We start from the raw sequence: 55718 nt of genomic DNA on the forward strand, positions 1-55718 counted from the left end.
TGGACGATGGTTTTCAGAGCGCCCGCCTGGCGCTGGATTTCGCCCTCGTCGTCATCGACACGGTGCGCGGCATCGGCAACGGCCATCTGGTGCCGGGCGGGCCGGTGAGGGCGCCGATATCCGAACAGATGCGCCAGCTCTCGGCCATTCTCAAGGTCGGCAACGGCGAGGCTGCCGACAAGCTGGTGCGCCAGGCGGCTCGCGCCGGCAAGCAGGTCTATGTCGCGGCGCTGAAGCCGCGCGAAAATCGCGAGATCGCCGGCAAGTCGCTGTTCGCCTTCGCCGGCATCGCCGATCCGGAAAAGTTCTACCGCACCGTCAGAGAAGTCGGCGGATTGGTCGTGGAAAAACGCGCCTTCCCGGACCACCATTATTTCAGCGAGGACGAAATCTCGGACCTGCTGGACGATGCCGCGAAAGACAATCTGACGCTCGTCACCACAGCCAAGGATGCGGTGCGGCTGCAGGGCCATCACGGACGCATGGAGCAACTGGCGAAAAAGGTAAGTGTCGTCGAGGTGGACATGGCGTTCGACGATCCACAGGCGCCGGGCAAGATCATCGATACGGCGATCGCCAATTTCCGAGAGCGGCGCATCCGGGAAGGAAATGCGGTGAAAGCCTAGCCGCGGCTCTGGTTCGGCAGCATGCCGGCGCGTTTGTCGGCTTCCAGCGAGGAGGCGCAATCGACATAGGGCTCCTGCCGCGCGACGCTCCAGTAACGCAACTCGTCGATCGGGATCTGCGCGCCGGTCATGGCGCATATCACATAGGAGCCAGCGGTCAGGATCTGGTAGTCGCCGTCGAGATAGCGGATCTTCGCTTCGCGGAATCCGCTTCCCTCGAACCGGTTCATCTGTCGTCTCCTGCGGAAAAACATGGCGCCTGCTCTATCCCGATTGTCGCTGAATTGCCAGCTTTTTCAGCTTCGGCCGAAGAGCCGCTCGATGTCGGAAAGCTTGAGTTCGATATAGGTCGGACGTCCGTGGTTACAGGTGCCGGAGCCGGGCGTCGCTTCCATCTCCCGCAAAAGCGCGTTCATCTCCTCCGGCCTCAGCCGTCGGCCGGAACGCACCGAGCCGTGGCAGGCCATGGTGGCGGCGACATATTCGAGCTTGCCGCGCAGGCCCCCGGCGGTGTTCCATTCGGCGATCTCGTCGGCAAGATCGCGGACCATCGAGGCCGCATCGACTTCGCCGAGCATGGCGGGCGTCTCGCGCACCGCGACAGCGCCGGGACCGAAACGTTCGATCGCCAGGCCCAGCCGGTCGAGTTCCGTCGCGTTCGCCATCAGCCGGTCGCAATCCTCTTCCGGCAGGTCGATGATCTCCGGGATCAGGAGGACCTGGCTCGCCAGCCGCTTGTTATCGAGCGCCTTGCGCATCGCCTCGAACACCAGCCGTTCATGGGCGGCATGCTGGTCGACGATGACCAGCCCGTCTTCGGTCTGCGCCACGATATAGTTTTCGTGGACCTGCGCGCGGGCGGCCCCCAGGCGATAGCGCGGCGCGTCTTCGGCAGCGGTCCTTGGAGCGGCTTCCGCGATCACCGTATCGGCACGCGCGGCCGGCATGGTCAGCACGTCGAAGCCGGATTGCGCCTGTTCGGCAAAGTCGTTGGCCGGTTGTGGATAGAGCGGCCTGAACGGCGAGGCCGCAGCCGCCCAAGGGGTGCGCGGGGCGACATGAGCCGGCTGGAAGCCGGGGCGGAAGGCGCGCATCATGCCCGACGTACCGGTCGTCGCCGCCCGGTCGCCCTCGCGATGCAGCGCCTCGCGGATCGCCCCGACGATGAGGCCTCGCACCAGGCCGGGATCGCGAAAGCGCACGTCCGACTTCGCCGGATGCACGTTGACGTCCACCAGCGCCGGATCGATCCTGATCGACAGGACCGCCACCGGATAACGGCCGGAGGGCACGCTTTCCGCATAGGCGCCGCGCAGGGCCGACAGGATCAGCTTGTCCTGCACCGGCCGCCCGTTGACGAAGGCATATTGATGCGCCGAGTTCCCACGATGGAAGGTCGGCACGCCGACGAAACCGGAAAGTCCGACATCTTCCCGCATCGCATCGATCTCGATCGCGTTGTCGCGGAAATCGGCGCCGAGGATCTGCGCCATGCGGGAAAGATGGTCGTCGCCGGTCGCCGGGAATTCCAGCGTCGTGCGGTCTGAGCCCGACAGCACGAAGCGGATATGCGGGAAGGCGATCGCCATGCGCTTGACCACTTCGGTGATCGCGCCGGCCTCGGCCTTTTCGGTTTTTAAAAATTTCAGCCGCGCCGGCGTCGCGAAGAAGATGTCGCGCACCTCGACCACCGTGCCGGTATTGGCGGGCGCCGGCTTTACGCCGGACATCTTGCCGCCGATCACTGCCACCTGTGATCCTTCAGAATGACCGTTGCGGCGGCTGGTAATGGTGAGCTTCGCCACCGAACCGATCGAGGGCAGGGCCTCGCCGCGGAAGCCGAGCGTGCGAATGTCGTCGAGCGTCTCGGAAATCTTCGAGGTGCAGTGCCGCCGCACCGCAAGATCGAGATCGGCCGCGTCCATGCCGGAACCGTTGTCGGTAATGCGGATCAGGCTCTTGCCGCCGCCGGCGGTGGCGATCTCGATGCGGGTCGCGCCGGCATCGATGGCGTTTTCGATCAGTTCTTTGGCGGCGCTGGCAGGCCTTTCGATGACCTCGCCGGCAGCGATCTGGTTGATCAGGGTCTCGGGTAGCTGTTTGACGGACATGCGCCATTTTCCCGGATTCGGCGCCGGAAGGAAAGCCCGGATCACGCCTTTCCTAACCGATTGAAATGAACTTTAAGGTTGATGCACGGCCGTTCATTAATCCGGCTTTAAGATAAAGGCGATAATTTGTTCCGTATTAAACTTGGATGAAACCGGGGAGGCGCCAGCTTCCCGCGAGTGACCGGGATGGCGGCCAGCTGGGCACCGTCATGCGAGCCCCGATTACCCGTTGAGGACTTGGAGCCAGCATGTTCCCACGCCGACAAGACGAAAACTAGAAGGAATAACGCCGAGAGGCGAATATCGGCATTACGGTCCGATTTTTCATTCGGTCCGAAAAAGCATACGGGGAGTTTCATCCTATGAATGATTTGGCGTCGGCGGACGCAAACATTCAAGCTGTCATGCTCGAAGTGATTTCCGAGGGCATTTCGGGCGGCGTATTTGTCTATGACAAGAATGACCTGATCGTCTTTGCGAGCCAGCAATTGCTGACCCTCCTGCCGGTTCCGAAGAGCTTTCTGACGCCCGGCACACGCCTTCGGGATTTCCTCGGGGCCGTCTATGATGGCGGCGGACGCTTCTTGACCGACGCTTCCGGTCCGCGCCGAATGCTGAGCCGCGAGGACTGGGTTGCCGAACAGATCGCCACTCTCTGGAAGGAACGGGCCGAGTCGCAGGAGCGCCGCGGCACCGACCGCTGGGTGAGCTTTACCAAGCGCCGCCTGTCGTCCGGTTACGGCGTCTGCGTCGTCAGGGATATCTCGGATCATAAGAAGCGCGAGGAACAGTGGCGCGCCGACATGGAGCGGGTACAGATCACCGAAGAGGTGCTCGACAACCTGCCGTTTCCGGTCACCGTCAAGGACAGCAACCTGACCTTCGTCGCCGTCAACAAGATGGCCGCAAGTTTCCTCGACCTGCCGCCCGAAGCGATTCTCGGTCGCAAGGGGTCCGATATCCATCCGCCGCAGGTGGAACAACGCCTCGACCGCGTCAATCGCGGGGTTCTCGATCTCGGCGAGCCCCAGCAGATGTCCGAACTGGTAACGCGGCCGGACGGTTCGCAGGTCGTCATCATCGCCAATAAATACCGTATCGGAAAACCCGGCCGTTATTACCTGGTCACCGCCATGGAAGACATTACCGGGCTGGTCGCAACCGAGGACGGGCAGATCACGCCGCGCATGAGCCGGGGCGGATTGATCGCCACCTCGCTGACCCGGCATGAACGTGACCGGCCGGTGCAGGCCGCGGTTGAGCCCGAAAGGCCCGCTCTCTCCCACCGCAAGGTCCTGGTCGCGTCCTCCGACCCGAGGACGAGCGCCGAGGCGCTGGAAATTCTCGATGACTTGGGGTTCGATACCTCTTCGGTTTCAGACGGTGAGGAACTGGAACTCTTCCTGCAGCTGGCGAAGGAAGCCAGCATCGCGATCGATCTCGTCGTCGTCGACACGCTGGCGGACAAGGCTTGCCTCGAAATCGTCCAGCGACACCGCATTCCCGCCTTGGCGATCAACGGTGTCCGGGTGAAGCGGGATCTGGCCGCCGGCGTCGCTCGCCAGTTCAGCCAGCCTGCCGTAACTGAAGCCGGGCGCGAAGAGGACTGGCAGATTGCCTCGCGAGCCGGCGAAAACGCAGCCATCGACGTCCTGGTCGCCGAAGACAACGGAGTGAACCAGATCGTCTTTTCGCAGATACTCGAGGGCCTGGGTTATCGTTATGCGATCGCAGCCGATGGCGAAGAAGCGGTCAAGCTCTGGCAGGAGCGGTCGCCGCGGCTGATCCTGATGGACATCACCCTTCCAAAGCTCAGCGGCTTCGACGCGAGCGTGCGCATCCGCAATCTGGAGACGATCGACAACTCCATTCCGATCATCGGCGTCCTCCCCCAGGCCTTCGAACGTGACCGCGACCAGTGTTTCGCCTCGGGAATGAACGAGGTGATCCTCAAACCGATCAGCCCCGAGGCGCTGGAAGCTGTCTTCCAGACGTATCTCGGCATACCCGCAAAGCATTCGTATGCTTAACCGATTAATCAATCCGTTCATGTAAGTTAAGCCCGGGCCATCATTTTTTAATCTTTTTCCCGCATCCTTCGCCGGTCTGTGAAGCGCAACGGGATAATTCATGAAGTCGGCGGGAAACCCATTGCCGCAGGTCAGCCAGAATGAACTTCAGGCTATGGCCTACAGCGACGCCCTGACGGGGCTGGGAAATAGATATCGTTTGCGCGACAAGGTGCGCCTGCTGGCCGCCGAGCGAGCCCAGGATCCCGCACCCTTTACCATCTGCATTGCCAATCTCGACGGTTTCAAGCCGATCAACGATCTGTTCGGCGCCGAAGCGGGCGACGAGATCCTCTGCCAGGTCGCCCATCGGCTGAAAGCCTGCATTCCGGACGGCGCGACCGTGACCCGCCATGATGGCGACGAGTTCGCCTTCATCCTGCCTCTGGTCTTCGAGCGCATCGGCGCTGAGCGCATCGGCCAGATGATCAAGGACGTCCTGTCCGCGCCTTACGATCTCGGCGACCGCAACGTTCGCCTTTCGGCCTCCTTCGGCTTTGCGATTTATCCCTTTGCCGGCGAGGATTTCGAGGAACTGCTGAAAAGCGCCGAAACCGCGCTTTACCGCTCCAAACGCCGCGGCCGCGGGCAGATCACTGTCTATTCCCGCGAGATCGCCCAGGAAATGAAGCGGGCGACACAGCTGGAGCAGGCGCTTCGCAACGCCATCATTGCCGATGCCGTGGACGTCCACTTCCAGCCGATCGTGCGCATCAGCGATGGCGGTGTGGTCGGTTTCGAGGCGCTCGCCCGCTGGATCGACGCCGATCTCGGCTTCGTCTCACCTGCGGTTTTTGTGCCCCTTGCCGAAGAGCGCGGTTTTATTGACGCACTTTCTGAAACGTTACTGCGCAAGGCAGCGGAGGCCGCACTCTCCTGGCCGCGAGAACTTTTCCTCTCGTTCAATCTCTCTTCAGCACAGCTGATGGACCCCGGCACGACCGAGACCATCCTCGCGACGCTCGCACGCGTCGGGCTTGATCCCTATCGTCTGGAGTTGGAGATTACCGAAACAGCGGTGATGACATCCGCCGATACGGCGCAGCGCATCATCACCGACCTGCGCCAGCAGGGCGTACGTATCTCGCTCGACGATTTCGGCACGGGCCAGTCGAGCCTCGGGCGGCTGCGGGACTTCACCTTCGACAAGGTGAAGATCGACCGCGCGTTCGTCTCGCGCATCACCACCGATCGGGCGTCGGAACATATCGTCAAGGCGATCATCGCCATGTGTGACGGCCTTAACCTGGCCGTGGTAGCGGAAGGCATCGAGGAAAAGGCCGACGCGGACAAGCTCAACGAACTCGGCTGCGCGATGGGGCAGGGCTACTATTACGGCAGACCCGCCGACAGCGCCGCCACCCTGCGCTATCTCCAGGAACACTACCGCGATTTTATGACCATCGAACGGGCTTAACCCCCGAGATTTGGCTTTCGCGATCTGCGTCTGCAAAGAAGGGCGGCACCTGCGGTACCGCCCCGTTTCGTGGTGACGACGTGTCACCCGTTCCGGACCCTTAACCGACCGAGCGGTTACTTGCTCGGGGCAGCCGGGGTCGTCGACGGGTTGGTGGCGCCGCCTGCAGGCATCGAGGTGCCGGTGGAGGACGTGGTCGTCCGGTCGGTTTCCGCCTGCTTGTCTGCCAGGGTCTTGAATTCCGGAGCAGCCTGAAGAGCTTCTGCCGTTTCCGTCGTGGTCAGGCGCATCTCGTTGTTGTTGTTCACATCACGCGTCATGGTGATCTTGTTCATCGGCAGCCCGACTTCCTTTTCGCCGATGCCGAGGAAGCCGCCGACGCCGATCACAGCTGCAACGATGCCGCCGTTTTCTTCGAGAATGAGGTCGTTGACGTCGCCGATGCTCTTGTTTTGTGCGTTATAGACCGACTTGCCGATATAGTCGTTGGCGCTGATCTGGTTTTCGGCCTGTTCGGTCAGATAGCCGCCGGACGCGCTCGCCGTGTCGGTGCCAGTCTTCGGAGCTGGCGTTGCGGCGCTGCCAGCCGGTTTTGCAGCCGGAGCCGTCGGAGCGGCAGGAGCTGCCGGAGCCGGGGAGGCCGGCGGCGGAGGCTGGGTCTGCGCAAGCGCCGGTGCAATGGCGGTGGACGCCAAAAGAACTGCGGCTGCCATCATGCTGAGGGTCTTCTTCATAACGAACCTACCTTCCTCTGCTCAATTTATCTCTTCGAACACACGGCGCTGGGTTGCGGAGTTCTCCGCCGCGCCAGTTCGAGAGGAAAATGTTATGAAAGGCGATTAGTTCCGGGCAAGATTGCCGAAATTTTAGGCGATTGAGCGGGAACTTTTTTGCGTTTTGCTAGTTTGGTATGCCCTCTGCATTCTTTATAGGCGATAGACGGGCTCCGGATCGCATTCGATCGAGACCGCGATCTCGAAGAGCGAGCCGGCGAGGGGGTCCGCGGCGCGGGCAGCCTCGTCCAGCCCCTCCCAGGCGGACGTCACGGCCAGCCGATCCTTGCCGATGAAGACCGGGCAGGTGGTGCGCCGCGCCGGCACCAGGTAACGCGACAGATGCCGGCCGTCGGCCGAATAATGATCCAAGGCCCCCTGGCCCCATCGGGCGTTCCAGAGGGTTCCGTCGCTGGCGCAGATCGAGCCGTCGATGCCGCCCGGCTTGCCGTTCTCGTCGACCAGGACTTCGGCCTTGCCATTTGGCAGGCCTGTCGCGGGGTCGAGGGAGATCCGCATCAGCCGGTTGGCGCGGGTATCGGCATAATAACCGATCGCACCGTCAGGCGAAAAACAGATCGAATTGGGAATGCTGATGTGGTCGACGAGTTTCGTCACCTCGCCCTGTCGGACATGGTAGATCGCGCCGACGCCGTCCTCGCCCTTCCGGCCCATCGTTCCGATCCAGAAGCTGCCGGAAGGGTGCACCCTTCCGTCGTTCGAGCGGTTGCCCGGCTTTTCCGGCTCCAGTTCGCGATAGGGAGAAAGCTCGCCAGTGGCGCGGTCGCGGATGAAAAGCCCCTTGTCGCTCGCGATCAGCTGTCGGGCGGCATCGATCGACGCAAGCGCGCTGCCCATCACCGGCAATGCATGAACGATCTCCCGCCCGGTCGGCAGATGCAATTCATGCAGTCCCTTGCCGAGAATGTCGAACCACCAGAGCGTTTCCGTCTCCGATTCGAAGGACGGGCCTTCTCCAAGTTCGCAGAGGGAGGAGGAAAGGACACGGCCTTCGAAAGTGTATGTGGTCACCAAGTGAAATCTCCAATTGCATGCCGAGGTGATCAATTAGTATCATCGACGCGAGAGAGTCGGCAAACGCCCCGCATAAGTGATTTGATCCCCAATAAATATCTCCTGACAAGCATCTGGAGGCATGCAAGGGTTTGCAAATGCGAGCAGATGTCATCATTATCCGAAGTTGAGGACGTATGTCATCATTATCCGGAATTAATAATAGCTACGAATTCAGCAGCAAATTGAAATTTGAAATGGCAGTCCTCCGCCACGCGGACACGTTCAGCGGGATATGTCCGGGCAAATCCGGAGAGCCTCTTGTGTTCCAAGCGTCAGAGACGGGAACTGCGAATACGAAAGGCCGATTGGGCGGATGTATGGGAAATACCAGGGATCGTTCGACGCCACCGGGCGAGCAGAGAAGCAAGTGATGGCCAATACCGAGAAAGCAGAAGTCCCTCGGGTCTTTGACGGAAACGTCGAAGAAATCGCCGATCTCAAGACCCAGTTCGACGTCTTCCGGTTCATGAAGCGGATGGCGGAACACTACGGTTGCCGCACGTTCATGGTTCTCAACCTGCCCCACGCCACGTCGCTCGAACTGTCCAACAATACGGTGATCACCAACTGGCCGGCGGAACTGATGTCCCTTTTCGATCGGGAAGGCATGATGCAGACGAGCCCCGTACTCCGGCGGCTGCGCACCTCGACCATCCCGTTCACCTTCGATCTGGACACGGTGCCACCCGAGCGCCAAGGACCGGCCATCCGAGGCATTTTTGGAAAATTCGGTGTCGTTCGGGGGGCTTATTTTCCGGTCCATGACATGTCCGGCAGCCGTGGCGCCGTTTCCTTCGCAGGCGACGGCCTGACATTCACGCACCAGCAGATGATGGAGCTGATGTATATCTCCATCCATGTCTTCGAGCGGCTGGCGGAAATCCGCAACCTCGATGTGCGCCCGACCGATACGCTGACTGACCGCGAGATCGACTGCCTCAACTGGACCGCTGCCGGCAAGACAAGCGCCGAGATCGCCGAAATTCTCGGCCTGTCGGAACATACGGTCAATCATTACCTCAATCGCGCGGCAAAGAAGCTCGACACGGTCAACCGCACCCAGGCGGTCGCCAAGGCGCTGAGAATCGGTTTGATCAAATAACTAAAACGGATGCTGCGATGCACAAAATTTCATCGCTGCTCAAGCCGTGATCGGCGCCGAACACGGCTTCCGCCAAGGAATATTGCGACGCAGCAGGCGTTTTTGCCGGAAGTGGCTGAAAAAGCTCATCAATAGGAAGTATCTTCCCGTCTGGCATGTTTCGTGCTTCTGTAGCGCCAGGTCCAGAGGGGACTGCAAGCGCCCCAAGAGGCGTGACAAGAAAGGCTGCCGTTCGATCAGTGCGCCACATGGCTGCCGATCGAACGGCGGTTTATCTTGCTTGCTCCCGGCAATGCCCAACTCCTATATATCTGCGAACGCGGCATCCCGTCTTGAGGGAGGGGACCGTATAGGCATTCGGGAGTTTTGACATCATGGCTGAAGTGACGAAAGAGGAAGTTCTGGCGGTTCTTGCGAAAGTGCGCGGACCGGACCTCGAAGGCGATATCGTCTCGCGCGGCATGGTCTCGGACGTCTTTATCTCTGACAGCAAGGTTTATTTCTCGATCACCGTGCCGGCGGCGCGGGCGAATGAGCTGGAACCGCTGCGCATGGCGGCCGAGCGCACGGTCAAGGCGATGCCGGGCGTAAAGGGCGCCCTGGTGACGTTGACGGCGGACCGCAAGGCCGGCTCGGCCCCGCCGCCGCGTCCACAACCCGCCGCTCCGGCAGCCCATTCGCATTCCGGTCACGGCCATGACCACGGGCATTCCCATCCGCCCCAGGGCCAGCAGCCGGGCCAGCCGCCGCAGCGGGAAAAGCCCGGCGTGCCGGGCGTCGGCGCCATCATCGCCGTGGCATCCGGCAAGGGCGGCGTCGGCAAGTCGACGACGGCGGTCAATCTCGCGCTCGGGCTTCAGGCGAATGGCCTGCGCGTCGGCATTCTCGATGCCGATATCTATGGTCCTTCCGTGCCGCGCCTCCTGAAGATCACCGGTCGGCCGCAGCAGATCGAAAACCGCATCATCAAGCCGATGGAGAATTACGGGTTGAAGGCCATGTCGATGGGCTTCCTCGTCGACGAGGAGACGGCGATGATCTGGCGAGGGCCAATGGTCCAGTCGGCGCTGCTGCAGATGCTGCGCGAAGTCGCCTGGGGCGACCTCGACGTGCTCGTCGTCGACATGCCGCCGGGCACCGGCGACGTGCAGCTCACCATGGCCCAGCAGGTGCCGCTGGCCGGCGCGGTGATCGTTTCGACGCCGCAGGATCTGGCGCTCCTCGACGCACGCAAGGGCATCGCCATGTTCCGCAAGGTCGAGGTGCCGCTGCTCGGCATCGTCGAGAACATGAGTTATTTCCTCGCTCCCGATACCGGCAAGCGTTACGACATCTTCGGTCACGGCGGGGCCAGGGCCGAGGCAGAGCGGATCGGCGTGCCATTCCTTGGCGAGGTTCCGCTGACGATCGACATCCGGGAACGCTCCGACGCCGGCACTCCGGTCGTGGCCTCCGATCCGCAAGGCGCCTCGGCCAAGATCTACCGGGAGATCGCCGCCAGGGTCTGGGCCGAACTCGGCGGCCTCACCCCCCGACAGGCGCCGGCAATCGTTTTCGAATAAATATGCCGCGGCATTTTGGAATACCTCCCTGCCGCTGGTGGGGAGGCACTTTCGTGGGTATTTCCGGTCAAGGCTTTGATGTAGGCCGCGAATCGTCTTGTTACTGAAGGCCCCTTGAACATATTCGGCCGGAGAGTCATGTTGCGGCGCCCACTGCGGGATTTGTACGGCTCTTGATTTTGACGGCGGCTGTCTCTATAGGCCCGTCCCGCCGGGGGCCGGCTGGCGGTCCCGGAACCAGGGAACCGGCAAGCCCGCTTCTCGTTCAAGGCCGACGAACTTCGGCCGGAGACCACGATTGATCAATGCCTATAGCGCCACTGGCTCGATGAAGACGCTTGCACCGGCCGAGGCGTTGCGACAGCTTGCCGACGATATCGTCTGGATCGATCTGATCGAACCGACACCGCAGGAAGACGCCTATGTCGAAAGTCTCCTCGGAATTCAGGTTCCGACCCGCGACGACCTGAAGGACATCGAACCCTCGAGCCGCCTTTATATCGAGAAGGATTCCGTGTTCATGACCGCGTCGCTCGTCTGGCGCGCCGACGGCAAGGATCCGCAGCTCACCGACATCGCCTTCATCCTGTCCGGCAACCGGCTGATCACCGTGCGTTATGCCGAGCCGAAAAGCTTCCAGCTGTTCATCGCCGGCCTCAGCCGCCTCCCGGAGGCCGGGCGCGATGGTGCCACGCTTTTGGCAAAACTTCTCGAAACCATTGCCGATCGCACCGCGGAAATTCTCGAGCAGACCGTCGATCGCGTCGATGCACTGTCGACGGATATCTTCCGCGACCGCGGCAAGCGCCGGCCGCCGCAATTCCTGGAGCGTAAGCTTGCCGACATCGCCGAATACCATCGGCTGATCAGCAAGGTGCGCGACAGCCTCGGCTCGCTTGCCAGGCTATTGACCTTCCTGATGAACGTGCCATTGATCAGCCAGGACAAGAGCGACGACAACCTCTGTCGCACGGTGGCGCGGGATGTCGATTCGCTTTCGGAACATGCCTCTTATATCGCCGGCAACATCGCCTTTCTGCTGGATGCCTCGCTCGGCCTCATCAATGTCGAGCAGAACTCCATCATCAAGATATTCTCCATCGCGTCGGTCGTGTTCTTGCCGCCGACACTCGTTGCCTCCATCTACGGCATGAACTTTCATTTCATGCCGGAACTCGACTGGCATCTCGGATATCCGCTCGCGATCCTTGCGATGCTCATGTCCGCCATCATCCCCTTTTTCTTCTTTCGCTGGAAAGGCTGGCTTTAGGCCGGATATCCCATGGGTCACCCCGCTGAACATCACGCTGCCGAGAAAACCAAGGTCCAGGGCCTTTTTGCGCTCGCACTCGGCTCCGTCGGCGTCGTCTACGGCGACATCGGCACGAGCCCGCTTTATGCCTTTCGCGAAGCTCTGAAGCCGATTGCCCAAGACGGCGTTACCGAGCTTGAGGTCATCGGCCTCATCTCGCTGATGATCTGGACGCTGACGATCATCGTCACGTTCAAATACGTGCTCTTCCTGCTGCGCGCCGACAACGACGGCGAAGGCGGCACGCTTTCGCTGCTGGCACTTCTGACCAAGTCCGCCAACGGTCACAGGGCGCTGCTGATGCTGCTCGGCCTGATCGGCGCAGCACTCTTCCTCGGCGACGCGATGATCACCCCGGCGCTGTCGGTTCTGTCGGCGGTCGAAGGCCTGAAGCTGGTGGCACCGTCGATGAGCCGTGCCGTGCTGCCGATCTCGGTCGGCATCCTGATCGGGCTTTTCGCCATCCAGTCGAAGGGGACAGGTCTGGTCTCCCGTTTCTTCGGGCCGATCACCGCCGTCTGGTTCATCGTCATCGGTGCCGGCGGCATCGCCCATATTTCGGATGACTACAGCATTCTGGCGGCTTTCAATCCGATATATGCGGTCGAATTCATGCTCAACGAGAACTTCGTCGGCATCGTCGTTCTCGGCGCCGTCTTCCTGACGGTGACGGGCGCCGAAGCGCTTTATGCCGATCTTGGCCATTTCGGCCGCCGGCCGATCCAGTGGGCCTGGTTCACGCTTGTCTTCCCGGCGCTGACCTTGAACTACCTGGGGCAGGGCGCTCTGGTGCTGAAGCATCCGGAGGCGATGTCCGACCCGTTCTACCTGATGTTCCCGCAATGGGCGCTGCTGCCGGTCGTCATTCTGGCGACCGCCGCAACCATCATCGCCAGCCAGGCGGTGATCACCGGCGCCTTTTCGCTGGTGCGCCAGGGTATCCATCTCGGTTACCTGCCACGCATGCAGATCCAGTTTACCTCCGAGACCAATACAGGGCAGATCTTCCTGCCGTCGGTCAACACCCTGCTTCTGGTCGGTGTCATCGCGCTGGTTCTGGGTTTCGAAAGCTCGGATTCGCTCGCCACCGCCTACGGTATCTCCGTGACCGGCGCCATGGTCGTCACCACCCTGATGGCGTTCGAGTTCGTCCGGATAAAGTGGAAATGGCCGCAGACCTTCGCGATCTGTATTCTGGCCCCGCTTCTTGCCCTGGAACTGGTCTTCCTCGGCGCCAACCTGTTGAAGATCCACGACGGCGGCTGGGTGCCGGTGATGATGGCGATCATCTTCACGATCGTCATGTGGACCTGGAAGCGCGGCACCGCGATTCTGTTCGAAAAGACCCGTCGCATCGACGTGCCGCTCGAGACCTTCATTCCGATGGTCGAGAAGAAGAGCGATCATGCGCCGGTCTCCGTGCCCGGCATCGCGATCTTCCTGACCAGCGACCCGGAAACCGCGCCCGCGGCGCTGCTGCACAACATCAAGCACAACCACGTCCTGCATGAAAAGAACGTGGTGCTCACGATCATCACGGTCAACAAGCCGCGTGTTTCGCTCGAAGAGCGGTTCAAGATCGAAAAGCTGTCGGACCGCTTCACGCTGATCGAACTGCGCTTCGGCTTCATGCAGTCCCATAATGTCTCGCAGGCGCTTGCCTATCTGCGCAAGACCGGCTTCAAGTTCGACATCATGTCGACCTCCTTCTATCTCGGCCGCCGCAAGCTGGTGCCGGATGCCGCTTCCGGCATGCCCATGTGGCAGGACCGGTTGTTCATCGCCATGGCCAATACCGCGACCGACCCGTCCGACTATTTCCATCTGCCCGCCAACCGCGTCGTCGAACTCGGCTCGCATGTGATCATCTGAGGCGCGGCATTTGGCGTGCCCTTCGCTGACATTGATGTGAATGTGCTAATTCAGGCCGGGTACCGGGCTTTTCGGCTGCCGGCGTTAACCGCTCATCAAGGTTAATGATTGATCTTCATCGGGTTCTTGTTGCCCTGTGGAGTTTAAGGTTTTGCGTTCGAAGAGCGTTTTGCGTCGCAGGTCCTCATCCGGACTGAGTGGATGGACTTCCCCGGCCGTCTTCGGCCTTGCCTGCTGGCTGATCTTTCCGTCCGCCCCGGCTCACGGCGATCTCGCCGATCTTCTGACCGGTTTCGATGGCGCCGAACAATGGCGCATGGTGCTGACCGATTCGCCGGCGGGCTCCATCCATCAGGCCTCACTCGCTTTTCCCGGCGTCAAGAATGCCGTCTCCGGCAATGCCGGCCTTGAACTTCCCGATGGCCGCAAGATAGCTCTTGTTGACGAAAAGCAGTCCTCCGATCCGCGCCCGGATGAAGACCGCGTCAACCGTGCCGCCAAGAAGGGCCGCATCGTCAGCGTCGAGCCCATGCAGCCGCCTAGGGCCTTTTCGGCCGGCTCCGTGCTGCAGCGTTCGAGTGCGCTCACTTCGCCCATCGAAGAGAAAGATGCGATGACAGCCTTCTTGAAGGCCGGCAAGAATGACGCTCCGGTAGAGCTCGCGTCCTTCTATTTCCGCAAGGATGAACCGAGGCGGGCAGAAGACGAGCTCATGCCGATGATCGCCAGCCTCATCAACAATCCGAATGCTGACGTGCTGGCCGCCGCCTATGCGCCGGCGGAACCCGATTTCGCCAAACAGTCACCGTTCGACGCCATTCTGACTGACAAGAAAAAGCCCGGCCGGTTCATCCCGCCGATCGGTGCCGATGACCATGCCTGGGCCGCAACCCCGCTGCCGCCCGATTCCTTCTCGGCCAAGCAGCAGCAATGCCTCTCATCCGGTATCTATTTCGAGTCGCGCGGCGAATCCGCCCGCGGCCAGGCCGCCGTCGCGCAGGTCATCCTCAACCGGGTGCGCAATCCGGCCTATCCGAAGACGATCTGCGACGTCGTCTACCAGAACGAGGACTGGCGCAACCGCTGCCAGTTCTCCTTTGCCTGCGACAATATCAAGGACCGTATTCGCTCCGAATATCATTGGACGATGGCCCGTGAGGTGGCGATGGCCGTGACCGCCGGCAAGATCTGGCTGCCGGAAGTCGGTTCCGCCACCCATTATCATGCGGTCTATGTCCACCCGGACTGGGCGCGCACGATGAAGAAGGTCGGCCGCATCGGCCTGCACGTCTTCTATCGTACCTATGGCGGCGGCTGGAGCTGAGCCGCTCCCCATCGCCGCAACAGGCAGCGATTCCCGCGGCAGTTTTACCCGACTTCGGTTGTATCTGGTTTAACAGATTGAATTTGCTCGGTTAATTTACCTAAAACGAAGAACCTTGGACGCCTTGACTATAGGGGCGGGCAAAACTATGTTGCGCGCGACTTGAAAACGGGCCGGATGGCGCGAAATCCCTCGCTAACTGCAGTTTTTTGCGGTTGGAAAGCATAAAACCGGTTGTGCCGGAAGCAGAAATAGGGGAGGACGCACATGACGGATCACCGCGACGATGGTCTGGAAGAGCGCCGGAAGCGCTTGTCCGCGGAACTTGCGGACAGGAAGGCCGACGACGTGGCAGAGGCGAAGAGGGACGCGCAATCCGAGGAGAGCCGAAAAGGCATGGCCTTGGGCTTCAAGCTTTCCTCCGAGTTCATCTCCGCAGTCGCGGTGGGGGCTATTCTGGGCTTTATGCTCGACCGTTTTGCCGGCACTGCGCCGTGGGGGATGATTGTTCTTCTTCTCCTCGGGTTCTGTGCCGGTGTGCTGAATGTGCTTCGCTCCGTGGGAAAGGTGGCTCCGTCGCCGCTTATCACCGGGCAAAGCGGCAAGGATGAGAAGGGAAACGGTGGCCGCTGAGGCTCTGCTTCCTGAATGAAAATTGGGCCGACCTGGCGCGGCTAAGGACAAGAGGTAGACGGTGGCAAACGATCCGATCCATCAGTTCCAGATCAGCAAGATCGTTCCGATCCAGATCGGCGGCATCGATTTCTCCTTTACCAATGCATCTCTGTTCATGGTCGCCACCGTCGCCTGCGCCGCCGGCTTCCTGTATTTCGCCACCTCGCAGCGCGGCCTGATCCCCGGCCGGGCGCAGTCGGTCGCGGAAATGTCCTACGAATTCATCGCCGGCATGCTGCGCGAAGGCGCCGGCAGCAGCGGCATGAAGTTCTTCCCGCTGGTCTTCTCGCTGTTCATGTTCGTGCTGACCGCCAACCTGCTCGGCATGTTCCCGTATTTCTATACGATCACCAGCCAGATCATCGTCACCTTCGCTCTGGCGCTGCTGGTCATCGGCACCGTCATCGTCTACGGCTTCTACAAGCACGGACTGCACTTCCTGCAGCTCTTCGTGCCGAGCGGCATTCCCGGCCTGCTGATCCCCCTGGTCGTCGCCATCGAAGTCATTTCGTTCCTGTCCCGTCCGATCTCGCTGTCCGTTCGTCTGTTTGCGAACATGCTGGCCGGCCATATTACGCTCAAAGTGTTCGCAGGCTTCGTCGCCTCGCTCGGAACCATGGGCGCACTCGGCGTCGGCGGCGCAGTTCTGCCTCTCATCATGACGGTCGCCCTGACCGGTCTCGAATTCCTCGTCGCCTTCCTCCAGGCTTACGTCTTTGCGGTGCTGACTTGCATGTACCTCAACGATGCGATCCATCCCGGCGGGCACTAAGGATAACCGACATTGGCGTCCTGAGGCGTCAGTCATCAGCCGCAACAACCATTTCGAAGGAGTTTCTCATGGAAGCGGAAGCAGCAAAGTTCATCGGTGCAGGCCTGGCTTGCTTTGGCATGGCCGGCACGGCTCTTGGCCTTGGCAACATCTTCGGCAGCTACCTGTCGGGCGCTCTGCGCAACCCGTCCGCCGCTGACAGCCAGTTCGGCCGTCTGGTATTCGGCTTCGCCGTTACGGAAGCTCTGGGCATCTTCTCGCTGCTCATCGCTCTCCTGCTCCTGTACGCAGTCTAAGATCTGTCCAGGAAATATCGGATCGCGGCCGCTTCTCAAACAGCGCGCCGTGATCCTTCGCATTTGGAATACACCTGGAGGTGATGATGTTCGTGACCTCGGCATATGCGCAAACCGCGCCGGCCGCTACTGATCCGCATGCCGCGCCTGCTGGCGAAGCGCATACCGAAACCGGCGCTGCCCATGGCGGCGGCGTCTTTCCGCCGTTCGACGCGACCCATTTTTCGTCGCAGCTGCTCTGGCTCGTCATCACCTTCGGCCTCTTCTATCTTTTGATGAAGAAGGTCATCGTTCCCCGCGTCGGCGGCATTCTCGAACACCGCCACGACCGGATCGCTCAGGACCTCGACGAGGCCGCCCGCCTGAAGGCGGAAGCGGACGCTGCCGTCGAGACCTATGAAAAGGAACTGGCAGCTGCCCGTTCCAAGGGACACAAGATTGCCGAAACCGCTCGCGAGGCCGCCAAGACCAAGGCAGCCGCCGATCGCACCGCAATCGAAGCAGAACTTGCCGGCAAGCTCGCTGCTGCCGAAACCCGCATCGGCGAAATCAAGGCAAAAGCTTTTGCCGAAGTCGGCCAGATTGCCGAAGACACCGCCACCGCCATCGTCGATCAGCTGATCGGCGCCAAGGCGAGCGGCGACGACATCAAGGCTGCAGTCGCAGCCGCGAAGACGGAGGCCTGATCCTATGGCATTCGATGCAACATTTTTCGCCCTGGTCGGCCTCGTTCTCTTCCTGGCCCTGGTCGTTTACCTGAAAGTGCCGGGCATGATGGCGAAGTCGCTCGACGAGCGCGCCGCCAACATCAGCAAGGAACTCGACGAAGCCAAGCGTCTGCGCGAGGAAGCGCAGACCCTGCTCGCCGAATACCAGCGCAAGCGCAAGGAAGCCGAAGCGGAAGCCGCACAGATCGTGGCTGTCGCCGAGCGTGAAGCAGCGGCCCTGACCGAGGAAGCTCGCCAGAAGACCGACGAATTCGTCACTCGCCGCAACGCGCTTTCCGAACAGAAGATCAAGCAGGCGGAAGCCGAAGCGATCGGCGCCGTACGCGCTGCCGCAGTCGACCTCGCCATCGCCGCTGCCCAGAGCGTCATCGCCCGCAAGGCCGACGCCTCCACCCAGGACACGCTCTTCAAGGACGCCGTTGGCAAGGTGCAGTCGCGATTGAACTGATTTCAGTCACATAAGATTTCCAAAAGGCCGGGCGAAAAACCCGGCCTTTTTTTTGTTTTTGGAGAATGAACGAAGGGCCTGCCGCGCATCAAGTCTCCGGCAGCTCATCCTTCTTCAGCGGCCGAAAGCTCATCCGGTGCAGCGAGCAGGGGCCGTGCACCTCTATGCCGGCGCGGTGCTGTGCCGTCCCGTAACCGACGTGATTGGCAAACCCGTAAGCCGGGAAAACCAGGTGGGCGCGGGTCATCATCCGGTCGCGGGTGACTTTTGCGATGATCGAGGCAGCGGCAATCGACACGGAGCGGGCATCACCCTTGATGACCGCCTTGCCGGGGCAGCAGAGGCCCTGCGGCACGTCGCGGCCATCGGCGAGCACATAGGCCGGGGTGACGGCAAGGCCGGCCACAGCGCGGCGCATGGCATCGAGGCTAGCGCGCAGGATGTTGCGTTCGTCGATATGGCGTGGGCTGGAGGCGGCGATCGAAACTTCGGCGGTCGCCATGATCGCCTCGAACAGGATTTCCCGCTGGCTGGCGGTCAATTGCTTGGAATCGTTGAGGCCGTCCGGGATATTGTCGGGGTCGAGGATGACTGCGGCGGCAACGACCGGGCCTGCCAGCGGACCGCGCCCCGCCTCGTCGGTGCCAGCGACCGGCCAATGGCCGGCCTGGCGTGCCACAAGTTCTAGACTGAAATCCGGAACCAGCGGGATGTCTTCGAAAAGCATCGGAGAATCGGGCGACGTGCGAGGTAACATGGCGGCAACCTCGCACGTCGTCCCGACCTCCTGCAACCCCCGGCCAAGCGATTGCGGCGTCGCTATCCACCGAGGGGCGGCGGTGGAACCCGGGGTATTTTTCCGACGCGGGGACAGGGCGGGTCGCGTCGGAAATCGGAATCTGCAATCGAACCGGAATAAGGTCCGGTCAGAGCAGCGAGAGCTGGATGCCGCCGCCGTCTGGGCGCAGGAAGATGTCGTCGCGCAGCGGCAGACCGCGCCGGACCATGCCGAGCCGTTTGGTCGCCATCTCGAAACGGCGGCCGATCTGCCAGGCATAGGGACCGGCGCCCTTCATCCGCTTGCCCCATTCGGCGTCGTAATCCTTGCCGCCGCGCATCGAGCGGACGAGCGACATCACATGCCGGTAGCGGTCCGGATAGTTCTGCAGCAGCCAGTCGCGGAAGAGGGGGCTCACTTCCAGCGGCAACCGCAGCAGCACATAGCTTGCCTCCGTCGCCCCGGCCGCATGGCCGGCGTCGAGGATCCGCTCGATCTCATGGTCGTTGAGCGCCGGGATGACGGGTGCCACCATGACCGCGGTCGGAATGCCGGCATCGGTCAACGCCTTGATGGCAGTGAGGCGCTTGGGAGGGGTCGAGGCGCGCGGCTCCATGGTGCGGGCAAGCTTGCGGTCGAGTGTGGTCACCGAAATCCCGACCTTCGCGAGCCCCTTGGATGCCATGTCGGCAAGAATGTCGATGTCGCGGGTGATCAGCGCCGACTTGGTGACGATCGCGACGGGATGATTGGCCTTCTGCAGCACTTCGAGGATCTGCCGCATGATCCGCCATTCCCGCTCGATCGGCTGATAGGGATCCGTATTGGTGCCGATCGCGATCGCCCGCACCTTGTAGTCCGGGCGGCTCAGCTCCCGTTCGAGCAGTTTTGGCACGTCAGGCTTGGCGAACAGCTTCGATTCGAAATCAAGGCCCGGGGAAAGCCCCATGAAACTGTGCGTCGGCCGGGCAAAGCAGTAGATGCAGCCATGCTCGCAGCCGCGATAGGGATTGATCGAGCGGTCGAACGAAAGGTCCGGCGATTCGTTGCGGGTGATCGCGGTGCGCGGCTTTTCCACCTGCACCTCGGTCTTGAACGGTTCGAGATCCTCCAGCGTCTGCCAGCCGTCGTCGAAGGCCTCGCGGCGCTCCTCCTCGAAGCGGCCGCTCGGATTGAGCCCCGCGCCGCGTCCGCGACGCCGGTCGATCTCCACCCGAAGACCGGAGGATTGGACCAACGCATCGGCAATATCGGCCGTATGAGCAGGCGCGAAAGCGTCCTGCCGCAATTGATGCAGCTCGTTCATGGGTTAGCTCCTGAAGGGGAAATCCCCGTTCCTGATGATTAAATTCCTAGCGCTGAAATGAGAACATTGCAAGAACAAAATTCGCGGCCCGCGTTTCTGGCGTTCCGTGTTGCGATGCGTTACATGTCAGGAATGCTGACTGTCATCATGGAATGCCGCGATCAGGAATCCGAGCTGGCGCAGACGCTCTCGGTGCTCGTTCCCGCTGCGGTAGAGGGGCTTGTGAGCGATGTCGTGGTGCTCGATCACGGTTCTCGGGATGGTTCCTCCCGCGTCGCCGATGCGGCCGGCTGCCGTTTTTATGGCCATTGGGATATCAAGGATATTTTGCGCGGCGCCCGGGGAGAATGGTTGTTGCTGGTCGAGCCCGGCTCCCGGCCGCAGGGCGGCTGGATCGATGAGGTGATGGAATATATCGCGCTCAACAAGCAGCCGGCCCGCTTCGCGCCGGCCCGCAATTACCGGCGGCCGTTCTTCAAACGCATCGGTCGTGCCGTACCGCCGCTGGAATACGGCATGCTGCTGCCGAAGCGGCAGGCGATCGCGCTGGCAAAATCGGGAATGAACCTGGAAACGCTGGCGCGCGGCCAGAAGGTGTCGAAGCTTTCGAGCGAGATGATCCCGGCCTGGGTGGCGGCTGCGGTCAGGTAGTGCCTATTTGCCGCCGCGCTTCAGGTGCTCGTCGAGCCGCGGCATGATCTCGATAAAATTGCAGGGCATGTGGCGGTAGTCGAGCTGCGCCTTCAGAATACCGTCCCAGGCGTCCTTGCAGGCGCCGGGCGAGCCCGGCAGCACGAAGATGAAGGTGGCGTTCGCCACCCCGCCGGTCGCCCGCGACTGGATCGTCGACGTGCCGATCTTGTCGTAGGAAATCCGGTGGAACACTTCCGAAAAACCGTCCATGCGCTTTTCGAACAGCGGCTCCAGCGCCTCCGGCGTCACGTCCCGGCCGGTAAAGCCCGTGCCGCCTGTGGTGATCACCACGTCGATATCGGGATCGAGCGTCCATTCCCGCACCTGGCCGGCAATCCGGTCCTTGTCGTCGGGCACGATCGCGCGCGCCTTCAGTTCATGGCCGGCTTCCGTAATCCGCGCTACCAGCGTGTCGCCGGACTTGTCGTCGGCAGCGGTCCGCGTGTCGGAGACGGTCAGCACGGCGATGCCGACGGGGATGAAGGAACGGCTGTCGTCGATCCGGTTCATGGGGTTTTCTCAGGGCTGTGGCCAACGGTTCTCACCGCCTGAAAATACCATTCCGGCTTCTGGCCGTTAAGGTTCTCCATCGCCTTTTCCGCCGCTTCGAAGGAAGGAAATATCCCGAAACAGGTGGCGCCCGAACCGGACATCCGCGTCAGCATGGTGCCTTCCGCGCCGATCAGGCTGGAAATCTGGTCGATTTCGCGCACCAGCGAGCGCGCCGGCGGCTCAAGGTCGTTGCGCAGCATCTTCAGAAAGCTGATCCAGTCGCCGTCGAGCGCGCCGATCGGCGAATTGTCCTTCTGGGTCAGGCGGCGGAAGATACCCGGCGTCGAGACCCCGACCAGCGGATTGCCGAGCACCAGCGACAACGAGGGCATGTCGGGAAGGGTAGTTAGCTCTTCGCCTATCCCCCTGGCCATCAGCGGCTCGCCCTTCAGGCACATCGGCACGTCGGCGCCGAGCGAAAGACCAAGCACTGCCAGTTCTTCGGCCGGCAGCCGGGCGTTCCAGAAGCGCATCAGGCCGCGCAGCGTTGCCGCCGCATCCGCCGAACCGCCACCGATACCGGCTGCGACCGGCAGGTTCTTTTCAAGATGAATGGCAACCGGCGGCGCCGAAACGCCTTTATTCTGCAGCGCCTTGCGCAAGAGATCGCGGGCTTTCAGCACGAGATTGCCATGCTTGCCCTCGACGGATGTCGGCAGCAGCGAAGCGAACCGACCGGAAAAGGAAAGACCGTCTGCGTCAGCATCGCTGAAACCGAGCCGATCCCCCGTGTCGGCAAAGGTCACGATACTTTCGAGCAGGTGATAACCGTCGGCCCGCTGGCCGGTCACGTGCAGGGCAAGATTGATCTTGGCGGGCGCGAGTTCGAAAAGGTTCGCCTCGTCGGCGAACCGGCTGTCGGATGACAAATTGCCCAGAAACATGGGCGTCAGGATTTCTTGTCAGGATTGGCCGGCGCCGGCGGAGCGGGCGCTACGGGTTCGGACGGGCTGCGGTCGGCAGTCGTCGCGTTCGGATCGAGCGGGGGCAGGCCCTTCTCGATCTTCTCCTTGATCTGCTCGCGGTTGATATCCTCGCCTTCCGAGATCAGCGCCCGGTTCCACTGATAGACGGCTTCGAGCTTGCGCCCGACACGCCAGTAGGAATCGCCCAGATGATCGTTGATCGTCGAATCGCCGGCGCGCAGCTGCACGGCACGTTCGAGCTCGGTCACGGCATCGTCGAACTTGCCCATGCGGAAATAGGCCCAGCCGAGCGAGTCGACGATATAGCCGTCATCCGGCCGCGCATCGACGGCACGCTTGATCATGCCGAGACCCTCGTCGAGGTTCTTGTTCATGTCGACCAGCGAATATCCGAGATAGTTGAGCACCTGCGGCTGTTCAGGGTTGAGTTCCAGCGATTTGCGGAAACTCGGCTCGGCCTTCTCCCAGTTCTTCAGCCGCTCGTAGGCGATGCCGCGCTGGAAGAAGATGGTCCAGTCGCCCGGCTTCGGCACCGGCCCGATGACCTCGGCCGCCTTGTCGTAGGTCTCGGCCATGGTCTTGTAGTCCTTGGCGTCGGAAAGCACGCTGCCATAGGCGATGTAGCTGCGGATGTCCGACGGATCGGATTCGATCAGCGATTTCAGGTGCTGCTTGGCCTCGTTCACCTTGCCGGTGTCGGAAAGCGTCACGCCGAGCTGCAGTTCGGAAATGCGGCGCATCGGCGAATCGGCCGGAACGCTCGCATAGAACTTGATGGCGCGATCGGGCTGCTTGAGCTTTTCGGCGATGCCGCCGAGCAGGATCAGCGTGTCGGCACTCTTGACGTCGAGCGCGTGGGAAATCTGCAGGTAGAGGGAGACCATGTCCTCGGCGCCCTGGCGGTTCAGCGCGCCACCGATCGAAAACAGCACGCCGGCCGCACCTTCGGCGGCGTTGCTCACCTGCTGCTGGGGCTTCTCGCCCTTTTCGATGCTCTGGCGGAGCGCTTTCAGCGGCGCATAATTGGAGACCATGCCGTCACCGACGGAGATCGCATCGAGCGCCTTCTGCTTGTTGCCGGCAGCCGCTTCAAGACGCGCAAGCGCCATGACGGCGCGCATAAACGTGTCCGGCGCGGTGGCGACTGCTTCCTTGTTGGTGACGGCGGTGTTGAGATGCTGCCGTGCGGTGCCGATATCCCCGGTCACCAGCGCCATGGCGCCGAGATGGTAGTCGGTGAATACCTTGTACCAGGGCGGTCCCTTGAGGTTGTTGATGCTGGCCATCGCCTGCTTGCCCTTGCCAGCGCCGACATCCGCCCAGGCGGAGAGGAGCTGGTGGGTCAGCCGGTCGAGATCGTTCGGCCCCTCATAGGCAAGCACTTTCTTGGCGGTGTCGAACTTCTTGTCGCGCAAGGCATCGAGCCCGCGGACGATCTTGGTGATCCGTTCGACGGCGTTGTCATCCTTCAGCGCATTGGCCTCGGCGAGACCCTGGTCGAAATCGCCGTTGAGCAGCAGCGAGATCATCAGCCTCTCGCGGATTTCCAGGTTGGCGGGATCGAAAGCCAGCGCCTTGCGGTAAAGCGCGATCGCGGTGTCGTAGTCGTGGTCGACGTCGGCAGTGCGGGCCGCCAGGAAGGCGCCGGAAAACGTCTTCACATTGCCGGGACCGAACGTCACCGTGTCTTTCACCGCTGGCTTCGCTTCCGCCGTCGCCGCACTGGCCGCCGTTCCGAACATGAGGACGGTTGCGAGCGCCGCGCTGGAGAGCAGAAGAAGGCTGGATTTCCGCCGCATAAAGATGCCTTTCGTAAGAGCATGGCGATTCGGTGAGATACCGCCGCCAATTCCGCCCTATTGATTCACGATAGAATGGCTTTTTTGAAGCAGGTCCGCAAGGAAATCCCCAGCGCCGCATAGGCGCAGCGCCGGTCACACCTTCGTCAACGGACGCCGTATGTCAGTTGACGCGCTGGATCGAGAAGTCGATGACTTCGAGAAGAGCGGCCTTGAGCGGCGAGGCGGGAAGCGGCGCCAGCGCATCGCGGGCGATCGTGCCGTAATGCAGGGCGCGGCCAATCGTGTCGTTCAGGGCCCCGTATTTGTTGATCAATCCGAGCGCCTTTTCGAGGTTCTCGTCGCTGCTTTCGCCCTTCTCGATCGCCTGGCGCCAGAAGGCGCGCTCGGCTTCGGTGCCGCGGCGATAGGAGAGGATGACGGGCAGCGTGATCTTGCCCTCGCGGAAATCGTCGCCGACATTCTTGCCGAGATCGGCCGCCTTGCCGCCGTAATCCAGCGCGTCGTCGACGAGCTGGAAGGCAAGGCCGAGGTTCATGCCGTAGGATTTCAGCGCGCCACGGCCGGCCTTGTCGGCATTGGCGATGATCGGCCCGACTTCCGCGGCGGCGGCAAACAGGGCCGCCGTCTTGGCGCGGATGACCGAAAGATAATCGTCCTCGGTCGTCTCCATGTTCTTGGCGACGGACAGCTGCAGCACTTCGCCCTCGGCGATCACAGAGGCTGCGGCAGACAGCACGTCGAGCGCTTCGAGCGAGCCGACATCCACCATCATCCGGAACGCCTGGCCGAGCAGGAAGTCGCCGACGAGCACGCTGGCCTGGTTTCCCCAGATCATCCGGGCGGTCGAGCGCCCGCGGCGCAGATCGCTTTCGTCCACCACGTCGTCGTGGAGCAGCGTTGCGGTGTGCATGAACTCGACGCTGGTCGCGAGCTTCACATGGCCTTCACCCTGGTAGCCGAACAGCGCCGCAGAGGCGAGCGTCAGCATCGGCCGCAGCCGCTTGCCGCCCGACGAGATCAGGTGATTGGCGACTTCCGGGATCATCTGCACGTCGGAGCCGGCCCTGGACAGGATCAAATGATTGACCCGATCCATGTCCGCCTTGGTCAGATCCACCAGCGGTTTGACGGATGCCAGTTTGTTTTTGCCTTCTTCAAGCGGTATGACGACGCCCAATGTCAGGCCTCCCTATCGAAATCTTTCAAACGACAATAGAAAGAGGCTGATAGTGCGGCAAGCGCAAATCGCATCCCGCCGGATATAATGGGGTAACAAACAAGCCATGCTGGAGATCATCCGCACCAACGACATCGTGATCCTGTCGCTGGCCCAGAGCCTGATGAAGGATGCGGGCATCCATTTCATGGTCGCCGACCAGTCGATGAGCGTGCTCGAAGGCTCGCTCGGGCTTTTGGCACGCCGGCTGATGGTGGATAGCGAACGGGTCGACGAGGCGCGGCGGATTTTGAAGGATGCGGGGCTGGAAGCGGAGCTGCGGCCTTGATGCTTGTGGATCCTCGGTCTTCAGTTTTTCCGGAGCTCTAGCATTGAGCGTTCTCGCGGATCGCCCCCCTCTGCCCTGCCGGGCATCTCCCCCACGGGTGGGGAGATCGGCTGGGCGCACGCTCGCCGCTTCAAATTTGACGTCTCATTCTGCGCACCAACGTGCGGCGTATCTTCTCGCGCATTTTTATCTGGCCTCTCTTCCGGCACGCCGTATTTGGAAGGGCGATGATCACGCCGCTTGTGATCTCCCCACCTGTGGGGGAGATGCCCGGCAGGGCAGAGGGGGGCTACCGGCTACCAGCGCTCAATGGTGTCGCGAAGGATGACCACTCCAACCCATACCATCGACGCCTTCCATCGCGGCCGTTTCCACGTCATGCAGCCGAAGGGGGGCGGGCATCGGTCCGGCGTCGATGCGATGCTGCTTGCCTCGCTGGTCGCCGCCGACAAGCCGGTTAATGTTGCCGATCTCGGCTCCGGCGCCGGCGCTGCGGGCCTTGCGGTCGCCTCGCGGCTGGAACGGGCAAATGTTCTGCTGATCGAGAAATCGCCGCTGATGGCCGATTACGCTCGCAAGACCCTGGAGCTTCCGGAGAATGCCTTCCTTGCCGATCGCGTCGAGGTCCTGGAGGCGGACGTGACGCTCACCGGCAAGCCCCGTCTTGCCGCAGGTCTGGTGGACGAGATCCACGACCACGTCATCATGAACCCGCCCTTCAACGATGCCAGCGACCGCAAGACGCCGGATGCCCTGAAGGCCGAGGCGCATGCGATGACGGAAGACCTGTTCGAAGCCTGGATCCGCACCGCCGGCGCGATCATGAAGCCCGGCGGGCAGTTGTCGCTGATCGCCCGGCCGCAATCGATCGCCGAGATCATCGAAGCCTGCGGCAGGCGTTTCGGCGGGCTGGAAATCACCGCCCTTCATCCCCGGCCCGACGAAAGCGCCACGCGCATCCTCGTCACCGCCGTCAAGGGATCGCGCGCCCGGCTGACATTCCGGGCGCCGCTTTTCGTGCATGGCCCGGATGGCCATGCTTTCTCGGCTTTTGTGGACGACCTGAATAATGGCCGGGCCGCCTATGCCCGCCTCAGCCCGAAACGAAATCCACGAGCAGCTTGACGTTGAGGACGGCGATGACGACGGCGATCAACCAGGCAAGGCCGGAGAGCCAGATCGGCGCCACGAGTTCGCCCATCTTGGCCTTGCTGGCGGTGAACATGACGAGCGGGAAGACCGCGAAGGAAAGCTGCAGGCTGAGCACGACCTGGGTCAGGATCAGTAGCTCGGCCGTGCCCGCATCGCCATACCAGATGGTCACGAACGCGGCCGGGATGATGGCTATCCCCCGCGTGATCAGCCGGCGGATCCATGGCTGCAGCTTCATCTTGAGGAAGCCTTCCATGACGATCTGACCGGCAAGCGTCGCCGTCACCGTCGAATTCAGTCCGCAGCAGAGAAGCGCGATGCCGAACAGCGTCGGCGCGATGGCAAGGCCGAGCAGCGGAGCCAGCAGCGAATGGGCTTCGCCGAGCTCGGCTACCTCCGTCCGGCCGGTGCTGTTGAAGGCGGCTGCCGCGAGGATCAGGATCGAGGCATTGATCAAGAGGGCGAAGCAGAGTGCGACGGTGGAGTCGATCGTCGCAAAGGTCAGCGCCTCCTTCTTTTCCGGCAGGGTGTGGCCATAGTTGCGGGTCTGCACGATGCCGGAATGCAGGTAGAGGTTATGCGGCATGACGGTCGCGCCGAGAATGCCGAGCGCCAGATAGAGCATTTCCGGATTGGTGACGATCTCAGTGGTCGGGAAGAAGCCGCGGATGACGCCGCCCCACTGCGGATCGGCGAGGAAGATCTGGACCGCGAAGCACACGGCGATGACGCCGAGCAGGGTGATGATGAAGGCCTCGACCCAGCGGAAACCCATCTTCTGCAGGTAAAGGATGATGAAGACGTCGAGCGCCGTGATCAGTACGCCGAGCTCCAGTGGGATTCCGAAGATCAGGTTGAGACCGATCGCGGTGCCGATCACCTCGGCGATGTCGGTGGCGATGATGGCGATTTCGGCCAGCGCCCAGAGCGGAATGGAAACCCATTTCGGAAACGCGTCGCGGCAGGCTTGCGCCAGATCTCGGCCCGAAGCGATGGCAAGACGGGCACAGAGCGACTGCAGCACGATCGCCATCACGTTGGACAGCAGCGCGACCGCCAGCAGCGCATAACCGAATTTCGAACCGCCGGCGAGCGAGGTCGCCCAGTTGCCGGGGTCCATGTAGCCGACTGCAACCAGGTAACCCGGGCCGGCGAAGGCAGCCATCCGTCGCCACCGAGATCCGGAGCGCGAGATGTTGACGCTTCGATAGACGTCGGAAAGCGATGCTTCCCCCCGTTTGTTCCGCCAGCCGCTGTCCTGCTTTGAACTTAAGACGTCCATCTTCACCCTATCTCCGTTCGTGGGGGAGATAATGCCTTATTGGAATGATAATGCAAGTCATTCGCAACTAGAAAATCAAAATCCTGCTTTCGGGGGCGCAGCCATTGTGTTTGAAATTCCGTCACATACATGCTCTGGCAGAGCCGAACGCGACAGAAGGAAAAGAAATGGCCGGGTTTTTGAAGAGGTTGATGCCGAAACGGTTCCGTAAGAAGGGGCTGACGATTCCCGTCGTCCGGCTTCACGGAGCGATCATGGCCGGCGGCGGCCAGTTCAAGCAGAGCCTCAACCTGGCCGGCGTGGCGCCAATGCTCGACAAGGCTTTCGCCAAGAAGGATGCCCCGGTCGTCGCGATCTCGATCAATTCGCCGGGCGGCTCACCCGTCCAGTCACGGCTGATCTTCCAGCGCATCCGTTCGCTGGCGGAAGAGAAGGACAAGAAGGTGCTGGTCTTCGTCGAGGATGTCGCGGCCTCGGGCGGCTATATGATCGCGCTTGCTGGCGACGAGATCTTTGCCGATCCGACCTCCATCGTCGGCTCGATCGGTGTCGTTTCCGGCGGGTTCGGCTTTCCGGAACTGCTGCGCAAGATCGGCATCGAGCGCCGCGTCTATACCGCCGGCGAGAACAAGGTGATCCTCGATCCCTTCCAGCCGGAAAAGGAAGGCGACATCGAATACCTGAAGGCGCTGCAGCTCGAAATCCACAAGGTCTTCATCGAGATGGTCAAGATGCGCCGTGGAGAGCGGCTGGCGGACGATGCGACGATCTTTTCCGGCCTGTTCTGGAGCGGGTTGCGTGGCCTCGAGCTCGGCCTGATCGACAGCCTCGGCGACATGCGCGAAGTCCTCAAGCGCCGTTACGGCAAAGATACCAGGCTGGAACTGATCGGCAGCGCCCGCACCCTGTTTGGCCGACGCGTGCCCGGCGTCGTTTTCGGGGAGGGTAAGGCCGGAGAAATCGCCGCGGGCGCAGTCACGGGACTTGCGGCGAGCCTGGAAGAAAAGGCAATGTGGAGCCGCTACGGCCTTTGAGGTCGTCAGGATAGCGCGAGAGGGGAAATGGCGCAGCTTTTATTTCTGATCATCGTCATCGGCGGCGGCTGGATGCTCTACAAGAAGTTCATCAAGGACGCCGAAAAACTGTCATCGCGCACCCGCCGCGAAGAAAAGGAACGCCAGACCGGCGCGATCGGCACCCTGGAACGGGACCCGACGACGGGAGAGTATAGGGTGAAGCGGGATGAGGAATAGGCCTCATGCCCGAGGAGAAGAAGTCTGCCGTGGCAGAGACTGATGCCGACAAAAGACGCGTGGCACTGGAAAAGATTCGTGCTTTCAAGTGGAAGCTTCCGGACGGCTGGAAATTCGATCGCGAGGAAGCCAACAGCCGTGATCCGAATAAGGATTAAAGTCGTTCCTTCACCCGTGAAGTCCAGTCGGACCCTGCATAACTCACACAGAGGATGAAGACCGTTCGAGTCTCGTCATCGACGGTGAAGCATATGACAGCCTTTTCCGCCGCAGGAATTGCCCGTAATCCTGGCAACAAGTCATCTCGAATCGAGCCCATTTTGGGTAAATCGGCCAGCCGGTAGGTCGCCGTTTCGATTTCCGCCAGCTTGCGGTCCGCGGTGATATGCCCGGCATATTCTTCGATGAAACTATAAATATCGATGAGGTCTTGTACGGCTGCGAAGTGGTATTCCAGCCGGTAGATCGACATCACTTAAGCCTTGTACTTTTCGTCAAGCCGTGCGCGGACGCGATCGAACATATTGTCCTTGTCCATGGACACCCACTGATCCCGCGGTAGTTCCGCGCGGCGGCGGATTTCGTCCTTCATGCCGATCAATGGATCGTCGTTGGCGGTACTTTCCTCGTCCCTCAGCAGGCTGTCGATGCCGGCCTCGAGGACTTTTTCGACGGACGGAAACTGACCATCCTCAACGAGTTTTTCAGCAAGCCGCAGGGAGCGTTCGGACAAGGTGAAGCTGTTCTTGACGTTCATGGTCTTTCTCCGGAAGAACGGGCGGACCTTAACATGGATCGTGCCGTTTCGGCATCCCCGCATACCCCTCAAACGCATAAATCCTTGACCCGCGCCCCTGATGCGTGGCACTCGTCCGCATCCTCGAACCGACACAGATATGGCCATGACCGAGCTGCCCGACCACATGTCTCCGACCCGCTCCTTTCAGGGGCTGATCCTCGCGCTCCAGAATTACTGGGCGGACAAGGGCTGCGCGATCCTGCAGCCCTACGACATGGAAGTCGGTGCCGGCACCTTCCATCCGGCCACAACGCTGCGTGCGCTGGGACCGAAGCCGTGGAAGGCCGCCTATGTGCAGCCGTCGCGTCGTCCGTCGGACGGCCGTTACGGCGAAAACCCCAACCGCCTTCAGCACTATTACCAGTTCCAGGTCATCCTGAAGCCGAACCCGCCGAACCTGCAGGAACTCTATCTCGGCTCGCTTGCGGCAATTGGCCTCGATCCGCTGCTGCATGACGTGCGTTTCGTCGAGGACGACTGGGAAAGCCCGACGCTCGGTGCCTGGGGCCTCGGCTGGGAATGCTGGTGCGACGGCATGGAAGTCTCGCAGTTCACCTACTTCCAGCAGGTCTGCGGCATCGAATGCGCGCCGGTTGCGGGTGAGCTGACCTATGGTCTCGAACGTCTCGCCACCTATCTGCAGGGCGTCGACAGCATCTACGAGCTCAATTTCAACGGCCGCGAGGGCGAGGAAAAGATCTCCTATGGCGACGTCTTCCTGCAGGCCGAGCAGGAATATTCCCGCCATAACTTCGAATTCGCCGATACCGCCATGCTGCACCGGCACTTCGTCGATGCCGAGAAGGAATGCCAGGCGCTGCTCGCGGCCGGCGCTCCGGGAGCGAACGCCAACCAGATGCTGCACAAATGCGTCTTCCCGGCCTATGACCAATGCATCAAGGCGTCTCACGTCTTCAATTTGCTGGATGCCCGCGGCGTGATCTCGGTCACCGAACGCCAGAGCTATATCCTGCGCGTCCGCACGCTGGCGAAAGCCTGCGGCGAGGCCTTCCTGATGACCGATGCCGGCGGTGTGAATTTCGGCAAGGCTGCCTGAGTTTGGGTCTGGCCGCGTGTGGCGAACCGTTCAAACGGTCCCAGCCCATTGCGTGCCCAGCTGCCAGACGGGTTTGATGGTCGGATAGGCGCCGGTCGGAAGCTGCCCGGCATAGATCTGCAGAAACCGGCGTGTGCCGGCCGGTGCCGGGGGCTTCATCATGACCCCGTACTGAAAAAACAGCACGGCAAACGCCAGCACATTGGCGGTTCGCACAAGGCACGCCATGGCAATTCCATCCAGATTGTTTTGAGGTGGGGCCGAATCTTTGGAATCGCCCGTTTTCTGTAAGAGAATCTAGGGCATCCGGGCGATCGGAACTTTGCGGTAAGTCAAAAAATTGACCGCGAAAAATAATCGATGACTTCAACCACTTTTTTATACCACGCCTCTACTGTCCCATCGCAAGGCCAAGTCGGGAGACTCAGATGTACATTTTGATCGGCATAATTGTTCTCGTCGCACTCTACGTTGTTATGATCTACAACGGCCTCGTCAAAGCCCGCCAGATGGCGGAGGAGGCGTGGTCCGGCATCGACGTTCAGTTGAAGCGCCGCGCCGACCTGATCCCGAACCTGATAGAGACGGTCAAAGGATACGCGGCCCACGAAAAGGGTACGTTCGAGGAAGTCGTCAAGCTGCGCAACCAGGCGCAGGCGGTGCCGGCAGGCGATGTCGCCGGCCGCGCCCAGGCGGAAGGCTTGCTCGGCCAGGCGCTCGGCAAGATCATCGCGCTTGCCGAAGCCTATCCGGACCTGAAAGCAAACCAGAACTTCTCCGAACTGCAGGCCTCGCTCGAAACCATCGAGAGCGAGATCCAGATGTCGCGGCGATATTACAACGGCGCTGCCCGCGACCTGAACGTCAAGGTCGAGAGCTTCCCCAACAACCTGGTCGCCGGCCAGTTCGGTTTCTCGAAGCGCGAATATTTCGAGATCGAGAACGCGGCCGACCGGGCGGTCCCGACCGTCAAGTTCTGAAATCCGTCATTGGACCTTCGTGCCGCAACGGTTTAAGAGCGCGGTCGGCCGCTCGTTGCGGCATTCCATTGGCGTTAAGAGACGAATATCATGGGTAGAGCCAAACTCACCATCCTGCCGCCGGGCAAGCCGCTTTCCGGGCGTGCCATGCCGCCGGGTTCCAAGTCGATCACCAACCGCGCGCTGCTTCTGGCGGGCCTTGCCAGCGGCACCAGCCGGTTGACCGGTGCGCTACGGAGTGACGATACGCGCTACATGGCCGACGCTTTGCGGGCCATGGGTGTTTCGGTCGACGAACCGGACGAGACCACCTTCGTTGTGACGGGCAGTGGCAAGCTCCTGCCGCCGTCCGCCCCGCTGTTCCTCGGCAATGCCGGCACCGCGACCCGTTTCCTGACCGCAGCCGTCGCTTCGGTCGATGGCACCGTCGTCGTTGATGGCGACGAACACATGCGCAAGCGGCCGATCGGCCCGCTGGTCGCCGCCCTGAAGTCGCTCGGCATCGATGCCGAGGCGCCGACCGGCTGCCCGCCGGTGACGGTGCGCGGCAACGGTCATTTCGCCTCCGGCCGCGTCGAGATCGACGCCGGTCTCTCCAGCCAATACGTCTCGGCGCTGCTGATGGCGGGGCCGCTTGTCAGCCAGGGCGCCAACGCCCCGTTGACGGTTGCACTGGCCGGCGCGGAAATCGGTGCAAGGGGCTATGTGGACCTGACGCTCGCCGCCATGCAGGCCTTCGGCGCCAAGGTCGATCAGATCGATGCGGCGACCTGGAAGGTCGAACCGACCGGATATCGCGCGGCGGATTTCGTGATTGAACCGGACGCGTCGGCCGCCACTTATCTCTGGGCTGCGGAAGTCTTGACCGGCGGTGCCATCGACCTTGGCGTGGCGGCCACCGCCTTCACCCAACCGGATGCCAAGGCTTATGAGGTGATCGCGCAATTCCCGCACCTGCCGGCCGAAATCGACGGTTCGCAGATGCAGGATGCAGTGCCGACGCTCGCGGTGCTCGCCGCCTTCAACGAAACGCCGGTGCGTTTCACCGGTATTGCCAACCTGCGCGTCAAGGAATGCGACCGGGTGAGGGCGCTCTCGCTCGGCCTCAACGCCATTCGCGACGGCCTTGCGACGGAAGAGGGCGACGACCTGATCGTCGCCTCCGACCCGTTGCTTGCCGGCCAGACCTTATCCGCCGAGATCAATACCTTTGCCGACCACCGCATCGCCATGAGCTTTGCGCTGGCCGGGCTGATGATCGGCGGCGTCACCATTCTCGATCCCGATTGCGTCGCCAAGACCTTCCCCAGCTATTGGGACGTGCTGGCCTCGCTCGGCGTCGAATATACGGACATAGTTTAAGCGGAAAACCCGCCGAAGAGGAGGAATGTCGTGATGCGGTGGTTCTCCGGCTTTTGCCTGGCTCTGCTTTTCTCGCTGTCGGCGGCGCTGCCCGCCGCGGCGGAAGAATATATCCGCTCCTATCATTCCGACATCCAGGTCGCCGACAATGGCGACCTGACGGTGACCGAAACCATCATCGCCAATTCCGAAGGCGACAGGATCAAGCGCGGTCTGTTTCGCGACTTCCCGCTAACCATGACGGACGCCAACGGCCGCACCGTGCGGGTCGGCTTCGAGGTCGTTTCCGTCACCCGCGACGGCCAGGCCGAACCTTTCCATACGGAAAGTGTCACCGGCGGCATCCGCATCTATTCCGGCGACAAGGACGTGTTCCTCCGCGATGGCGAGCACACTTTCGTCTTCACCTACAAGACCGACCGGCAGATCCGTTATTTCGACGATCACGACGAACTTTACTGGAACGCCACCGGCAATGGCTGGGAATTCCGCATCGCCCAGGCCTCGGCGCGGGTAACCCTGCCTGCCGCCGCGCGGATCACCCAGACCGCCGCCTATGCCGGCCCGCTCGGCTCCACCGCTCGCAATGCCCGCATGCAGGCGAATGGCAATCAGGCGGTGTTCTCGACCACGAGGCCGCTCGGCGCGCAGGAGGGCCTGACGATCGTCGCGAGCTTTCCCAAGGGGGTTGTAGCCCCTCCGTCCAGGGATCAGCAAAGCGAATGGTGGTGGCGCGACAATATCGGGACGATCATCTCGATCGTCGGCCTCGTCCTCGTCGTCGGATATTATGCGCTTTTCTGGGGCCGCGTCGGTCGCGACCCGGATCGCGGCGTTGTGGTACCCCGCTGGGATGCACCTGATGGACTGTCGCCGGCTCTGGTCAACTACATCGACAACAAGGGTTTTTCCGGTGGCGGCTGGACCGCGTTTGCAGCAAGCGCGCTTGATCTGGCGGTCAAGGGTTACGTGACGCTGGAGGATCTCGCGGAAAAGATCGTCATCCGGCGTACCGGCAAGGCCGCGCCGAGGGAGGTGCCGATCGGCCAGGCCTCCATCCTCGGCTCCATCGACGCCAAGGGGCAGGAACTGATCATCGACGAGGCGCACGGCACCTCCGTCCAGTCGATCGGCGCAAGCTTCCGCCAGGCAATCGAGAAGGAACACCGCGGCAGATATTACAACGGCAACAAGGGTTATGTGATCGGCGGCGTCGTGCTGAGCGTGCTTTCCATCGTCTCTCTGGTCGTTTTCGGCAATCTCGAACCGGACATGATCGCGACGCTGATCATCCCGGTCTTTTTTGCCGTGGTCTTCGGCGTGCTCGCCGCCGCCTTCGGCAAGGGCCTGCGCCGCGGTTCGTCGTTGATTTCGAAAATCGTCTCGGTCGTTATCCTCGGTTTTATCGGCTTGGTGGCCCTGTCGATCGGGTCGGCGGTCGTGGTGGGGATCATGTCGGAAATGACCGGCGACGAGCATTGGCCGATCATGGTCTCGGTCGGCGGCATCGTGCTCGCCAACGTCATCTTCTTCTTCCTGATGGGCGCCCCGACGCCGCTCGGCCGCAAGCTGATGGACGGTATCGAGGGCCTGCGCATCTACCTGACGCTCGCCGAAAAGGACCGCATGAACACCGCCGGCGCACCCACGATGTCGCCGCAGCATTTCGAAAAGCTGCTGCCCTATGCGGTGGCCCTCGGCGTCGAAAAACCTTGGAGCAACACCTTCGAGGTCTGGCTTGCGAGCGCCGCCGCGGGCGCTGCCGTCGGCGCCTATGCGCCCGGCTGGTATAGCGGCAACTACGGCTCCAATTTCGGCGACCGCATCGGCGGCTTCTCCTCCTCGATGGCCTCCACCATCGCCTCGACCATCCCAGCGCCAAAATCCTCCTCGTCCTCCTCCGGCTTTTCCAGCGGTTCGTCCGGCGGTGGCGGAGGCGGTGGCGGCGGAGGCGGCTGGTAAACACTTTCGCCAATCCGGCTGGTGACTTTTGGCGGCGGGCTTGCTAAGGCCACGCCCTGTTGAACAATCATCAAAAAGTTGATTATCGATGCCCGATCTGCTTCTCGAACTCCGCTCGGAGGAAATTCCCGCCCGCATGCAGCGCAAGGCGGCGGGAGACCTGAAAAAGCTCGTCACCGACGCGCTGGTGGAAGCGGGACTGACCTATGAGGGTGCGCGCGAGTACTGGACGCCGCGCCGCCTGACGCTCGATATCCGTGGCCTGACGGCCCGATCCGCAGATCAGCGCGAGGAGCGCAAGGGTCCGCGCACCGACGCGCCGGAAGGCGCCATCGCCGGCTTTTTGCGCGGTGCGGGTCTTTCATCTATCTCCGAGGCCCAGGTCGTCAACGACCCGAAGAAGGGCGATTTCTATGTCGCGGTCATCTCCAAGCCCGGCCGTCCGGCGGAAGAAATCATCGCCGAGGTGATGCCCGGCATCATCCGCAATTTCCCCTGGCCGAAATCGATGCGCTGGGGCGCCGCCTCGATGCCGAAGGGTGCACGCTTTGCCGGCATCGACGGCAAGGGTCCGGAGAGTCTCCGCTGGGTGCGCCCGCTGCAGTCGATCGTCTGCGTCTTCGGTCCGGAACATGACGAGACCCAGGTCATTCCCTTCGAGATCGACGGGTTGGCCGCCAGCAACATCACTTACGGCCATCGGTTCCACGCGCCTGACGCCATCACCGTGCGCCGTTTTGACGACTACGTGACGAGCCTCGAAAAGGCGAAGGTCATGCTCGATGCGGACCGCCGCAAGGACGTCATCCTGCACGATGCCCGCGACCTCGCCTTCGCCAACGGCCTCGAACTGGTCGAGGACGAAGGCCTGCTGGAAGAAGTCTCCGGCCTCGTCGAATGGCCGCATGTGCTGATGGGCGAGTTCGAAGAGGATTATCTCGAAATCCCGGCCGAAATCATCCGCCTGACCATCAAGACCAATCAGAAGTGCTTCGTCACTCGCCCGCAGACCGGTGGGGAAGGGCTCTCCAACCGCTTCATCCTGATCTCGAACATCGAGGCGAAGGATGGCGGCAAGGAGATCATGCACGGCAACGGCAAGGTCGTGCGCGCCCGCCTCTCCGACGCCAAGCATTTCTGGACCCGTGACCAGGGCGACATGCCGGACTTGGACACGCTGGAAGCATCAGCCGCGAAGTTCGGTCTGGACCTCAAGAAGCCACTCGACCAGCGGATGGCAAAGCTCGACGCGCTGAACGTGACCTTCCACGCCAAACTCGGGACACAGGGCGAACGCGTGGAACGTATCCGAGCTTTGGCGAAGAAACTGGCGGAGGTCACCGGTGCCGATCCGACACTCGTCGATCGTGCCGCGGTGCTGGCGAAGGCCGATCTGCGCACCGAAGCCGTTGGCGAATTTCCCGAACTGCAGGGCCTGATGGGCCGCAAATACGCGATGCTTCAGGGTGAGGACGCCTCGGTTGCTGCCGCCATCGAAGACCACTGGAAGCCGAATGGCCCTTCAGATCGTCTGCCGGAGGACAAGGTCGGGTTGACAGTCGCACTGGCTGATAAGCTTGATACATTGGTTGGTTTCTGGGCGATTGACGAAAAGCCGACTGGCTCTAAGGACCCCTTCGCGCTGCGGCGTGCGGCACTCGGAGTGGTGCGCATCCTATTGGAGCGGAAGGTCAGGCTGCCGCTAATTTCGCAGTTAGTTCATCCCACTCGTTTCGCTTGGATACATGCGAATATCGCTGAACAGCGCCGATTGAATGAAGGCGCCGCAAAAAACAATAGGCAGGCAACTGTTCAGTTTCAGCAGTTGGCAGCACAGGCTACGGAGATCGGTAATAGGCTTCGCTTCCAAGCTGCTATTCAGCCAGATGAGGCGAGGCAAATATCCGACCTCCTCTCCTTCTTCCACGACCGCCTCAAAGTCTACCTCCGCGACCAGGGCGCCCGCCACGACCTCATCGACGCCGTCCTGACGCCCGACTCCGACGACCTCCTGATGGTGGCCCGCCGCGTCGAGGCGCTGACGGCGTTCATCACTTCGGAAGACGGCAAGAACCTGCTCGCCGGCACCAAACGCGCCGTGCAGCTGCTCGCCGCGGAAGAGAAGAAGGGCACCGTCGTCGCCGATGGCGTTTCGGAAGAACTGCTGAGGCTCGATGCCGAAAAGGCGCTCTGGGCGGCGATCGTCGTCGCCTCGAAGGAAGCGGCCGAGGCTGTCGCCAAGGAAGACTTCCGCTCGGCCATGGAAGCCCTGTCGAAACTCCGTGTCCCGGTCGACAAGTTCTTCGAGGACGTGCTCGTCAACGACGAGGACGCCGCCATCCGCGCCAACCGCCTGGCCCTCCTGAAGGCCATCCGCGAAGCGACCGCGACCGTCGCGGACTTTTCCAAGATCAGCGGCTGAACATCCGACGCTATTGGATGATGGTGACGCATATGTTACCATCATCCAATGAAAATCACTGAATATCTTGAGCCAGATGGATCGAGCCCGTTCGGGCGGTGGTTTTCGAAGATCGAGTCCCGCGCGGCCTCGAAGGTGACGATTGCGCTGGAGCGGATCGGACAAGGCAACCTCTCGAACGTGAAGTCGGTCGGCGCCGGAGTGCTGGAATACCGGATCGACTATGGGCCGGGCTACCGGATTTATTTCGGTCGGGACGGCGAGCAACTGGTGATCCTGCTGGTCGGCGGAACCAAAAAGCGCCAGCAAAATGATATCGAGACCGCACTTGGCTATTGGCAGAACTACAAATCCAGGAAGGGAAGCTGAGATGGCCCTGACACGCGAATTCAAGGAAACGGTGATGGCCCGGCTGGATCAGGATCCGGCGTTTCGCGCCGCGTTGCTTTCGGATGCGGTCGAACTTCTTCTGGAAGGCGATCTCGAAACCGGTAAGAGCGTGCTGCGCGATTTCATCAACGCCACGATCGGTTTCGAGACATTGGCCGAAAAAGTCGATATGCCGGCCAAGAGCCTGATGCGAATGTTCGGGCCAAAAGGCAATCCGCGTGCCGATAATCTGTTCAATGTCATACGACAATTGCAGGAAAGCTCGGGCATCCACCTGGCAGTGGCCGCCGCCTGACCTTAACCCCCCAAACAAAAAACCGCCGGCTCTTTCGACCCGGCGGTTCCTCCGTCCCCTGTATGGACCCATCTGTTGGATTGGCGTCAGCTGGCGCGGCGCATCTTCTGGGCGACGCGGTTGAGGCTGCCGGCGCCGGCATTGTAGCCGGTGTCCTGGTTGGCACTGATGCGGAAGCTGCTGATCAGGTTCAAGAGTTCGTCGGTATCGGCCGCAAGCGCCTCGGCCGAGGCGGTGGTTTCTTCCGCCATCGCCGCATTGTGCTGGGTGGCCGCGTCGAGCTGGTTCAGCGACGACGAGATCGAGCGCAGCGTGGTGTCCTGTTCGGAGGCCGAATGGGCGATCTTGCCGACGATGTCGCTCGCCGCCTTCACCTGGTTGGAGATCCGCTTCAGCGCTTCGCCGGCCTCGCCGACGAGGCGCACGCCGTTCTGCACCTGGCCGGAAGAACGCGAGATCTGGTCCTTGATCTCTTTTGCCGCAGCGGCGGAGCGCTGCGCGAGTTCGCGCACTTCCTGGGCGACGACCGCAAAACCCTTGCCGGATTCCCCGGCGCGGGCCGCTTCCACGCCGGCATTCAAGGCCAGCAGGTTGGTCTGGAAGGCGATGTCGTCGATCACCCCGATGATCTTGGAGATCTCTTCCGACGAATGTTCGATACCGCCCATCGCGTCGATCGCCTGGGCGACGATCTGGTCGGAGCGGTTGGCCTCGGCGCTGACCGAGGTGACCCGCTGGGCGGCCTCATGCGCACCTTCCGCCGTCTGGCGGACGGCGACGGCGAGTTCGTCGAGGGCGGCCGACGTCTCTTCGAGATTGGCGGCCTGGCGTTCGGTGCGCTGCGACAGCTCGTTCGAGGCGCGGCGGATTTCCTCCTTGGAACCGCCGATATCGATGCCCTTGGCATTGACCTTGCTCATCGCCGCTTCGAGGTGGACGAGCGCCTCGTTGAAGTTGTGGCGCAGCGTTTCGTAGCGGGCCCCGAGATCGGCGCAGCGAACCGTGAGGTCGCCATGGGCCAGCGCTTCGAGCGCTTCGCCGATGGTGGAGACGACGCGGGTCTGCAGCGCTGCTTCCTGCTGCTGCATGTCGAGGTTCTGCTGGCGCTCGCGGTCGAGCTCGGTCTTCTGCTTTTCCTCGCGGGCGGCCATCGCATGCCGTTCGCGGATCTTTTCCTGCAGCGCCTGCGTCGCCTTCGCCATCATCCCCACTTCGTTCGACATGTCCGTATGCGGGATCGTCGCGGTGACATTTTCGTCGGCGACGGCCTGCAATGCGCCATGCACGGCGGCCAGAGGCCTGGTAATATTGCGGATGACGATCAGGGCGACACCGAGTGCAAGCAGGAAGGCGAGGAAACCGACGCCGACCACTTCCAGGATCGTCTTGTTGATCTTGACGTCGAGGTCGTCGGTGTAGACGCCCGTGCCGACAATGATCTGCCAGGGTTCAAAGGCGCGGGAGTAGGCAGCCTTCTGGAAAACCTGGTCGGCCGGCATGCCTGGCTTTTCCCAATAATAGGTGGTAACGCCGCCGCCGGCACGGCCCTTGGCGACCATCTCTTCGCGGAACAGGTTGCCCATCTTGTCCGGCTGACCCTTCTGGTTCACGCCGACCAGCTTGGGATTGTAGTGGAACTGCGTGACCGTGTCGTAGTTCAGGCCGAAGATGTAGCCGGCCGGCTCGTATTTGATCCCTGCTACGGTTGCGTAAGCCAGTTTCTGCGCATCCTCGTGCTTCAGTTCGCCCGATTTTTCCCGGTCGTAATAGGATTGCAGGATGGAAATGCCGGACTCCACCTGGGTGCGCAGCATGTCGTAGCGCTCGGAATAGATCGAGGCGATCGAGGCGCGGATCTGATAGTAGGTGACAGCCGTGAAAGCCACCATAAGCGCTGCCACCATGGCCAATAACTGGTGGGAGATCTTGAGATTCTTCATGTTTCGACTCACTTTCAGGCAGCCGAACTCTCCCGGAGGAGCCGGAGCGGGACGAAGTTTTTGGGGGAAGGCGCGTTCTGCACCGGTCACGTGCTACACCGCACTATGACGGGAGAGTGATCCCGAATATTTGAATAAAAATTTAATTATCCGGGCCTTGACAGCCGCAAATGCGAATATTTTGGGCAGGTCGGATTTGATGATGCGCAATTTACGCGCATACCGGGAAAGGCTGTTCTCGGAGCACTTTCTGCTATGTAAATATAATGATATTCTAAACTTAGAAGCGATCGGTGCGCAGTTCGAACGTGTCGAGCGCCAGCGGCTTCGGTGTAAGGGATGCTTCGACGATCCCGACCTCAGCCTTGCCGATGGTCTTCACCGCGCTGGTCAGGGCGTCGGCGTCGATGCCGTCACTTTTGGCTTCTGCGGTCGCGATCTGCGTTTCGGTGGAGCCGTTGGTGGTCGGGTGAAGCTCGGCGATGGCGTTTTCCTCGGCCATCCATTTGGGAAGCTTGCTGACATGGATCACCGGTGAGCCGCCAAGCCAGGCCTCGGTACGGGCCAGCTTCTTTTCACCGTTGATCTCGATGATCTCAGTCTTCTGGATCCCTGCCGGCAGATCGGGAACCTTGTAGGTTGCCTCGTCCGATTTGGGCGCTACGGCGCTCGGGCAGCTTGCGCAGCTCTTGGTGAGGATGCTGACGCCCGCCTTGTGCGTGTTGTCGATCACCGTGATCGACGACGCGAAAGCCGAACTGCTTGCAAACACCAGAACTGTAGCCAGAACGAGACGCATAACCGGGAATCCTTCTTGAGGTCTCCCATGATTATCGCGGCTTCGTTTCGATCCCGTCTGGATAATCGGTAAATTTTAAATGAAACGACCGTTCCGGCACTCAGTTCTTTTCGCGCGTCACCGCCTGCCAGCCGATATCGCGGCGGCAAAAGCCGTTTTCCCATTCGACCTGGTCCACGAGCCTGTAGGCGCGAGCTTGCGCATCTGCGGCGGTCTTGGCGGTCGCCGTAACGTTCAGCACACGGCCGCCGGTTGCGACGAGAGTGCCATCCTTGAGCGCCGTTCCGGCATGAAAGACTTTCTCGCCGGCAGCGCCCTCGGGCAGATGGGCGATCGGTGTATTCTTGTCATAGGCGCCCGGATAACCCTTGGAAGCCATCACCACGGTCAGCGCCACGTCGTCGTTCCATTCGGCGGAAACCTTGTCGAGCGTTCCGATCGCCGCCGCATGGAGCAGGTCGAGCAGGTCGCTCTTCAGCCGCATCATCAGCACCTGGCATTCGGGATCGCCGAAGCGGACATTGTATTCGATCAGTTCCGGGCCCTTGGCCGTGATCATCAACCCGGCGAAGAACACGCCGGTGAACGGATATCCACTTTCCGCCATGCCGCGGATGGTCGGCTCGATGATCTCCTTCATGGTGCGCGCAACCATGTCCGGCGTCATCACCGGGGCAGGCGAATAGGCGCCCATGCCGCCGGTGTTCGGGCCGGTATCGCCGTCGCCGACCCGTTTGTGGTCCTGGGCCGTGGCAAGCGCCAGTGCGGTCTTGCCGTCGGAAAGGCAGAAGAAGCTTGCCTCCTCGCCATCGAGATAGGCTTCGACCACCACTTCCGCACCGGCCGCCCCGAAGGCGCCGTCGAAACAGTCGTCGATCGCCGCAAGCGCCTCGTCGATCGCCATGGCGACGGTGACGCCCTTGCCGGCGGCAAGCCCGTCTGCCTTGACGACGATCGGTACGCCCTGTTCGCGCACATAGGCCTTCGCCTCGGCCGCATCGGTGAAGCGGCGATAGGCGCCGGTCGGGATATCATAGCGGGCGCAGAGATCCTTGGTGAAACCCTTCGAGCCTTCGAGCTGGGCGGCGGTAGCAGACGGGCCGAAGGTCGCGATGCCCTTGGCGCGCAGCACATCGGCGAGCCCGGCCACCAGAGGCGCTTCCGGCCCGATCACGACGAGCTCGATCGCATTGTCGAGGCAGAAGGACGCCACGCAGGCATGATCGTCGATGTCGAGGGACAAGAGTTCGGCATGATCGGCGATGCCGGGATTGCCGGGTGCGGCATAGAGTTTGCCGAGTTTCGGAGACTGCGCGAGTTTCCAGGCGAGCGCATGCTCGCGTCCACCCGAACCGATCAAGAGAACCTTCATGTCTCGCCCTCGTCTGCGCTGAAAACCTTGGCCTTGCGCGGCGGTTAAGGGGAGGGGAGGCAAAGGTCAAGGGCCAAGGCTTAGGTGGCCTCCCATCTTCTGTCCGTCATGGCGTTTCGATGGGAGGCCGTCGCGTTCGATAAAGGTCAGAATTCACCGCGCCGGTTTTTCGCGCCGCGGCGGATATCCAGCGTCGTCTGGAAGATCACCTTGTTCCGATAGGCGAGGAAAGGCACCGGTTCGTTCCGAAAGGACGCATCGTCCAGCTTCTGTTCGAGATAGGAAATGGCAGCCTCTAGCTCTTCATTGGCGACCGCCGTGTCAAATGCCAGTGTCCTGGCGGCTTTTTTGGGCATTCGTATCTCCATTCGGCCACATCATGCGGCGGAATGGTTTTAATGGCCTCTTGCCGGAGGTGAGAGTGCATTGGTTCTTTTCCACAGGGCCTTGGTTAGCGGCCGGTCAACCCGTGTTTCGTTTCGGCACGGTTGGTTGAAAGCAAATTGTGGAACCGGCATTCGCCACGTTGCCTTGCCACAAACTTCGACTATGGTCGCGCCTCCCATTTGAACGAGGACGCCCATGGCCGCCGATCTCCGTTTCCTTGCCGCCGCGATTGCTGCGGAAATCAATGCCCGTCCCGAACAGGCTGCCGCCGCGATCGGGCTGATCGACGACGGTGCCACCGTGCCGTTCATCGCCCGCTACCGCAAGGAAGTGACGGGTGGGCTGGACGATACGCAGCTGCGCAACCTGGCAGAACGGCTGGTCTACTTGCGCGAACTCGAAGCGCGCCGCTCCACCATCGTCGACCAGATCAATTCGCAGGGCAAGATGACCGACGAGCTTGCCGTAAAGATCGGCAAGGCGACGACCAAGGCCGAGCTCGAAGACCTTTATCTCCCTTACAAGCCGAAGCGCCGCACCCGCGCTGAGATTGCCCGCGAGCGTGGCCTCGGCCCGCTTGCCGAGGCGATCTGGGCCGACCGCAGCGTCGATCCGGCAAAGCTTGCCGAAGCTTATGTCAAGGACGAGGTCGCCGACGTGAAGGGTGCGCTCGAAGGCGCCCGCGATATCGTCGCCGAGACGTTCTCCGAAAATGCCGACCTGCTCGGAAAGCTGCGCCAGCATATGCGGGCCGGAGCGACGCTGAAGGCCAAAGTGGTCGACGGCAAGCAGGAGGCCGGCGCAAAATTCTCCGACTATTTCGACCATTCCGAACGCTGGGCGACGGCGCCCGGCCACCGGGCGCTCGCCATGCTGCGCGGCTGGAACGAGGAGTTCCTGACCCTGACGATCGAGGTCGACCAGGACGATCCGTCGCCGGTCAAGCCCGCCCAGCGCATCATCGCGCTTGCCTTCGACATCCGGGACCGGGGTGCCGCCGACCGCTGGCTGATGGAAGCCGCCGGCTGGACCTGGCGCGTCAAGCTCTCGGTGTCGTTGTCGCTCGACCTGATGCGCGAACTGCGCGAGCGCGCCGAGGAGGAGGCGATCCACGTCTTCGCCCGCAACCTCAAGGATCTGCTGCTCGCCGCACCCGCCGGCTCGCGCACCACGATGGGCCTCGATCCGGGCATCCGCACCGGCGTCAAGGTGGCAATCGTCGATGCCACCGGCAAGCTGCTGGAAACCACGACCGTCTATCCGTTCCCGCCGAAGAACGACATCCGCGGCACCCAGGCCGAACTCGCCGCGCTCATCCGCAAGCACAATGTCGAGTTGATCGCCATCGGCAACGGCACCGGCAGCCGCGAGACGGAAAAGCTGGTCGCCGACATGCTGTTGAACCTGCCTGGGCAGAAGCCCACCAAAGTCATCGTCTCGGAAGCCGGCGCCTCGGTCTATTCGGCGTCGGAAACCGCCGCCCTCGAATTCCCCGGCCTCGACGTGTCGCTGCGTGGCGCCGTTTCCATCGCCCGCCGCCTGCAGGATCCGCTGGCGGAACTCGTCAAGATCGAACCGAAATCGATCGGCGTCGGCCAGTACCAGCACGATGTCGACCAGGGGAAACTCTCTCGCTCGCTGGATGCCGTGGTCGAAGATGCAGTGAACGCCGTCGGCGTTGATTTGAACATGGCGTCCGCACCGCTGCTTTCGCGTGTTTCCGGCCTCAGCCGCACGATTGCCGAGGCGATCGTCGCCCATCGCGACCAGAACGGCGCGTTTTCGAGCCGTAAGGACCTGCTGAAGGTCGCCCGTCTCGGAAACCGTACGTTTGAACAGGCGGCAGGCTTCCTGCGCATTCCGAACGGCAAGGAGCCGCTGGATTCGTCCGCCGTCCATCCGGAAGCCTATGGCGTCGCCAAGAAGATCGTCGCCGCCTGCGGCCGCGACCTGCGCTCGCTGATGGGTGACAGTGCGGCGCTCAAGGCACTCGACCCGAAGCGGTTCATCGACGAAACCTTCGGCCTGCCGACTGTCAAGGACATCATCGCCGAGCTGGAAAAGCCCGGCCGCGACCCGCGCCCGAGCTTCAAGACCGCCACCTTTGCCGAAGGCGTGGACGAGATCACCGACCTGAAGCCGGGCATGATGCTCGAAGGCACGGTCACCAACGTGGCCGCCTTCGGCGCTTTCGTCGATATCGGCGTGCACCAGGACGGCCTTGTCCACGTTTCGCAGCTGGCCGACCGTTTCGTTAAGGATCCGCATGAGGTGGTAAAGGCCGGCGACGTCGTCAAAGTGCGCGTTGTCGAGGTCGATGTGAAGCGCAAGAGAATTGCGCTGACCATGCGCAAGGACGGCGGCGAAGCGGCACCCGCTCCGCGCGGCGACCGCGACGTCCGGCCGGTTAACCCGAAAATGATGAAAACTGAAAAACCTTCATCTCAGGGCGCTTTCGGCGCAGCACTCGCGGAAGCTTTAAAACGCAAGTGATTTTGGCCGGCTTCGGCAGAATTTCAATTATAGGATGCGGGTCGTCAGGCGGGGGTTTGACGGCCTGCTTTTTTATGTCATTTTGATGGCTGCAATGTGCTTGAAAGTCGCAGGGAAACGATTAGATTTTGGATTAGTAAGGCACCCTTAGTATTATTATTGGAGGTGGGTCCGTGGCCTCGTCCCTTCACAATCTTCTCAGCAAAATCATCAAGACTGGAACTTTGATCGTACGCGGCTCGGGAGGTGAGCAACGTTACGGGAGCGGCGGCGGGCGGTCCGTTTCGATACGGTTTATCGACGAAGCCGCCGAACGCGAACTGGTGGCGGATCCTCCCTTGAAGCTCGGCGAGCTCTACATGGACGGCCGTCTCGTCATCGATGACGGCGACATCTATGAGTTCCTTGCGCTGATCAAGGACAATACCCTCAGCGAAGGACTGACCTTCGGCATGATCTGGCGCGGCATCGCCCGCGTGCTGGTTTCCCAGTTCCGCAATCGCGTGCCGATCAACCATAACCGACGCAACGTCGCCCATCATTACGACCTCGACGAAAAGCTGTTCTCGCTCTTCCTCGACGAGGACTGGCAATATTCCTGCGCCTATTTCAACCCGCCGGGCATTTCGCTCGACGAGGCGCAGATCGCCAAGAAGCGCCATATCGTTGCCAAGCTGCTTGCCGAGCCCGGGCAGAAGGCGCTGGAAATCGGTTCCGGCTGGGGTGGCATGGCCATGTATCTGTCGGAATCCTCCGGCGTCGACGTGACCGGCATCACGCTCTCGACCGCGCAGCTCAAGATTTCGAACCAACGCGCCGCCAAGCGCGGTCTTGCCAACAGCGTCCGCTTCGAGCTGCAGGACTATTATTATCTGCCGCCGGATAAGCGCTACGACCGCATCGTTTCCGTCGGCATGTTCGAGCATGTCGGCCGGCTGAACTATCCCAAGTTCTTCGGCAAGGTGAACGACGTGCTCGCCGATGACGGCGTCATGGTGCTGCATTCGATCGGCCAGCCCTATCCGGCCCTCATCAACAATCCCTGGATCGAGAAATACATCTTCCCGGGCGGTTATATACCGGCGCTTTCGGAAGTGATGCCGTCGATCGAGAAGGCGGGCCTGCTCGTCTCCGACATCGAAATCCTGCCGATGCATTATGCGCACACGCTGCGCCACTGGCGCGAGCGGTTCATGGCCAACAAGGAGAAGGCTGCGGCACTTTACGACGAACGGTTCGTGCGGATGTGGGAGTTCTATCTCGCCGGTTCGGAAATGGCCTTCACCCACGAAAGCTTCTTCATCTTCCAGATGCAGATCGTCAAGAAGCGCACCGCCGTTCCGGACAACCGCGACTACATCTACGAGCGCGAGGCGGAACTGAAAGCCTTCGAAGAGAGCCGCATCCCGCTCGACAAGGTAGCGGTGTGAACTGGGTTAACCCCTATGCAAGTATAAATTAACCTTTGGTTCCGGTACCTATCTTGGAAAACGGTATGGCGCCCTCTATGGTTCAGCATCTGGTCCGCAACTTGCCAAGGTTGTGGAGCCGATGCTGGGCAATGGGGGCATTCGCGTGGTTAAACAAGTCTTTTCTATCGTCGTTAGAAATTGGATTTATTATTTCGTATGGATAATAATTTCCGTTCTGCTATCGGTATTCGAAGAAATTTCTGGGAGTTCTTCGTCGAATATTGCTTCTTTTTTTCCAACAATTTACCTGGCGATGTGGGTGCAAATCTCAATAATACGGGAAACGACATTTGAGTTCAGCGCGAAGCCGGAGTTTTACAAAGGATTTTTCGGTTATTCTCTGAAATTTATTACACTAGCGATAATTGCAGCCGGACTTTCTCTGCCGGCCTTTCTATGGTTTGCAGCGGTGTTCAACGGCCGTACAGTTGGCTGGCTGATGGTGTCGACCACGGCACTGGTCGTAATTTATGCGGCCTCGATGTCGTTGGTCGGTACTTGGCCGACATCCAACATTACGGGGATCAGAACATCGCTTAAGGCGGCTTGGGCTCGGGGTGCTCCGAATTTCCTGACGACTTTCGGGCACCTCGCCGTCTCTTTGGTAGCCATGTCCGCTATGTCGCTGGTTATCGGTGCTATAGGCACGGCAGCATTTGGGACGATGCTGGTGCCGGCCGGAGTGCCAAATATACCTCTGATATTGGTCGTAATGGTTGCGCTTTCCATTAATGCTATAGGCATCACGTACGGAGCTGCTGTCCTGGCGAATGTCTATATGCGGCACGAGGTAGATGAGCCACCGCTTGCGGTCTCACCCGTAAATGCTTGAGCGGTTCCTCGGGTGGGCAGTAGAACCAGTCATGACGAACGCCTCTTCCGGATGCAGATCGTCAAGAAACGCACGGCCGTTCCGGACAACCGCGACTACATCTACGAGCGCGAGGCGGAACTGAAAGCCTTCGAAGAGAGCCGCATCCCGCTCGACAAGGTAGCGGTGTGATTTTTCGCTTGGTTAACAAGCTGGCAATGCAAATGCGATAATAGAACAGAAATCCCCAGTGGGATCTCTGTTCTGTTTTGCGTTTTCAGGATCCGTTGCCATGTCCATGCCTGTCCGGGCTGCCCTTTTTCTTTCCATTTTTTCGATTGTTTCCTCGGGGAGCGCCGAGGCTCAGGAAGGCTTCTGGTCCGGTGACTGGTACCTGACGCTCGGCGGCGCCGGTTTCGTGGCGCCGAAATTCGAGGGTGACAACGGCCGCAGCCTGCAGTTCTCGCCGATCATCTCGCTCGGCCGCCAGAACGCCAAACAGGCGCGGTTCTCTTCCCGCAATGACAACATCTCCTTCGCGCTGATCGACCAGGGTTCGATCCGCGCCGGCGTGGCGGCGAAGCTGATCATGCCGCGCGATGATGACACGTCCGACGATCTCAAGGGTCTGAAAAAGGTGAAGCTCGGCGGCGAGGTCGGTGGCTTCATCGATATCTATCCGACCGATTGGATCCGCGCCCGCGCCGAAGTCCGCCAGGGCATCCGCAGCCATGACGGCGTCGTCGCCGATGTCTCGGTCGACGCTTTCACCGATCTTCAGCCGGATCTCAGGCTTTCCGGTGGTCCGCGCGCGACCTGGGCAAGCAACGGCTACAACGACGCCTATTACAAGGTGACCCCGAGCCAGTCGGCGGCATCGGGTCTCTCCGCCTACGATCCGGGCGGCGGCCTGCATTCGGTCGGCGTCGGTGCGGCGCTGACCTGGAAGGCGACCGAGAAACTCGAGCTCACCTCGTTTGCCGAATACAAGCGGCTGACCGGCGATGTCGCCGACAGCAGTCTCGTGCGCGAACGCGGTTCGAAAAATCAGCTGATGTTCGGCGTTTCGGCAAGTTACAAATTCGGCTTCTCGCTTCCCTAAGTCGTGAGCGTGCTCACGACGGAAGGCGCGGACGCGTCCGCGCCCTAATGCGTGGGCTTTCCGCCTCCGAAGAGCGACAAAGCGCCGGCTTGACCGTGGCGTTCGGCCGGCGCTAGAACCGGCCATGACGAACGCCGACGATTTCAGCGGCCGCGTGGCCGACGCTCCATCCGACAACTGGGTCTATCGCGTTCTGCCGCGGCCGGCCTGGCCCTATGCGCAGCTTGCGAGATGGGACCGGCCGATCGGCTGGCAGCTTCTGATGTGGCCGTGTTTCTGGTCGGCGGCGCTGGCGGCGAACGCCGCCAAGGGCGAGGGCGCGTTTTCCCTCGGCCTCCTGTTTTTCCACCTCGTGCTGTTCTTCTTAGGCGCGGTCGCGATGCGCGGTGCCGGCTGCACCTATAACGATCTGGTCGACCATGACATCGACATGGAGGTGGCGCGCACCCGCTCGCGGCCGCTGCCCTCCGGCCGGGTGTCGCGTTTCGAAGCCAAGGTCTTCATTGGCGTGCAGGCGCTGATCGGCCTGCTCGTCCTCATCCAGTTCAACGGTTTCACCATCCTGCTCGGCATCCTGTCGCTGGCGGTGGTGGCGATCTATCCCTTCGCCAAGCGGTTTACCGACTGGCCGCAATTTTTCCTCGGCCTTGCCTTCTCCTGGGGCGCGCTGATGGGCTGGGCGGGCGTGTTCGGCAGCCTCTCCGCCGCCGCCCTCTGGCTTTACCTGGCCGCCATCGCCTGGACGATCGGATACGACACGATCTATGCCCATCAGGACAAGGAGGATGACGAGCTGATCGGAGTGCGCTCGACAGCACGTCTCTTCGGCGACAATACCAAGCCATGGCTGATCGGCCTTTACGGCCTGACGCTGATCTTCCTGCTGCTTGCGTTCGCAGCGGCCGGCGTCGGTTTCCTCGCCTATCTCGGGCTTCTCGCCGCAGCCCTAATGTTCGGCTGGCAGGTGCTGATCCTCGATATCGACGATGCCGACCAGTGCTTGAGGCTTTTCAAGTCGAACACCCGCGTCGGCGCGATCCTATTTGCCGGCCTCGTCCTGTCGCTTGCCCTCTAACGGAAAAAGCCCGACCGCTCAAGGATCGGGCTCCCTCCCATGTTATCGCGAGAGGCGGTGGACAAAGGGACAAGCAAAGCCCTAGCGTCGCGCGATAATTTCCTTGCCTTCGATCTTCATCGTCACGCCCAGGCTGCCGGTGGTGCGGCGGACCAGGAAGCGCGGACGACGGGCCGCGAAATAGGAATGGCGGCGGCGCTGCCTGACGCCGTTGGTTCGCACGTCGCCGATATGGTTTTCCAGCGGCCGGGCGATGCCGTCGGCTTCCACCATCAGCATCGGAATGCGATAGGCGTCCGACCAGCTCCGCCAGTCGGCGGCGATGTCGCAGAGGTCGTGGGCGACGAGCAGCGGAATGCAGAGATCCGGATCGTCGTGATGCAGTTCGAGCGTGACCGTCACTTCGCCGTCGCCGTGGTCTATGGCGCGGGCCGCAACCCCTTTGAAGGCGCGGGCGGGCAAGGCGAAGGAGAGCGGCAGGCCGCTTGCGGGGAGGATCTTACGCAGCACTGCGCCGCGTTCGTCGATGGTGATGGAGACATCTCCTGAGGTCTCGCGCAGCGCATAGGTAACCTGCTGCGGGAAACGAGACGGATCGAGCCTGAATGTCGACCCTGCCCAGACGGGCTTCAGAACAGTGTTGGTCATCGATATGCTACCCTTGTTTTACCTGAGAGCCGTTGCCGGTTTCTCTACGGGACTTTTGTCCTCTGATACCCAAAGCATAGGGCGGGCCATGTTCGAGACTGCTTAAAAATAGCGGTTAAAGAAGCCTTGCCTGCCTGGATGGTTAGCAAAAGGGGTCGGATTTGGGTTTCCGGAAGATGAATCGCAGCATTGCTGTGCAGGCCTGGGACATTCCGGACGGGATGTCGAAACCCTTTCGAAAAGCCACAGGCAAGGCTAGACTGCAATGATTGCGGCAGCATAATTCCGAGTCGTGAGGCCCTTCCATGGTATCGACCTATCTCACCTTTGATCTTGTCAATCGCGACATGCAGAAGAGCCTGAAAAACATTGCCGGGCAGACGACGGTCGTCAACGATACGAAGTACTATCAGGACAATATCGGCAAGGTGAAAACCGTCGACGAGTTCCTCGGCAATTATCGCCTCTATTCCTATGCGATGCAGGCCCACGGCCTGGACGACATGATCTATGCCAAGGCGTTCATGAAGCAGGTGCTGGAAAGCGATCTCAGCGACGACAATAGCTTTGCAAACCGCCTGACCGACGACCGTTACAAGAATATCGCCGCAGCGTTCAATTTCGGCGTTTCCAACGGAGAGGGGGCAGCCGCCCAGTCCAACGGCCAGATGGACGAACTCTTCGATACCTACGACCAGACGATCGCAGCCCAGAACGATACGATCGAGGAAGATACCCGTTATTTCAAGGTCATGCTGGGCGAAACCGGCAATATCACCAATGTCGATCAGCTGCTGGCCAACCCGAGGCTCCGCGACTACCTGTTCACGGCCTATGGCATCGATACCAAATATTACAACTACAATGCCATCCGCGGCGTGCTGACCAGCGACCCGGCCGATCCGACCAGCTTTTACAATACCGCCTATGGCAACAATCTCGACCAGTACAATGCGGCGAAAACCGAAGACACGGAGCTTGCCGAGCGGCTGAGCCTCAGCACCGGCATTCCCACGCTGCAGGATTCGATCGCGCTCGGCCAGCAGAAGAAAACCGATCTCGAAACCCAGATCGCCGCCAAGCAGGACGAACTGAACAATGGCGGTGATCCGGCGGTGATCCAGCCGCTGATCGACGCGATGCAGACGGAGCTGACCAATACGGTGCAGGCAATCCAGACGGACCAGGATAACCTGACGACGTCGCAGACGCGTTATACCGAACTGGATGGCAGGCTGGTGCCGATCGCCCAGACGGACTCGCGGCGCGCCGAACTCGCGACCATCATCAGCGCTGGGGCGTCCGATGCGCCTTATCTCGCATTGATGAAATCGCTCGCCGAGGATTTCAGCTTCAACGCGGACGGCTCTGTGCCGGCAGGCGGTGCGGTCACGCCGGAAAAATTGCTGGAGATTGTCGGAGGCTTCTTCAACAAGCAGACCCGGATCACGCATGCCGAGGCGATGTTCAATCAGGAGCTCTTCGAGCAGAAGCTCAAGACGGCTACCAACGTCAGCGATTTCATCAATGATCCCCGGCTTCTCAAATATATCAAGGTCGCCTTCGATCTCGACAAGGTGACGGTCGTCAAGTCCACGATCGAACAGATATTGACGAGCGATCTCTCCGACCCAGACAGCTATGCGAACCGCTTTGGCGTTACCAATCCGGAATATCTGGATCTCGCGAAGGCTTTCAACTTCGCCACCGACGGTACCGTCGCTGCCGGCCAGGCCCAGGACGAATTACAGACCAGTACCACCCGCAGCGATTATATGAGCCGCTGGGACGACAAACAGGAAGCGGATCTCGACAAGACCATCAAGTTCTACAAGCTCGACCTTTCGGAAGTGAGGACGCTGGACGACTTTCTGAGCGCGGATGCCGACAAATCCTACGATTTTGCTCTTCAAGCGGTTGGCCTCGACCCCGCCACCGTTTCGAAGCTGACGATCAAGAGTGCCTTGAAAAGCGACCTTTCCGACCCGAACAGCTATATCTACAAGCTGAAGGACGAACGTTTCGTCTCGCTTGCCAAGCTCTTCAACTTCGACCCCAAGGGGGCAGTCACCCGCCAGGTGCTGCTCCAGTCCAATGCGGCAATCACCAACGTTGCCAAGGATTATATCCTGCGCAAAAGCCGGTTCATGGAAGGCGATGAACTCAAAGCGGCTAGGGCGAAAGCCCAGACGGAGGCCAAATATTATACCGACGCAATGCAGCGCATCGGCAGCCGCGACGAACTGCTCGCCGATCGCAAGACGCTCGACATCCTGCTGATATCGAAGGGGATCGACCCTTCCAAGGTCACCAACGATTTCCTGAAGAAGGCCTTCAATTCGGATCCCGCCGACCCCAAGAGCTTCGTGAATACCCAGACGGACAAGCGGTTCGCGCAGCTCGTCGGTACCTTCAATTTCGACTCCAAGGGTGAGATCGACCGAAGCTCGGCAGGCGAGGCCCAGAACGGCGGCGAAGTCGTCGCGACCCAGGACCTTTACGTCCGCCAGCTTCTCGAAAACCAGCAGGGCGAGGAAAATCCGGGCGTCCGCCTGGCGCTTTATTTCGAGCGCATGTCGGACAGCATCACCGACCCATACGTGATCCTCGGCGACGAGGCGCTGAAGGAGTTCTTCCGCGTCACTTTCAGCCTGCCCGCGGAAATCGCCAACATGGACGTCGACCAGCAGGCCAAGATCGTCAAGAACAAGCTCAACCTCGAGGATCTGAGCGATCCGGAGAAGGTCAAGAAACTGGTCCAGCGCTTCACGATCATGTACGACCTGGAAAACAGCCAGAATACGGCATCGGCAGTGAGCATTCTAAGCAGCGACGGCAGTTCGGTCGGCATCAGCTCGGACACCCTATGGGCATTGTCCCAGATCCGGATGGGCTGAGGGCGGGCGGTTATCAGGCGTCGGTGGTCTTTGCCGTCGTCTCGAAGTGCGGATCTGCATTCGATTCGAGCCAGTCGAGGTCGGCGCGCATCGCGTCGCGGCTTGCTTTCTCCATCCGCCGATAGCGCGACAGCAGTTCCTGGCCGAATTCCGTCAAACCCGCACCGCCGCCGCTTTTGCCGCCGTGGCGGGTAAAGATCGACGGCTCCTTGAACATCCGGTTGATCTCGTCGCCGAGCAGCCATGCCCGCCGGTAGGACATGCCGATCGAGGCGCCCGCCGCCCGGATCGAGCCGTGTTCGGCGATCAGTTCCAGAAGCTGCGCCTTGCCCGGACCGAGCCGCACGCCGTTGTCGAGGTCGATCCGGATCGTGGTCTTCGAGGGCCGGCTCATGGAATGGTCACCACCTTGCCGGGGTTCATGATGCCGGCCGGATCGAACGCCTGCTTGATGCGCCGCATCAGGTCCATCTCGATCGGCGAACGGATATGGGCGAGTTCGTCGCGCTTCAACTGACCGATGCCGTGTTCGGCTGAGATCGACCCACCGGCGGCGAGCACGATGCTGTGGACGATCGCGTTGATCTCCCGCCAGCGGCCGATGAATGCCGCCTTGTCGCCCGCCATGTCGGCGCTGATGGGCTGCGAGATGTTGTAATGGATATTGCCGTCGCCGAGATGGCCGAAGGCGCAGACCCGCGCACCCGGCATGGCCGCCAGCACCGCCTGTTCTGCCTCCGCCATGAAGGTCGGGATTTTCGAGACCGGCACCGACACGTCGTGCTTGATCGAGCCGCCTTCGGGTTTCTGCGCATCCGACATGCTTTCGCGCATGTGCCAGAGCGCCTTCTGCTGCGCGACGGAGGAGGCGATCACGGCGTCGCGGATGAGGCCTGCCTCGAAACCCTGTTCGAGCAGCGATTGTACCATGGAACTAGCCGTCTCGGCGGAATCCGAGGTCGAGATGTCGATCAGCGCGTACCATGGATGCGGCTCGGAGAGCGGATCGCGCACGCCCTCTATATGCCGGACCACGAATTCGATGCCGATGCGCGGCATCAGCTCGAAACCGGTCAGCGCCGTGCCGCAGAGGTTCGAGGCCCGCTCGAAGAGTTTTAACGCGTCTGCCGGCGAATTGAGGCCGGCAAGTGCGACCTGGTGCCCGACCGGCTGCGGAAAAAGTTTCAGCACCGCGCCGGTAATGATGCCGAGCGTGCCTTCCGCGCCGATGAACAGGTCGCGCAGATCGTAGCCGGTATTGTCCTTCTTGAGCCGGCGCAGGCCGTCCCAGATCTCGCCGGTCGGCAGCACCACTTCGAGCCCGAGGCAGAGTTGGCGGGTATTGCCATAGGCGAGCACGGCAGTACCGCCGGCATTGGTGGAGAGGTTGCCGCCGATGCGGCAGGAGCCCTCTGAGCCGAGCGACAGGGGAAATAGCCGGTCGACGGCTTCCGCCGCCTTCTGCACGTCGGCAAGAATGGCGCCGCCGTCGGCGACCAGCACGTTTGCGACCGGATCGACGTCACGGATGCGGTTCATGCGTTCGAGCGAGACGATCAGGTCGCTGCCGCCGGTGCGCGGCGTCTGGCCTCCCACAAGGCCGGTATTGCCGGTCTGCGGCACGATCGGCGTGCCGGTCTCGCTCGCAAGCTTCAGGATCGCGGACACTTCCTCGACCGAGCCCGGTTTCAGCAGCATCGGCGAAGAACCCTTGTAGAGCCCGCGGCCCTCGACCAGATGCGGCGCAAGATCATTGGCATCGCGCAGCACGTGATTTTCGCCGACGATCGCGGCGAAGCGGTCGAGAAGTTCTGGTTTCAGCCCGGAAATATCCATCAGCGTCTCCTCCTCCTTTGCCCGGCTTATTCCCGTGGGGCAGCCGCCCTCGCCAGCCGGTCGTTGATCGCTTCGCCGAGCCCATGGTCGGGAATGGGCGTGACGGCGATACTGGCGGCGCCGGTGGCGTCGGCCCGCTTCAGGTAATCGAACAGGTTTGCCGCCGCCTGTGCAAGATCACTGGACCGGCTCAGGTCAAAAACCGC

At 61.4% G+C, this 55718-nt stretch carries 56 protein-coding genes (2 of these 56 running past the window's edge); 33 read left to right on the top strand and 23 right to left on the bottom strand.

The window, feature by feature from the left end; genetic code table 11:
• Window positions 1-626, top strand: the 3' portion of a protein-coding gene (gene lpxK / locus ACZ9IU_RS04820) for a tetraacyldisaccharide 4'-kinase (protein ID WP_038540323.1). It extends 421 nt beyond the left edge of the window; only the last 626 of its 1047 coding nucleotides appear in the window; its start codon lies beyond the left edge, outside the window; it ends in the stop codon at window positions 624-626.
• Here lpxK and ACZ9IU_RS04825 read toward each other — a convergent pair.
• Together ACZ9IU_RS04825 and mutL are read right to left on the bottom strand one after the other, a co-directional pair.
• Window positions 623-856 carry a DUF2093 domain-containing protein gene (locus tag ACZ9IU_RS04825; RefSeq protein ID WP_038540327.1) on the bottom strand — a complete coding sequence of 78 codons (234 nt, stop codon included), beginning with the start codon at window positions 854-856 and terminating at the stop codon, window positions 623-625. The two genes, lpxK and ACZ9IU_RS04825, sit on opposite strands and share 4 nt — an antisense overlap.
• 66 nt (window positions 857-922) lie before the next feature.
• Window positions 923-2737, bottom strand: a complete 1815-nt coding sequence (gene mutL, locus ACZ9IU_RS04830) for a DNA mismatch repair endonuclease MutL (RefSeq protein WP_038540330.1) — start codon at window positions 2735-2737, stop codon at window positions 923-925.
• A 362-nt stretch (window positions 2738-3099) separates the two neighbouring features.
• Between mutL and ACZ9IU_RS04835 the strand changes: the two genes are divergently transcribed.
• Together ACZ9IU_RS04835 and ACZ9IU_RS04840 are read left to right on the top strand one after the other, a co-directional pair.
• Window positions 3100-4767, top strand: a complete 1668-nt coding sequence (locus tag ACZ9IU_RS04835) for a response regulator (protein WP_038540333.1) — start codon at window positions 3100-3102, stop codon at window positions 4765-4767.
• Window positions 4768-4867: 100 nt separating this feature from the next.
• Complete coding sequence (locus tag ACZ9IU_RS04840; protein ID WP_038540336.1) at window positions 4868-6223, top strand: putative bifunctional diguanylate cyclase/phosphodiesterase; 1356 nt, start codon at window positions 4868-4870, stop codon at window positions 6221-6223.
• A 116-nt stretch (window positions 6224-6339) separates the two neighbouring features.
• Here the strand turns inward: ACZ9IU_RS04840 and ACZ9IU_RS04845 are convergent, their stop codons facing one another.
• Both ACZ9IU_RS04845 and ACZ9IU_RS04850 read right to left on the bottom strand, forming a co-directional pair.
• A complete protein-coding gene (locus ACZ9IU_RS04845; protein ID WP_038540339.1) occupies window positions 6340-6957 on the bottom strand; it encodes a PRC-barrel domain-containing protein in 618 nt (205 codons plus the stop codon).
• 192 nt (window positions 6958-7149) lie between these two features.
• On the bottom strand, window positions 7150-8031 hold the full coding sequence (locus tag ACZ9IU_RS04850; RefSeq protein ID WP_038540342.1) for an SMP-30/gluconolactonase/LRE family protein: 882 nt from the start codon (window positions 8029-8031) through the stop codon (window positions 7150-7152).
• Between the two features lie 412 nt (window positions 8032-8443).
• Between ACZ9IU_RS04850 and ACZ9IU_RS04855 the strand changes: the two genes are divergently transcribed.
• Complete coding sequence (locus ACZ9IU_RS04855) at window positions 8444-9175, top strand: helix-turn-helix transcriptional regulator (protein WP_051899651.1); 732 nt, start codon at window positions 8444-8446, stop codon at window positions 9173-9175.
• Here the strand turns inward: ACZ9IU_RS04855 and ACZ9IU_RS04860 are convergent.
• Window positions 9168-9332 (bottom strand): hypothetical protein, encoded by a 165-nt coding sequence (locus tag ACZ9IU_RS04860; RefSeq protein WP_157885074.1) that lies wholly within the window; start codon window positions 9330-9332, stop codon window positions 9168-9170. The two genes, ACZ9IU_RS04855 and ACZ9IU_RS04860, sit on opposite strands and share 8 nt — an antisense overlap.
• A gap of 217 nt (window positions 9333-9549) precedes the next feature.
• Here ACZ9IU_RS04860 and apbC point away from each other — a divergent pair, with 217 nt between their 5' ends.
• From apbC to ACZ9IU_RS04905, 9 genes are all read left to right on the top strand, one after another.
• Window positions 9550-10737 (top strand): iron-sulfur cluster carrier protein ApbC, encoded by a 1188-nt coding sequence (gene apbC / locus ACZ9IU_RS04865; RefSeq protein WP_038540348.1) that lies wholly within the window; start codon window positions 9550-9552, stop codon window positions 10735-10737.
• 298 nt (window positions 10738-11035) lie between these two features.
• Complete coding sequence (locus ACZ9IU_RS04870) at window positions 11036-12007, top strand: magnesium transporter CorA family protein (protein ID WP_151041137.1); 972 nt, start codon at window positions 11036-11038, stop codon at window positions 12005-12007.
• A 12-nt stretch (window positions 12008-12019) separates the two neighbouring features.
• Window positions 12020-13921, top strand: coding sequence for a potassium transporter Kup (locus ACZ9IU_RS04875; RefSeq protein ID WP_038540351.1), 1902 nt, complete (start codon window positions 12020-12022; stop codon window positions 13919-13921).
• A 169-nt stretch (window positions 13922-14090) separates the two neighbouring features.
• Window positions 14091-15245 (top strand): cell wall hydrolase, encoded by a 1155-nt coding sequence (locus tag ACZ9IU_RS04880; protein WP_038540353.1) that lies wholly within the window; start codon window positions 14091-14093, stop codon window positions 15243-15245.
• 267 nt (window positions 15246-15512) lie between these two features.
• Window positions 15513-15878: an AtpZ/AtpI family protein gene (locus ACZ9IU_RS04885; protein ID WP_038540356.1), complete on the top strand. Its 366-nt coding sequence runs from the start codon at window positions 15513-15515 to the stop codon at window positions 15876-15878.
• 61 nt (window positions 15879-15939) lie between these two features.
• Window positions 15940-16692: a F0F1 ATP synthase subunit A gene (locus tag ACZ9IU_RS04890; protein ID WP_038540360.1), complete on the top strand. Its 753-nt coding sequence runs from the start codon at window positions 15940-15942 to the stop codon at window positions 16690-16692.
• A 68-nt stretch (window positions 16693-16760) separates the two neighbouring features.
• Window positions 16761-16988, top strand: coding sequence for a F0F1 ATP synthase subunit C (locus ACZ9IU_RS04895; protein WP_007774919.1), 228 nt, complete (start codon window positions 16761-16763; stop codon window positions 16986-16988).
• Between the two features lie 86 nt (window positions 16989-17074).
• Window positions 17075-17674, top strand: coding sequence for a F0F1 ATP synthase subunit B (locus tag ACZ9IU_RS04900; protein WP_080719266.1), 600 nt, complete (start codon window positions 17075-17077; stop codon window positions 17672-17674).
• Window positions 17675-17678: 4 nt separating this feature from the next.
• The gene (locus tag ACZ9IU_RS04905) at window positions 17679-18164 is read left to right on the top strand and encodes a F0F1 ATP synthase subunit B (protein ID WP_038540371.1); all 486 of its coding nucleotides are present in this window, start codon (window positions 17679-17681) and stop codon (window positions 18162-18164) included.
• Between the two features lie 88 nt (window positions 18165-18252).
• Here ACZ9IU_RS04905 and rnhB read toward each other — a convergent pair whose 3' ends face one another.
• Together rnhB and ACZ9IU_RS04915 are read right to left on the bottom strand one after the other, a co-directional pair.
• Entirely contained in the window at window positions 18253-18921 is a 669-nt protein-coding gene (rnhB, locus tag ACZ9IU_RS04910) for a ribonuclease HII (protein WP_038540374.1), read from the bottom strand.
• 169 nt (window positions 18922-19090) lie between these two features.
• Window positions 19091-20248 carry a PA0069 family radical SAM protein gene (locus ACZ9IU_RS04915; protein ID WP_038540376.1) on the bottom strand — a complete coding sequence of 386 codons (1158 nt, stop codon included), beginning with the start codon at window positions 20246-20248 and terminating at the stop codon, window positions 19091-19093.
• A gap of 132 nt (window positions 20249-20380) precedes the next feature.
• Between ACZ9IU_RS04915 and ACZ9IU_RS04920 the strand changes: the two genes are divergently transcribed.
• On the top strand, window positions 20381-20899 hold the full coding sequence (locus ACZ9IU_RS04920; protein WP_038540379.1) for a glycosyl transferase: 519 nt from the start codon (window positions 20381-20383) through the stop codon (window positions 20897-20899).
• 3 nt (window positions 20900-20902) lie between these two features.
• Here ACZ9IU_RS04920 and moaB read toward each other — a convergent pair whose 3' ends face one another.
• The 4 genes from moaB to ACZ9IU_RS04940 form a co-directional block, all read right to left on the bottom strand.
• On the bottom strand, window positions 20903-21451 hold the full coding sequence (moaB, locus tag ACZ9IU_RS04925; RefSeq protein ID WP_038540382.1) for a molybdenum cofactor biosynthesis protein B: 549 nt from the start codon (window positions 21449-21451) through the stop codon (window positions 20903-20905).
• Entirely contained in the window at window positions 21448-22377 is a 930-nt protein-coding gene (locus ACZ9IU_RS04930; RefSeq protein WP_051899652.1) for a 4-(cytidine 5'-diphospho)-2-C-methyl-D-erythritol kinase, read from the bottom strand. The genes moaB and ACZ9IU_RS04930 overlap by 4 nt, the downstream gene beginning before the upstream one ends.
• A gap of 5 nt (window positions 22378-22382) precedes the next feature.
• Window positions 22383-24218 (bottom strand): tetratricopeptide repeat protein, encoded by a 1836-nt coding sequence (locus ACZ9IU_RS04935; RefSeq protein ID WP_038540385.1) that lies wholly within the window; start codon window positions 24216-24218, stop codon window positions 22383-22385.
• A 163-nt stretch (window positions 24219-24381) separates the two neighbouring features.
• A complete protein-coding gene (locus ACZ9IU_RS04940; RefSeq protein WP_038540388.1) occupies window positions 24382-25398 on the bottom strand; it encodes a polyprenyl synthetase family protein in 1017 nt (338 codons plus the stop codon).
• 106 nt (window positions 25399-25504) lie between these two features.
• On the opposite strand from ACZ9IU_RS04940, the gene ACZ9IU_RS04945 reads away from it, so the two are divergent.
• Together ACZ9IU_RS04945 and ACZ9IU_RS04950 are read left to right on the top strand one after the other, a co-directional pair.
• Window positions 25505-25726, top strand: a complete 222-nt coding sequence (locus ACZ9IU_RS04945) for a putative signal transducing protein (protein WP_038540390.1) — start codon at window positions 25505-25507, stop codon at window positions 25724-25726.
• Between the two features lie 324 nt (window positions 25727-26050).
• Window positions 26051-26851: a tRNA1(Val) (adenine(37)-N6)-methyltransferase gene (locus ACZ9IU_RS04950; protein WP_038540393.1), complete on the top strand. Its 801-nt coding sequence runs from the start codon at window positions 26051-26053 to the stop codon at window positions 26849-26851.
• Here ACZ9IU_RS04950 and ACZ9IU_RS04955 read toward each other — a convergent pair.
• On the bottom strand, window positions 26820-28160 hold the full coding sequence (locus ACZ9IU_RS04955; protein ID WP_038540396.1) for an Nramp family divalent metal transporter: 1341 nt from the start codon (window positions 28158-28160) through the stop codon (window positions 26820-26822). The genes ACZ9IU_RS04950 and ACZ9IU_RS04955 overlap by 32 nt on opposite strands.
• Before the next feature lie 167 nt (window positions 28161-28327).
• Here ACZ9IU_RS04955 and ACZ9IU_RS04960 point away from each other — a divergent pair, with 167 nt between their 5' ends.
• Genes ACZ9IU_RS04960 through ACZ9IU_RS04970 form a run of 3 tightly spaced genes read left to right on the top strand, consistent with a single transcriptional unit; the run spans window position 28328 to window position 29571 of the window.
• The gene (locus tag ACZ9IU_RS04960) at window positions 28328-29194 is read left to right on the top strand and encodes a S49 family peptidase (protein WP_038540399.1); all 867 of its coding nucleotides are present in this window, start codon (window positions 28328-28330) and stop codon (window positions 29192-29194) included.
• 27 nt (window positions 29195-29221) lie between these two features.
• Window positions 29222-29413: a hypothetical protein gene (locus tag ACZ9IU_RS04965; RefSeq protein WP_038540401.1), complete on the top strand. Its 192-nt coding sequence runs from the start codon at window positions 29222-29224 to the stop codon at window positions 29411-29413.
• Window positions 29414-29418: 5 nt separating this feature from the next.
• Window positions 29419-29571 (top strand): hypothetical protein, encoded by a 153-nt coding sequence (locus ACZ9IU_RS04970; protein WP_157885076.1) that lies wholly within the window; start codon window positions 29419-29421, stop codon window positions 29569-29571.
• Here ACZ9IU_RS04970 and ACZ9IU_RS04975 read toward each other — a convergent pair.
• Together ACZ9IU_RS04975 and ACZ9IU_RS04980 are read right to left on the bottom strand one after the other, a co-directional pair.
• Complete coding sequence (locus ACZ9IU_RS04975; RefSeq protein ID WP_038540403.1) at window positions 29568-29885, bottom strand: type II toxin-antitoxin system RelE/ParE family toxin; 318 nt, start codon at window positions 29883-29885, stop codon at window positions 29568-29570. The two genes, ACZ9IU_RS04970 and ACZ9IU_RS04975, sit on opposite strands and share 4 nt — an antisense overlap.
• Before the next feature lie 3 nt (window positions 29886-29888).
• Window positions 29889-30170, bottom strand: a complete 282-nt coding sequence (locus tag ACZ9IU_RS04980) for a hypothetical protein (RefSeq protein WP_038540406.1) — start codon at window positions 30168-30170, stop codon at window positions 29889-29891.
• 145 nt (window positions 30171-30315) lie between these two features.
• Between ACZ9IU_RS04980 and ACZ9IU_RS04985 the strand changes: the two genes are divergently transcribed.
• Window positions 30316-31269 (top strand): glycine--tRNA ligase subunit alpha, encoded by a 954-nt coding sequence (locus ACZ9IU_RS04985; RefSeq protein WP_038548790.1) that lies wholly within the window; start codon window positions 30316-30318, stop codon window positions 31267-31269.
• A gap of 30 nt (window positions 31270-31299) precedes the next feature.
• Here the strand turns inward: ACZ9IU_RS04985 and ACZ9IU_RS04990 are convergent, their stop codons facing one another.
• Window positions 31300-31497, bottom strand: a complete 198-nt coding sequence (locus ACZ9IU_RS04990; RefSeq protein WP_038540409.1) for a hypothetical protein — start codon at window positions 31495-31497, stop codon at window positions 31300-31302.
• A gap of 200 nt (window positions 31498-31697) precedes the next feature.
• Between ACZ9IU_RS04990 and ACZ9IU_RS04995 the strand changes: the two genes are divergently transcribed.
• From ACZ9IU_RS04995 to ACZ9IU_RS05020, 6 genes are all read left to right on the top strand, one after another.
• A complete protein-coding gene (locus ACZ9IU_RS04995; RefSeq protein WP_038540412.1) occupies window positions 31698-32249 on the top strand; it encodes a LemA family protein in 552 nt (183 codons plus the stop codon).
• 87 nt (window positions 32250-32336) lie between these two features.
• Complete coding sequence (locus ACZ9IU_RS05000) at window positions 32337-33611, top strand: 3-phosphoshikimate 1-carboxyvinyltransferase (protein ID WP_157885219.1); 1275 nt, start codon at window positions 32337-32339, stop codon at window positions 33609-33611.
• Window positions 33612-33644: 33 nt separating this feature from the next.
• A complete protein-coding gene (locus ACZ9IU_RS05005; RefSeq protein WP_038540418.1) occupies window positions 33645-35573 on the top strand; it encodes a DUF2207 domain-containing protein in 1929 nt (642 codons plus the stop codon).
• Window positions 35574-35661: 88 nt separating this feature from the next.
• Entirely contained in the window at window positions 35662-37995 is a 2334-nt protein-coding gene (gene glyS / locus ACZ9IU_RS05010) for a glycine--tRNA ligase subunit beta (RefSeq protein WP_038540421.1), read from the top strand.
• A gap of 48 nt (window positions 37996-38043) precedes the next feature.
• Window positions 38044-38364, top strand: a complete 321-nt coding sequence (locus ACZ9IU_RS05015; RefSeq protein WP_038540424.1) for a type II toxin-antitoxin system RelE/ParE family toxin — start codon at window positions 38044-38046, stop codon at window positions 38362-38364.
• Between the two features lies 1 nt (window position 38365).
• Window positions 38366-38680 carry a helix-turn-helix domain-containing transcriptional regulator gene (locus ACZ9IU_RS05020; RefSeq protein ID WP_038540427.1) on the top strand — a complete coding sequence of 105 codons (315 nt, stop codon included), beginning with the start codon at window positions 38366-38368 and terminating at the stop codon, window positions 38678-38680.
• Between the two features lie 86 nt (window positions 38681-38766).
• Here the strand turns inward: ACZ9IU_RS05020 and ACZ9IU_RS05025 are convergent, their stop codons facing one another.
• The 4 genes from ACZ9IU_RS05025 to ACZ9IU_RS05040 form a co-directional block, all read right to left on the bottom strand.
• Entirely contained in the window at window positions 38767-40620 is a 1854-nt protein-coding gene (locus ACZ9IU_RS05025; RefSeq protein WP_038540430.1) for a methyl-accepting chemotaxis protein, read from the bottom strand.
• A gap of 280 nt (window positions 40621-40900) precedes the next feature.
• Window positions 40901-41419, bottom strand: coding sequence for a plant virulence effector HPE1-like domain-containing protein (locus tag ACZ9IU_RS05030; protein WP_051899653.1), 519 nt, complete (start codon window positions 41417-41419; stop codon window positions 40901-40903).
• A gap of 100 nt (window positions 41420-41519) precedes the next feature.
• Entirely contained in the window at window positions 41520-42791 is a 1272-nt protein-coding gene (purD, locus tag ACZ9IU_RS05035; protein ID WP_038540433.1) for a phosphoribosylamine--glycine ligase, read from the bottom strand.
• Between the two features lie 146 nt (window positions 42792-42937).
• Window positions 42938-43147 carry a hypothetical protein gene (locus ACZ9IU_RS05040; RefSeq protein WP_038540434.1) on the bottom strand — a complete coding sequence of 70 codons (210 nt, stop codon included), beginning with the start codon at window positions 43145-43147 and terminating at the stop codon, window positions 42938-42940.
• Between the two features lie 226 nt (window positions 43148-43373).
• On the opposite strand from ACZ9IU_RS05040, the gene ACZ9IU_RS05045 reads away from it, so the two are divergent.
• The 6 genes from ACZ9IU_RS05045 (at window position 43374) to ubiA (ending at window position 50131) form a co-directional block, all read left to right on the top strand.
• Entirely contained in the window at window positions 43374-45671 is a 2298-nt protein-coding gene (locus ACZ9IU_RS05045; protein ID WP_038540437.1) for a Tex family protein, read from the top strand.
• A 173-nt stretch (window positions 45672-45844) separates the two neighbouring features.
• The gene (locus ACZ9IU_RS05050; RefSeq protein WP_038540440.1) at window positions 45845-47101 is read left to right on the top strand and encodes a cyclopropane fatty acid synthase; all 1257 of its coding nucleotides are present in this window, start codon (window positions 45845-45847) and stop codon (window positions 47099-47101) included.
• Window positions 47102-47222: 121 nt separating this feature from the next.
• Window positions 47223-47975 carry a hypothetical protein gene (locus ACZ9IU_RS05055; protein ID WP_038540442.1) on the top strand — a complete coding sequence of 251 codons (753 nt, stop codon included), beginning with the start codon at window positions 47223-47225 and terminating at the stop codon, window positions 47973-47975.
• A 12-nt stretch (window positions 47976-47987) separates the two neighbouring features.
• Window positions 47988-48146: a hypothetical protein gene (locus ACZ9IU_RS05060; protein ID WP_197569341.1), complete on the top strand. Its 159-nt coding sequence runs from the start codon at window positions 47988-47990 to the stop codon at window positions 48144-48146.
• Window positions 48147-48246: 100 nt separating this feature from the next.
• Entirely contained in the window at window positions 48247-49056 is an 810-nt protein-coding gene (locus ACZ9IU_RS05065) for a MipA/OmpV family protein (RefSeq protein ID WP_437179042.1), read from the top strand.
• 124 nt (window positions 49057-49180) lie between these two features.
• Window positions 49181-50131: a 4-hydroxybenzoate octaprenyltransferase gene (gene ubiA, locus ACZ9IU_RS05070; RefSeq protein ID WP_038540444.1), complete on the top strand. Its 951-nt coding sequence runs from the start codon at window positions 49181-49183 to the stop codon at window positions 50129-50131.
• Between the two features lie 81 nt (window positions 50132-50212).
• Here the strand turns inward: ubiA and ACZ9IU_RS05075 are convergent, their stop codons facing one another.
• On the bottom strand, window positions 50213-50779 hold the full coding sequence (locus ACZ9IU_RS05075; protein WP_038540447.1) for a DUF6101 family protein: 567 nt from the start codon (window positions 50777-50779) through the stop codon (window positions 50213-50215).
• A 305-nt stretch (window positions 50780-51084) separates the two neighbouring features.
• On the opposite strand from ACZ9IU_RS05075, the gene ACZ9IU_RS05080 reads away from it, so the two are divergent.
• Window positions 51085-53676, top strand: a complete 2592-nt coding sequence (locus ACZ9IU_RS05080) for a DUF1217 domain-containing protein (protein ID WP_038540450.1) — start codon at window positions 51085-51087, stop codon at window positions 53674-53676.
• A 13-nt stretch (window positions 53677-53689) separates the two neighbouring features.
• Here ACZ9IU_RS05080 and ACZ9IU_RS05085 read toward each other — a convergent pair whose 3' ends face one another.
• The 3 genes in view from ACZ9IU_RS05085 to ACZ9IU_RS05095 are tightly spaced (at most 26 nt apart) and all read right to left on the bottom strand, a layout consistent with a single transcriptional unit that may run on beyond the window.
• A complete protein-coding gene (locus ACZ9IU_RS05085) occupies window positions 53690-54070 on the bottom strand; it encodes a winged helix-turn-helix domain-containing protein (protein ID WP_038540454.1) in 381 nt (126 codons plus the stop codon).
• Entirely contained in the window at window positions 54067-55512 is a 1446-nt protein-coding gene (locus ACZ9IU_RS05090; protein ID WP_038540457.1) for an FAD-binding oxidoreductase, read from the bottom strand. The genes ACZ9IU_RS05085 and ACZ9IU_RS05090 overlap by 4 nt, the downstream gene beginning before the upstream one ends.
• 26 nt (window positions 55513-55538) lie before the next feature.
• Window positions 55539-55718 carry the 3' portion of an L-threonylcarbamoyladenylate synthase gene (locus ACZ9IU_RS05095; RefSeq protein WP_038540460.1) on the bottom strand. Its footprint extends 798 nt past the window's final position, so only the last 180 of its 978 coding nucleotides appear in the window; its start codon lies beyond the right edge, outside the window; the stop codon is at window positions 55539-55541.

This window comes from Mesorhizobium sp. USDA 4132 (assembly GCF_056279545.1).

Coding starts and splice junctions, on each gene's coding strand:
- ACZ9IU_RS04825 (WP_038540327.1), bottom strand. CDS start 856: ATGAACCGGTTCGAGGGAAGCGGATTCCGCGAAGCGAAGATCCGCTAT.
- mutL (WP_038540330.1), bottom strand. CDS start 2,737: ATGTCCGTCAAACAGCTACCCGAGACCCTGATCAACCAGATCGCTGCC.
- ACZ9IU_RS04835 (WP_038540333.1), top strand. CDS start 3,100: ATGAATGATTTGGCGTCGGCGGACGCAAACATTCAAGCTGTCATGCTC.
- ACZ9IU_RS04840 (WP_038540336.1), top strand. CDS start 4,868: ATGAAGTCGGCGGGAAACCCATTGCCGCAGGTCAGCCAGAATGAACTT.
- ACZ9IU_RS04845 (WP_038540339.1), bottom strand. CDS start 6,957: ATGAAGAAGACCCTCAGCATGATGGCAGCCGCAGTTCTTTTGGCGTCC.
- ACZ9IU_RS04855 (WP_051899651.1), top strand. CDS start 8,444: ATGGCCAATACCGAGAAAGCAGAAGTCCCTCGGGTCTTTGACGGAAAC.
- ACZ9IU_RS04860 (WP_157885074.1), bottom strand. CDS start 9,332: ATGCCAGACGGGAAGATACTTCCTATTGATGAGCTTTTTCAGCCACTT.
- apbC (WP_038540348.1), top strand. CDS start 9,550: ATGGCTGAAGTGACGAAAGAGGAAGTTCTGGCGGTTCTTGCGAAAGTG.
- ACZ9IU_RS04875 (WP_038540351.1), top strand. CDS start 12,020: ATGGGTCACCCCGCTGAACATCACGCTGCCGAGAAAACCAAGGTCCAG.
- ACZ9IU_RS04885 (WP_038540356.1), top strand. CDS start 15,513: ATGACGGATCACCGCGACGATGGTCTGGAAGAGCGCCGGAAGCGCTTG.
- ACZ9IU_RS04895 (WP_007774919.1), top strand. CDS start 16,761: ATGGAAGCGGAAGCAGCAAAGTTCATCGGTGCAGGCCTGGCTTGCTTT.
- ACZ9IU_RS04900 (WP_080719266.1), top strand. CDS start 17,075: ATGTTCGTGACCTCGGCATATGCGCAAACCGCGCCGGCCGCTACTGAT.
- ACZ9IU_RS04905 (WP_038540371.1), top strand. CDS start 17,679: ATGGCATTCGATGCAACATTTTTCGCCCTGGTCGGCCTCGTTCTCTTC.
- rnhB (WP_038540374.1), bottom strand. CDS start 18,921: ATGTTACCTCGCACGTCGCCCGATTCTCCGATGCTTTTCGAAGACATC.
- ACZ9IU_RS04915 (WP_038540376.1), bottom strand. CDS start 20,248: ATGAACGAGCTGCATCAATTGCGGCAGGACGCTTTCGCGCCTGCTCAT.
- ACZ9IU_RS04920 (WP_038540379.1), top strand. CDS start 20,381: ATGCTGACTGTCATCATGGAATGCCGCGATCAGGAATCCGAGCTGGCG.
- moaB (WP_038540382.1), bottom strand. CDS start 21,451: ATGAACCGGATCGACGACAGCCGTTCCTTCATCCCCGTCGGCATCGCC.
- ACZ9IU_RS04930 (WP_051899652.1), bottom strand. CDS start 22,377: ATGTTTCTGGGCAATTTGTCATCCGACAGCCGGTTCGCCGACGAGGCG.
- ACZ9IU_RS04935 (WP_038540385.1), bottom strand. CDS start 24,218: ATGCGGCGGAAATCCAGCCTTCTTCTGCTCTCCAGCGCGGCGCTCGCA.
- ACZ9IU_RS04945 (WP_038540390.1), top strand. CDS start 25,505: ATGCTGGAGATCATCCGCACCAACGACATCGTGATCCTGTCGCTGGCC.
- ACZ9IU_RS04950 (WP_038540393.1), top strand. CDS start 26,051: ATGACCACTCCAACCCATACCATCGACGCCTTCCATCGCGGCCGTTTC.
- ACZ9IU_RS04955 (WP_038540396.1), bottom strand. CDS start 28,160: ATGGACGTCTTAAGTTCAAAGCAGGACAGCGGCTGGCGGAACAAACGG.
- ACZ9IU_RS04960 (WP_038540399.1), top strand. CDS start 28,328: ATGGCCGGGTTTTTGAAGAGGTTGATGCCGAAACGGTTCCGTAAGAAG.
- ACZ9IU_RS04965 (WP_038540401.1), top strand. CDS start 29,222: ATGGCGCAGCTTTTATTTCTGATCATCGTCATCGGCGGCGGCTGGATG.
- ACZ9IU_RS04970 (WP_157885076.1), top strand. CDS start 29,419: ATGCCCGAGGAGAAGAAGTCTGCCGTGGCAGAGACTGATGCCGACAAA.
- ACZ9IU_RS04975 (WP_038540403.1), bottom strand. CDS start 29,885: ATGTCGATCTACCGGCTGGAATACCACTTCGCAGCCGTACAAGACCTC.
- ACZ9IU_RS04980 (WP_038540406.1), bottom strand. CDS start 30,170: ATGAACGTCAAGAACAGCTTCACCTTGTCCGAACGCTCCCTGCGGCTT.
- ACZ9IU_RS04985 (WP_038548790.1), top strand. CDS start 30,316: ATGACCGAGCTGCCCGACCACATGTCTCCGACCCGCTCCTTTCAGGGG.
- ACZ9IU_RS04990 (WP_038540409.1), bottom strand. CDS start 31,497: ATGGCGTGCCTTGTGCGAACCGCCAATGTGCTGGCGTTTGCCGTGCTG.
- ACZ9IU_RS04995 (WP_038540412.1), top strand. CDS start 31,698: ATGTACATTTTGATCGGCATAATTGTTCTCGTCGCACTCTACGTTGTT.
- ACZ9IU_RS05005 (WP_038540418.1), top strand. CDS start 33,645: ATGCGGTGGTTCTCCGGCTTTTGCCTGGCTCTGCTTTTCTCGCTGTCG.
- glyS (WP_038540421.1), top strand. CDS start 35,662: ATGCCCGATCTGCTTCTCGAACTCCGCTCGGAGGAAATTCCCGCCCGC.
- ACZ9IU_RS05015 (WP_038540424.1), top strand. CDS start 38,044: ATGAAAATCACTGAATATCTTGAGCCAGATGGATCGAGCCCGTTCGGG.
- ACZ9IU_RS05020 (WP_038540427.1), top strand. CDS start 38,366: ATGGCCCTGACACGCGAATTCAAGGAAACGGTGATGGCCCGGCTGGAT.
- ACZ9IU_RS05025 (WP_038540430.1), bottom strand. CDS start 40,620: ATGAAGAATCTCAAGATCTCCCACCAGTTATTGGCCATGGTGGCAGCG.
- ACZ9IU_RS05030 (WP_051899653.1), bottom strand. CDS start 41,419: ATGCGTCTCGTTCTGGCTACAGTTCTGGTGTTTGCAAGCAGTTCGGCT.
- purD (WP_038540433.1), bottom strand. CDS start 42,791: ATGAAGGTTCTCTTGATCGGTTCGGGTGGACGCGAGCATGCGCTCGCC.
- ACZ9IU_RS05040 (WP_038540434.1), bottom strand. CDS start 43,147: ATGCCCAAAAAAGCCGCCAGGACACTGGCATTTGACACGGCGGTCGCC.
- ACZ9IU_RS05045 (WP_038540437.1), top strand. CDS start 43,374: ATGGCCGCCGATCTCCGTTTCCTTGCCGCCGCGATTGCTGCGGAAATC.
- ACZ9IU_RS05055 (WP_038540442.1), top strand. CDS start 47,223: ATGCTGGGCAATGGGGGCATTCGCGTGGTTAAACAAGTCTTTTCTATC.
- ACZ9IU_RS05065 (WP_437179042.1), top strand. CDS start 48,247: ATGTCCATGCCTGTCCGGGCTGCCCTTTTTCTTTCCATTTTTTCGATT.
- ubiA (WP_038540444.1), top strand. CDS start 49,181: ATGACGAACGCCGACGATTTCAGCGGCCGCGTGGCCGACGCTCCATCC.
- ACZ9IU_RS05075 (WP_038540447.1), bottom strand. CDS start 50,779: ATGACCAACACTGTTCTGAAGCCCGTCTGGGCAGGGTCGACATTCAGG.
- ACZ9IU_RS05080 (WP_038540450.1), top strand. CDS start 51,085: ATGGTATCGACCTATCTCACCTTTGATCTTGTCAATCGCGACATGCAG.
- ACZ9IU_RS05085 (WP_038540454.1), bottom strand. CDS start 54,070: ATGAGCCGGCCCTCGAAGACCACGATCCGGATCGACCTCGACAACGGC.
- ACZ9IU_RS05090 (WP_038540457.1), bottom strand. CDS start 55,512: ATGGATATTTCCGGGCTGAAACCAGAACTTCTCGACCGCTTCGCCGCG.